The sequence below is a fragment of the Chishuiella changwenlii genome (assembly GCF_900142565.1).
GTDB lineage: Bacteria > Bacteroidota > Bacteroidia > Flavobacteriales > Weeksellaceae > Empedobacter > Empedobacter changwenlii.
This window is the reverse complement of sequence record NZ_FRBH01000001.1, coordinates 1-57,671: the sequence shown is the minus strand read 5'-3', so window position 1 is coordinate 57,671 and position 57,671 is coordinate 1. Positions and strand designations below refer to the sequence as shown.

54 protein-coding genes and 4 tRNA genes are annotated in these 57,671 nt (G+C 33.1%); 46 read left to right on the top strand and 12 right to left on the bottom strand.

Going from position 1 to position 57,671, the window contains the following annotated elements:
* Window positions 1-13 precede the first annotated feature (13 nt).
* Window positions 14-1,642 (top strand): L-glutamate gamma-semialdehyde dehydrogenase, encoded by a 1,629-nt coding sequence (gene pruA, locus BUA86_RS00290; RefSeq protein WP_072928756.1) that lies wholly within the window; start codon window positions 14-16, stop codon window positions 1,640-1,642.
* 57 nt (window positions 1,643-1,699) lie between these two features.
* Complete coding sequence (locus BUA86_RS00285) at window positions 1,700-2,623, top strand: cation diffusion facilitator family transporter (protein ID WP_083580256.1); 924 nt, start codon at window positions 1,700-1,702, stop codon at window positions 2,621-2,623.
* A 74-nt stretch (window positions 2,624-2,697) separates the two neighbouring features.
* Here BUA86_RS00285 and BUA86_RS00280 read toward each other — a convergent pair whose 3' ends face one another.
* The gene (locus BUA86_RS00280; protein ID WP_072928752.1) at window positions 2,698-3,342 is read right to left on the bottom strand and encodes an OmpW/AlkL family protein; all 645 of its coding nucleotides are present in this window, start codon (window positions 3,340-3,342) and stop codon (window positions 2,698-2,700) included.
* A 233-nt stretch (window positions 3,343-3,575) separates the two neighbouring features.
* Between BUA86_RS00280 and BUA86_RS00275 the strand changes: the two genes are divergently transcribed.
* From BUA86_RS00275 to BUA86_RS00185, 19 genes are all read left to right on the top strand, one after another.
* Window positions 3,576-4,718, top strand: coding sequence for an acyl-CoA dehydrogenase family protein (locus BUA86_RS00275; RefSeq protein WP_072928750.1), 1,143 nt, complete (start codon window positions 3,576-3,578; stop codon window positions 4,716-4,718).
* A 68-nt stretch (window positions 4,719-4,786) separates the two neighbouring features.
* Complete coding sequence (gene rpsU / locus BUA86_RS00270; RefSeq protein WP_072929241.1) at window positions 4,787-4,981, top strand: 30S ribosomal protein S21; 195 nt, start codon at window positions 4,787-4,789, stop codon at window positions 4,979-4,981.
* 80 nt (window positions 4,982-5,061) lie between these two features.
* The gene (locus BUA86_RS00265; protein ID WP_072928749.1) at window positions 5,062-5,961 is read left to right on the top strand and encodes a tyrosine-type recombinase/integrase; all 900 of its coding nucleotides are present in this window, start codon (window positions 5,062-5,064) and stop codon (window positions 5,959-5,961) included.
* Between the two features lie 2 nt (window positions 5,962-5,963).
* Window positions 5,964-6,263 (top strand): ribosome hibernation-promoting factor, HPF/YfiA family, encoded by a 300-nt coding sequence (gene hpf, locus BUA86_RS00260; RefSeq protein WP_072928747.1) that lies wholly within the window; start codon window positions 5,964-5,966, stop codon window positions 6,261-6,263.
* A 134-nt stretch (window positions 6,264-6,397) separates the two neighbouring features.
* Window positions 6,398-6,471: transfer RNA gene (locus BUA86_RS00255), tRNA-Thr, on the top strand.
* A 31-nt stretch (window positions 6,472-6,502) separates the two neighbouring features.
* Window positions 6,503-6,584: transfer RNA gene (locus tag BUA86_RS00250), tRNA-Tyr, on the top strand.
* A gap of 74 nt (window positions 6,585-6,658) precedes the next feature.
* A tRNA-Gly gene (locus tag BUA86_RS00245) sits at window positions 6,659-6,731 on the top strand.
* 183 nt (window positions 6,732-6,914) lie between these two features.
* A complete protein-coding gene (gene tuf / locus BUA86_RS00240; RefSeq protein WP_072928746.1) occupies window positions 6,915-8,102 on the top strand; it encodes an elongation factor Tu in 1,188 nt (395 codons plus the stop codon).
* Between the two features lie 65 nt (window positions 8,103-8,167).
* Window positions 8,168-8,238 (top strand) — tRNA-Trp (locus BUA86_RS00235).
* Window positions 8,239-8,254: 16 nt separating this feature from the next.
* Complete coding sequence (secE, locus tag BUA86_RS00230; RefSeq protein ID WP_072928744.1) at window positions 8,255-8,443, top strand: preprotein translocase subunit SecE; 189 nt, start codon at window positions 8,255-8,257, stop codon at window positions 8,441-8,443.
* A gap of 30 nt (window positions 8,444-8,473) precedes the next feature.
* A complete protein-coding gene (nusG, locus tag BUA86_RS00225) occupies window positions 8,474-9,022 on the top strand; it encodes a transcription termination/antitermination protein NusG (protein WP_072928742.1) in 549 nt (182 codons plus the stop codon).
* Between the two features lie 73 nt (window positions 9,023-9,095).
* Complete coding sequence (rplK, locus tag BUA86_RS00220; RefSeq protein WP_019974310.1) at window positions 9,096-9,536, top strand: 50S ribosomal protein L11; 441 nt, start codon at window positions 9,096-9,098, stop codon at window positions 9,534-9,536.
* A 17-nt stretch (window positions 9,537-9,553) separates the two neighbouring features.
* Entirely contained in the window at window positions 9,554-10,249 is a 696-nt protein-coding gene (gene rplA, locus BUA86_RS00215; protein ID WP_072928740.1) for a 50S ribosomal protein L1, read from the top strand.
* Between the two features lie 18 nt (window positions 10,250-10,267).
* Window positions 10,268-10,780 (top strand): 50S ribosomal protein L10, encoded by a 513-nt coding sequence (gene rplJ, locus BUA86_RS00210; RefSeq protein WP_072929240.1) that lies wholly within the window; start codon window positions 10,268-10,270, stop codon window positions 10,778-10,780.
* A 46-nt stretch (window positions 10,781-10,826) separates the two neighbouring features.
* Entirely contained in the window at window positions 10,827-11,195 is a 369-nt protein-coding gene (rplL, locus tag BUA86_RS00205) for a 50S ribosomal protein L7/L12 (RefSeq protein ID WP_072928738.1), read from the top strand.
* A 102-nt stretch (window positions 11,196-11,297) separates the two neighbouring features.
* Window positions 11,298-15,140 carry a DNA-directed RNA polymerase subunit beta gene (gene rpoB, locus BUA86_RS00200; protein ID WP_072928736.1) on the top strand — a complete coding sequence of 1,281 codons (3,843 nt, stop codon included), beginning with the start codon at window positions 11,298-11,300 and terminating at the stop codon, window positions 15,138-15,140.
* Between the two features lie 61 nt (window positions 15,141-15,201).
* Window positions 15,202-19,479: a DNA-directed RNA polymerase subunit beta' gene (gene rpoC, locus BUA86_RS00195; protein WP_072928734.1), complete on the top strand. Its 4,278-nt coding sequence runs from the start codon at window positions 15,202-15,204 to the stop codon at window positions 19,477-19,479.
* Window positions 19,479-19,772 carry a DUF3467 domain-containing protein gene (locus BUA86_RS00190; protein WP_072928732.1) on the top strand — a complete coding sequence of 98 codons (294 nt, stop codon included), beginning with the start codon at window positions 19,479-19,481 and terminating at the stop codon, window positions 19,770-19,772. The genes rpoC and BUA86_RS00190 overlap by 1 nt, the downstream gene beginning before the upstream one ends.
* A gap of 233 nt (window positions 19,773-20,005) precedes the next feature.
* Window positions 20,006-21,316, top strand: a complete 1,311-nt coding sequence (locus BUA86_RS00185; protein ID WP_072928730.1) for a dihydrolipoamide acetyltransferase family protein — start codon at window positions 20,006-20,008, stop codon at window positions 21,314-21,316.
* Between the two features lie 67 nt (window positions 21,317-21,383).
* Here BUA86_RS00185 and BUA86_RS00180 read toward each other — a convergent pair whose 3' ends face one another.
* Window positions 21,384-21,947 carry a DUF3575 domain-containing protein gene (locus BUA86_RS00180; protein WP_072928728.1) on the bottom strand — a complete coding sequence of 188 codons (564 nt, stop codon included), beginning with the start codon at window positions 21,945-21,947 and terminating at the stop codon, window positions 21,384-21,386.
* A 100-nt stretch (window positions 21,948-22,047) separates the two neighbouring features.
* Between BUA86_RS00180 and BUA86_RS00175 the strand changes: the two genes are divergently transcribed.
* Entirely contained in the window at window positions 22,048-22,563 is a 516-nt protein-coding gene (locus BUA86_RS00175) for a hypothetical protein (RefSeq protein WP_143147207.1), read from the top strand.
* Here BUA86_RS00175 and BUA86_RS00170 read toward each other — a convergent pair.
* The 4 genes from BUA86_RS00170 to BUA86_RS00155 form a co-directional block, all read right to left on the bottom strand.
* Entirely contained in the window at window positions 22,535-23,017 is a 483-nt protein-coding gene (locus BUA86_RS00170) for a hypothetical protein (protein WP_072928726.1), read from the bottom strand. The two genes, BUA86_RS00175 and BUA86_RS00170, sit on opposite strands and share 29 nt — an antisense overlap.
* A 544-nt stretch (window positions 23,018-23,561) precedes the next feature.
* On the bottom strand, window positions 23,562-25,121 hold the full coding sequence (locus BUA86_RS00165; RefSeq protein WP_143147206.1) for a fibrinogen-like YCDxxxxGGGW domain-containing protein: 1,560 nt from the start codon (window positions 25,119-25,121) through the stop codon (window positions 23,562-23,564).
* 109 nt (window positions 25,122-25,230) lie between these two features.
* Entirely contained in the window at window positions 25,231-26,826 is a 1,596-nt protein-coding gene (locus BUA86_RS00160; RefSeq protein ID WP_143147205.1) for a fibrinogen-like YCDxxxxGGGW domain-containing protein, read from the bottom strand.
* 297 nt (window positions 26,827-27,123) lie between these two features.
* A complete protein-coding gene (locus tag BUA86_RS00155; protein WP_072928723.1) occupies window positions 27,124-28,662 on the bottom strand; it encodes a fibrinogen-like YCDxxxxGGGW domain-containing protein in 1,539 nt (512 codons plus the stop codon).
* 664 nt (window positions 28,663-29,326) lie between these two features.
* Between BUA86_RS00155 and BUA86_RS00150 the strand changes: the two genes are divergently transcribed.
* From BUA86_RS00150 to BUA86_RS00060, 19 genes are all read left to right on the top strand, one after another.
* Window positions 29,327-30,322, top strand: a complete 996-nt coding sequence (locus BUA86_RS00150) for a tail fiber domain-containing protein (protein ID WP_072928722.1) — start codon at window positions 29,327-29,329, stop codon at window positions 30,320-30,322.
* Window positions 30,323-30,403: 81 nt separating this feature from the next.
* Window positions 30,404-31,420, top strand: a complete 1,017-nt coding sequence (locus tag BUA86_RS00145; protein ID WP_072928721.1) for a tail fiber domain-containing protein — start codon at window positions 30,404-30,406, stop codon at window positions 31,418-31,420.
* Between the two features lie 244 nt (window positions 31,421-31,664).
* A complete protein-coding gene (locus tag BUA86_RS00140) occupies window positions 31,665-33,401 on the top strand; it encodes a tail fiber domain-containing protein (RefSeq protein WP_083580255.1) in 1,737 nt (578 codons plus the stop codon).
* Between the two features lie 825 nt (window positions 33,402-34,226).
* Window positions 34,227-34,628 (top strand): 30S ribosomal protein S8, encoded by a 402-nt coding sequence (gene rpsH, locus BUA86_RS00135; protein ID WP_072928719.1) that lies wholly within the window; start codon window positions 34,227-34,229, stop codon window positions 34,626-34,628.
* A gap of 22 nt (window positions 34,629-34,650) precedes the next feature.
* Window positions 34,651-35,196, top strand: a complete 546-nt coding sequence (rplF, locus tag BUA86_RS00130) for a 50S ribosomal protein L6 (RefSeq protein ID WP_072928718.1) — start codon at window positions 34,651-34,653, stop codon at window positions 35,194-35,196.
* Window positions 35,197-35,209: 13 nt separating this feature from the next.
* Entirely contained in the window at window positions 35,210-35,563 is a 354-nt protein-coding gene (gene rplR, locus BUA86_RS00125; protein WP_072928717.1) for a 50S ribosomal protein L18, read from the top strand.
* A gap of 16 nt (window positions 35,564-35,579) precedes the next feature.
* Entirely contained in the window at window positions 35,580-36,101 is a 522-nt protein-coding gene (gene rpsE, locus BUA86_RS00120; RefSeq protein ID WP_072928715.1) for a 30S ribosomal protein S5, read from the top strand.
* An 11-nt stretch (window positions 36,102-36,112) separates the two neighbouring features.
* The gene (gene rpmD / locus BUA86_RS00115; protein ID WP_072928713.1) at window positions 36,113-36,292 is read left to right on the top strand and encodes a 50S ribosomal protein L30; all 180 of its coding nucleotides are present in this window, start codon (window positions 36,113-36,115) and stop codon (window positions 36,290-36,292) included.
* Between the two features lie 29 nt (window positions 36,293-36,321).
* Window positions 36,322-36,777, top strand: a complete 456-nt coding sequence (gene rplO / locus BUA86_RS00110) for a 50S ribosomal protein L15 (protein ID WP_019974182.1) — start codon at window positions 36,322-36,324, stop codon at window positions 36,775-36,777.
* Between the two features lie 15 nt (window positions 36,778-36,792).
* Window positions 36,793-38,163, top strand: a complete 1,371-nt coding sequence (secY, locus tag BUA86_RS00105; RefSeq protein ID WP_072928711.1) for a preprotein translocase subunit SecY — start codon at window positions 36,793-36,795, stop codon at window positions 38,161-38,163.
* Between the two features lie 23 nt (window positions 38,164-38,186).
* Window positions 38,187-38,402 (top strand): translation initiation factor IF-1, encoded by a 216-nt coding sequence (gene infA / locus BUA86_RS00100; RefSeq protein ID WP_019974180.1) that lies wholly within the window; start codon window positions 38,187-38,189, stop codon window positions 38,400-38,402.
* 75 nt (window positions 38,403-38,477) lie between these two features.
* Window positions 38,478-38,594: a type B 50S ribosomal protein L36 gene (gene ykgO, locus BUA86_RS00095; protein WP_013598490.1), complete on the top strand. Its 117-nt coding sequence runs from the start codon at window positions 38,478-38,480 to the stop codon at window positions 38,592-38,594.
* A 12-nt stretch (window positions 38,595-38,606) separates the two neighbouring features.
* On the top strand, window positions 38,607-38,984 hold the full coding sequence (gene rpsM, locus BUA86_RS00090; RefSeq protein ID WP_072928709.1) for a 30S ribosomal protein S13: 378 nt from the start codon (window positions 38,607-38,609) through the stop codon (window positions 38,982-38,984).
* Between the two features lie 10 nt (window positions 38,985-38,994).
* Window positions 38,995-39,384, top strand: a complete 390-nt coding sequence (rpsK, locus tag BUA86_RS00085) for a 30S ribosomal protein S11 (RefSeq protein WP_072928707.1) — start codon at window positions 38,995-38,997, stop codon at window positions 39,382-39,384.
* A 45-nt stretch (window positions 39,385-39,429) separates the two neighbouring features.
* Window positions 39,430-40,032, top strand: a complete 603-nt coding sequence (rpsD, locus tag BUA86_RS00080) for a 30S ribosomal protein S4 (protein WP_072928705.1) — start codon at window positions 39,430-39,432, stop codon at window positions 40,030-40,032.
* Window positions 40,033-40,054: 22 nt separating this feature from the next.
* The gene (locus tag BUA86_RS00075) at window positions 40,055-41,047 is read left to right on the top strand and encodes a DNA-directed RNA polymerase subunit alpha (RefSeq protein ID WP_072928703.1); all 993 of its coding nucleotides are present in this window, start codon (window positions 40,055-40,057) and stop codon (window positions 41,045-41,047) included.
* An 11-nt stretch (window positions 41,048-41,058) separates the two neighbouring features.
* A complete protein-coding gene (rplQ, locus tag BUA86_RS00070; protein WP_072928702.1) occupies window positions 41,059-41,547 on the top strand; it encodes a 50S ribosomal protein L17 in 489 nt (162 codons plus the stop codon).
* 216 nt (window positions 41,548-41,763) lie between these two features.
* A complete protein-coding gene (locus BUA86_RS00065) occupies window positions 41,764-44,298 on the top strand; it encodes a M1 family metallopeptidase (RefSeq protein ID WP_072928700.1) in 2,535 nt (844 codons plus the stop codon).
* A 66-nt stretch (window positions 44,299-44,364) separates the two neighbouring features.
* Entirely contained in the window at window positions 44,365-44,850 is a 486-nt protein-coding gene (locus BUA86_RS00060; protein WP_072928698.1) for a dihydrofolate reductase, read from the top strand.
* Between the two features lie 232 nt (window positions 44,851-45,082).
* Here BUA86_RS00060 and BUA86_RS00055 read toward each other — a convergent pair whose 3' ends face one another.
* The 6 genes from BUA86_RS00055 to BUA86_RS00030 all read right to left on the bottom strand — a co-directional run bounded on the left by BUA86_RS00055 (window position 45,083) and on the right by BUA86_RS00030 (window position 50,778).
* On the bottom strand, window positions 45,083-46,417 hold the full coding sequence (locus tag BUA86_RS00055) for an MFS transporter (RefSeq protein ID WP_072928696.1): 1,335 nt from the start codon (window positions 46,415-46,417) through the stop codon (window positions 45,083-45,085).
* A gap of 18 nt (window positions 46,418-46,435) precedes the next feature.
* The gene (locus tag BUA86_RS00050) at window positions 46,436-47,068 is read right to left on the bottom strand and encodes a bifunctional nuclease family protein (protein ID WP_072928695.1); all 633 of its coding nucleotides are present in this window, start codon (window positions 47,066-47,068) and stop codon (window positions 46,436-46,438) included.
* A gap of 115 nt (window positions 47,069-47,183) precedes the next feature.
* The gene (locus BUA86_RS00045; RefSeq protein WP_072928693.1) at window positions 47,184-48,134 is read right to left on the bottom strand and encodes an electron transfer flavoprotein subunit alpha/FixB family protein; all 951 of its coding nucleotides are present in this window, start codon (window positions 48,132-48,134) and stop codon (window positions 47,184-47,186) included.
* Between the two features lie 25 nt (window positions 48,135-48,159).
* Window positions 48,160-48,906 carry an electron transfer flavoprotein subunit beta/FixA family protein gene (locus BUA86_RS00040; protein ID WP_072928691.1) on the bottom strand — a complete coding sequence of 249 codons (747 nt, stop codon included), beginning with the start codon at window positions 48,904-48,906 and terminating at the stop codon, window positions 48,160-48,162.
* A gap of 71 nt (window positions 48,907-48,977) precedes the next feature.
* Complete coding sequence (gene tatC, locus BUA86_RS00035; RefSeq protein WP_072928689.1) at window positions 48,978-49,808, bottom strand: twin-arginine translocase subunit TatC; 831 nt, start codon at window positions 49,806-49,808, stop codon at window positions 48,978-48,980.
* 4 nt (window positions 49,809-49,812) lie between these two features.
* Window positions 49,813-50,778, bottom strand: coding sequence for a KpsF/GutQ family sugar-phosphate isomerase (locus tag BUA86_RS00030; protein WP_072928687.1), 966 nt, complete (start codon window positions 50,776-50,778; stop codon window positions 49,813-49,815).
* Window positions 50,779-50,953: 175 nt separating this feature from the next.
* Here BUA86_RS00030 and recQ point away from each other — a divergent pair, with 175 nt between their 5' ends.
* The 5 genes from recQ (at window position 50,954) to BUA86_RS00005 (ending at window position 56,800) form a co-directional block, all read left to right on the top strand.
* Window positions 50,954-53,155, top strand: a complete 2,202-nt coding sequence (gene recQ, locus BUA86_RS00025; RefSeq protein ID WP_072928685.1) for a DNA helicase RecQ — start codon at window positions 50,954-50,956, stop codon at window positions 53,153-53,155.
* A gap of 69 nt (window positions 53,156-53,224) precedes the next feature.
* The gene (gene gpmI, locus BUA86_RS00020; RefSeq protein ID WP_072928683.1) at window positions 53,225-54,760 is read left to right on the top strand and encodes a 2,3-bisphosphoglycerate-independent phosphoglycerate mutase; all 1,536 of its coding nucleotides are present in this window, start codon (window positions 53,225-53,227) and stop codon (window positions 54,758-54,760) included.
* Window positions 54,761-54,785: 25 nt separating this feature from the next.
* A complete protein-coding gene (locus tag BUA86_RS00015; protein ID WP_072928681.1) occupies window positions 54,786-55,205 on the top strand; it encodes a BT0820 family HAD-type phosphatase in 420 nt (139 codons plus the stop codon).
* Window positions 55,202-56,011, top strand: a complete 810-nt coding sequence (gene map / locus BUA86_RS00010; RefSeq protein ID WP_072928679.1) for a type I methionyl aminopeptidase — start codon at window positions 55,202-55,204, stop codon at window positions 56,009-56,011. Before BUA86_RS00015 ends, map begins: the two co-directional genes overlap by 4 nt.
* A gap of 36 nt (window positions 56,012-56,047) precedes the next feature.
* Window positions 56,048-56,800 carry a class I SAM-dependent methyltransferase gene (locus tag BUA86_RS00005; RefSeq protein WP_373282292.1) on the top strand — a complete coding sequence of 251 codons (753 nt, stop codon included), beginning with the start codon at window positions 56,048-56,050 and terminating at the stop codon, window positions 56,798-56,800.
* Window positions 56,801-57,671: the final 871 nt, after the last annotated feature.

Here is a 57,671-nt window from a genome sequence, read left to right as displayed (position 1 = left end):
CAAAATAATAAAAATGTCAAAATCATTTGCTCAAATTCCTCAAGCAGTTAATGAAGAGGTAAAATCATATGCTCCAGGTTCACTAGAGCGTGCGCAATTATTAGACGCATACAAAAAAATGTTTAATGAGGTAACAGAAGTTCCTCAATACATTGGTTCTGAAGAGATCTTTAGTGGGAATAAAAAAGAAATTCGTCCACCACACGATCATCAAAAAGTTGTAGGTTACTACCACGAAGGAACGCAAAATGATGTTAACAAAGCAATTGATACAGCTTTAGCTGCAAAAGATGCTTGGGTTGCAATGCCTTGGGAAGATAGAGCTGCTATTTTCTTAAAAGCTGCAGATTTAATTGCGGGACCTTACCGTGCAAAATTAAATGCTGCAACAATGATTGGTCAATCTAAAAATGCAATGCAAGCAGAAATTGATGCTGCATGTGAGTTTATAGACTTTTTACGTTTCAATGTACAATACATGACAGAAATTTATGCAGATCAACCAATTTCAGCTCCTGGAATTTGGAATCGTGTAGATTACCGCCCATTAGAAGGATTTACATTTGCAATTACACCATTTAACTTTACTGCAATTGCAGGAAATTTACCATCTTGTATGGCTTTAATGGGGAATGTTGTAGTTTGGAAACCTTCTGATAAACAACTTTTAGCTGCTCATGTTACAATGGAGATTTTCAAAAAAGCTGGTTTACCAGATGGTGTTATCAACTTAGTTTTAACTGACGGTGCTGAAACTGCAAAAACTGTTTTAGAACATAAAGATTTTGCTGGATTACATTTTACAGGTTCTACAAAAGTATTTAATGCTTTATGGAAACAAATCGGAGATAATATCGATCAATACAGAACTTACCCTAGAATTGTTGGAGAAACAGGAGGTAAAGATTTTGTAATGGTTCACAAGTCTGCATGTGCTACAGAGGTTGCTGTTGGTTTAGTTCGTGGTGCTTTTGAATACCAAGGACAAAAATGTTCTGCTGCTTCTAGAGCTTATATTCCATCAAACTTATGGAATGAAGTAGAAAAACAAATGAAAGAAATGTTAGCTACAGTTACTTTGGGTTCTCCAGAAGATTTATCTAATTTTGTTACTGCTGTAATTGATAAAAATTCTTTCGAAAAATCTAAAGCATATATTGATAGAGCGAAAGCATCAAATGAGGCTGAGGTTGTAATTGGAGGAACTTATGATGATTCTGTTGGTTACTTTGTTCATCCTACAGTTATCAAAGCTACAAATCCTAAATATGAATCTATGGTAGAGGAAATCTTTGGTCCTGTATTATCTGTTTATGTTTACGATGAAAATGAATTCGAAGCTACATTAAAATTAGTTGATGAAACATCTGCTTATGCTTTAACAGGTTCTATCTTTTCTAAAGAGCGTTCTGCTGTTGAAGTAGCATCTAAAGCTTTGAAAAATGCTTGTGGAAATTTCTATATTAACGATAAACCAACTGGTGCGGTTGTAGGTCAACAACCATTCGGAGGTGCTCGTGCTTCAGGAACGAATGACAAAGCGGGTTCTGCAATGAACTTGTTACGTTGGACATCTGTTCAGACAATAAAAGAAACATTTGTACCTGCTAAAGATTACAAATATCCATTCTTAGAAAAATAAATTTAAGAAATATCAATCAAAATTAGCCTTACATTTGTAGGGCTAATTTTTTTTATAATGGATAATTCAGAAAAAGCAATCAAAGCTTCTATATTTAGTATTATAGGAAATACTTTTATGGCTGTGATTAAATTTTTAGCAGGTTATTTTGGTAACTCTTATGCACTTATTGCAGATGCAATAGAATCTTCTGCGGATGTTTTTTCATCAATATTTGTATTTTTTGGATTACGATACTCCTCTCGTCCTGCAGACGAAAATCACCCTTATGGACATGGAAAAGCTGAGGCATTAATTACATTTTTAGTTGTAAGTTTCTTAGTAGGTTCTGCAATTATTATTGCCAAAGAAAGTATCAATAATATTATTACCCCACATCATCAACCAGCACCATTTACTTTATTGGTCTTAGGTGGAATTATTTTGTTTAAAGAATCGTCTTTTCATTATGTAATGAGAAAAAGTCGTGAAACGAATAGTTCTTCATTAAAAGCAGATGCTTGGCACCACCGTTCAGATGCAATTACATCGTTAATGGCTTTTATCGGAATATCTATTTCTTTAGTAATGGGAGATGGATGGGAAGCTGCAGATGATATTGCTGCGCTTTTTGCTTCTGGAATTATTTTGTTTAATGCTTATAAAATTCTTCGTCCAGCTCTTGGAGAAATTATGGATGAGCAATTATATGAAGCAGAAATAGAACAAATAAGAGAAATAGCAAGTCATGTTCCAGGTGTTATGGCGACAGAAAAATGTAATGTTCGTAAAAACGGAATGAATTATTATGTTGATTTACATGCAATTGTAGACGGAGATATTTCTGTTGTGGAAGGTCACAAGATAAGTCATAATCTTAAAGATGCTGTACAAGAACAAATGCCGCAGATAAAAGATGTTTTAGTGCATATAGAACCAACATTTCTTTCGGTTAGAGAGTATTTTAGGAATAATAAAATAGAAGATAATAAAGAAGAATAAAAAAAGGAGAAACAAACGTTTCTCCTTTTTTTGTCATTAAAATAATAATATATAAAAAGATTAGGTGAGTATATTTAGAATAATTTAAATCCTATACCAGTACTAATTAACCATGGATTTAAATCTACTTTTGCAGGTACGTAAACTTGTTGATCTAATGCAGCACCAACAGTAACATCAGTATTTAAGTATAATTTTTTAACATCTACATTCCAATATAGTTTATCATTTATTTTATAATCAAATCCTAATTGGAATCCAAAACCAATATTGTTATCATATTTAACATCAGTTACAGCTGCATTTCTTCCTTTACCTTGCCCTTGATCGTAGAAAATAGTGTAATTAACACCAGCACCAAGATAAGGTTTCAGATTTTTAGTCGGATAGAAATGGTATTGCACATTTACAGTTGGTGGTAATAACATTACTCGTCCCAAATCTAAATTTCCTAAAGCAGTATTTACTGCAACAACCTCATGTTTAGAAGTTCCTAAAATTAATTCCGCAGCAATGTTTTTAGTAATATAATATGTGAAATCTATTTCAGGAATAAGGTTATTTGTAACAGCTACATTACCACCTATAACATCAATCTTTGCATCTTCCATAGGTACTACTCCAGTTGCTCTTACACGCATATGTAACTCACCAGCTTCTTGCCCAAATGATAATACTGATGTAAAAAATGCCCCTAGTAATATTAATCCTTTCTTCATAATGTTTGTTTTATAATTCTTTGGCTAAATTCAGATATATAAGTCCGAATTAAAATGTTTAAAGTCATAAGAAGAAATGACTTTAAACATTTTGAAATTTTGAATTTATTTTTAACTTAAAGCCACTGATAGCCAGTAGTTTTTAATGATTAAAAATAATCGAAAAATAAAAATTTAGCGCTTAGAGTATTTTTATTACTTTTGATGATTAGTCTAAAATAAAACTCAAAAAAATGAATTTCTTAGAAAATGAAAATCTATCCTTAATTGCTCAATCAGCAAAAGATTTTGCAAAACAATACATTGAGCCTTATATAATGGAGTGGGATGAAGCGCAAACTTTTCCTGTTGAAGTCTTCAAAGAATTAGGTAAAATGGGATTTATGGGAATTGTAGTTCCTGAAGAATACGGAGGAAGTGGATTGTCTTATGACGAATATGTAACGATTGTTGACGAAATTTCTCAAGTAGATCCTTCAATTGGATTATCTGTAGCAGCGCATAATTCGCTTTGTACAAATCATATTTTAGAATTCGGAAACGAAGAACAAAAACAACGCTGGTTACCTAAGTTAGCTTCTGCTGAGTGGATTGGAGCTTGGGGATTAACAGAGCATAATACAGGATCAGATGCTGGAGGAATGTCTACAACTGCAGTTAAAGATGGTGATGAATGGGTAATTAATGGAGCAAAAAACTTTATTACACATGCAATCTCAGGAGATGTAGCGGTTGTAATGACAAGAACTGGAGAAAAAGGAGCAAAGAATAATGCAACTGCTTTCGTAATTGAAAAAGGAACATTAGGATTTTCTTCTGGTAAAAAAGAAAATAAATTAGGAATGCGTGCGTCAGAAACTGCTGAACTAATATTTGATAATGTAAGAATTCCAGATGCAAATAGATTAGGAAATGTTGGTGATGGTTTTAAACAAGCTTTAAAAGTTTTAGATGGAGGTCGTATCTCTATTGCAGCATTATCTTTAGGGATTGCAAAAGGAGCTTATAAAGCGTCATTAAAATACGCACAAGAGCGCCATCAATTTGGAACTGCAATCGCAAATTTTCAAGCAATTAATTTTAAATTGGCTGAAATGGTTACAGAAATTGAGGCATCAGAATTATTAATTCGCAAAGCATCTTATTTAAAAAATAATAAAAAGCCAATGACTACTGAGGGGGCAATGGCGAAATATTATGCATCAGAAGCATGTGTAAAAATATCAAATGAAGCAGTGCAAATATTTGGTGGTTATGGATATACAAAAGATTTTCCAGTAGAGAAATTCTACAGAGACTCTAAGCTATGTACTATTGGAGAAGGAACTACAGAGATTCAGAAACTAGTAATTGGAAGAAATATTTTGAAAGATTAATTCAAAACGATTTGTTTAATTACTAAAGAGTTGTATATTTGCATTCTCAAAAAGAAATAGATAAAATTATGTTGATTATACCAGTAAAAGACGGAGAGTCAATCGAAAGAGCTCTAAAGAAATACAAAAGAAAATTTGATAAAACAGGTGTTGTACGTCAATTAAGAGCACGTCAACAATTTACAAAGCCTTCTGTAACAAAAAGACAGCAAATTAGTAGAGCAATCTACAAACAAGCTATCGTTAGTCAAGAAGAAGCTTAGATAGCTGTTTTAAACAATATAGAGATTAATTTCTATTAACCTATTTATTAAAGTTGTAACTTTGATGAATAGGTTTTTTTATGGAATTAACTCAACAATTTTTAGATTATCTAGCGTTCGAGAAAAACTATTCTACGCTAACAATTACAAGTTATAAAAGAGATTTGGATGATTTTATAGCTTTTTATCAAGGAGAAGAAAATTCACTAGAAATACAATCTGCAACAAAAAATCATATACGTGCATTTATAATGCACTTAACAGAACTTAAAAAATCTGAAAAAACAGTTAATCGTAAACTAAGTGCCTTACGTAGTTTCTTTAAATATCTTATAAGAGAAAAATACTTAACTGTTAATCCTATAGAACAAATTCATTCTTTAAAACAAACCAAACAAGTCTTAATACCTTTTACAGAGGCTGAGTTAAATGATCTTCTGAATAATGATGATTTATTTCCTGATACCTTTGAAGGAACTCGAGATCGTTTAATGATTGATATGATGTATCAAACAGGAATACGTAGAGCAGAATTAATAGGTTTAAAAGAAAATGATATCGATGCTGAAACATTATCCATTAAAGTTTTGGGGAAAAGAAATAAGGAAAGAATAATTCCTATTTCCTCTTTCTTATTAGAAGATATTAGATGCTACAATACTAGAAAAAATAACGAAATAACAATACAATGTACGAATGTTTTTGTAACTGAAAAAGGAAAACCTTTGTACGATAATCTTGTTTATTCAAAAGTAAAATACTATCTTAGTCTTATAAGTGTAAAGCATAAGAAGAGTCCTCATATGTTGAGACATTCTTTTGCAACCCATATGTTAGATTCTGGAGCAGATCTGAATGCAGTAAAAGATATTTTGGGGCATTCAAGTTTGTCATCTACTCAAATCTATACACATGGGAGTATAGAAAACTTAAAAAAAGTGTTTAACAAGGCTCACCCACGTGAGCAAAAAAAAGAGTAATTATGACAGTTAATTTTCAAGCAGTAAACTTTAATGCTAAACCAGGTTTAGAAGAGTATTTAGGAAAAAAATTAGAAAAGTTAGAAACGTTGTCAGATAAAATTATAGCAGCGCATGTTTCATTCAAATTAGAAAATACTTCTGAGAAAAGTAACAAAACAGTAGATGTAAAATTAGAAGTTCCTGGAGAGGACATTTTAGTAAGTAAAACAGGACAGTCTTTTGAGGAATGTATTGATTTATCGGTAGATACATTGAAAAAATTAATTATCAGAAAAAAAGAAAAAATTGGGGATAAATAAATAAATTATAGAGTTAGCTAAAAAAAAATATTAAAAATTTGGTTAATTCAAAAAACAGCGTAAATTTGCAGTCCGTTAAACAAAGATATTTAACGGACTGTTCTTTTAAATAAAGATTTTTTAAATTAATAAAAGCCGATGTAGCTCAGCTGGCTAGAGCAGCTGATTTGTAATCAGCAGGTCGTGGGTTCGAGTCCCTCTATCGGCTCAATTTTTATTAAAGATCAAAATTATAGGTTGGGGAGATACTCAAGCGGCCAACGAGGACGGACTGTAAATCCGTTGGTTTCACCTTCGCAGGTTCGAATCCTGCTCTCCCCACAAAAACTTAGTTTTAAAAGTTTTGTGTTTTGCGAATTAATCAGTAAGTTTGCAAAGCAATTTTTAAAGCAAATGCGGGAATAGCTCAATTGGTAGAGCGTCAGCCTTCCAAGCTGAATGTTGCGAGTTCGAGTCTCGTTTCCCGCTCAAAATCTGGTTTATCCAGTAGTTAATCTTTTATGTAGTTGTTGAAACACATTTTAATCAAGGTTAACGCGAGTCAAAAAATAAATATCTTTATATAAAACAAAAAGTGTATTTTTGCACTTAAAAATAATTTAAAGTTATTTTTTTAATTGAAGTATAACAATAGAAATTAATAAAAGTAAAATGGCAAAGGAAACTTTCAACCGTAATAAGCCGCACTTAAATATTGGTACTATTGGTCACGTTGACCACGGTAAAACAACTTTGACTGCAGCGATTACTAAAGTATTAGCTGATGCTGGTTATTCAGAAGCAAAAGCTTTCGATCAAATCGATAATGCTCCAGAGGAGAAAGAGCGTGGTATTACAATTAATACATCTCACGTTGAGTATGAAACTGCTAACCGTCACTATGCGCACGTTGACTGTCCAGGTCACGCGGATTACGTAAAGAACATGGTTACAGGAGCTGCACAAATGGATGGTGGTATCTTAGTAGTAGCTGCTACTGATGGTCCAATGCCTCAAACTCGTGAGCACATCTTATTATGTCGCCAAGTAAACGTTCCTCGTATCGTTGTTTTCTTAAACAAAGTTGATATGGTTGACGATGCTGAGTTATTAGAGTTAGTAGAAATGGAAGTAAGAGATTTATTATCTTCTTACGAATATGACGGAGATAACACTCCTGTTATCCAAGGATCTGCTTTAGGTGCATTAAACGGTGAGCCTCAATGGGTAGAAACTGTATTAAACTTAATGAACTCTGTTGATGAGTGGATTGAGCAACCAGTTCGTGATGCTGACAAACCATTCTTAATGCCAATCGAAGATGTATTCTCTATTACAGGACGTGGTACTGTAGCTACAGGACGTATCGAAGCTGGTGTTATTAACACAGGAGATGCAGTTGATATCGTAGGTATGGGAGAAGAAAAATTAACTTCTACTGTAACAGGTGTTGAGATGTTCCGTAAAATCTTAGATAGAGGTGAAGCGGGAGATAACGTAGGTATCTTATTACGTGGTATTGATAAAGCTGATATCCGTCGTGGTATGGTTATCGCTAAAGCTGGATCTGTAACTCCACACAAAAAATTCAAAGCTGAGGTTTATATCTTAACTAAAGAAGAAGGTGGTCGTCACACTCCATTCCATAACCGTTACCGTCCACAGTTCTACGTACGTACAACTGACGTAACAGGGGAAATTTCTTTACCAGAAGGTGTAGAAATGGTTTTACCAGGAGATAACTTAACTATTACAGTTGAATTATTACAACCAATCGCATTAAACGATGGTTTACGTTTCGCTATCCGCGAAGGTGGACGTACAGTTGGTGCTGGTCAGGTAACTGAAATCTTAGACTAATTATAGTCAAAATATAAAATAAGAAGATGTGGTAATCTTCATTGATTACCACTCTTTTTTAATCTACGGGCATAGTTCAATGGTAGAATAGCGGTCTCCAAAACCGTTGATCAGGGTTCGAATCCTTGTGCCCGTGCTAAAAGAAAAACGATATGAAAGTCGTACAATATTTCAAAGATTCCTTTGTAGAGTTTAAAGATCATGTAACATGGCCATCTTTTTCAGACTTACAAAGAGATACAATCATTGTTGCTATAGCTACAGTTTTGTTAGCTATATTTTTATATTTTGTAGATACAATATTCACACACATGCTGAATACTATCTACGGCGCTTTTTAGTTTATAAACATCCCGTTTAATTATAGAATCATGAGTGAAAAGAAATGGTATGTAATCAAAACTGTGGCTGGACAAGAGCTAAAGGTTAAAGATTATATTGAAAGAGAAATTCAGTACCAAAATTTGAATGATTATGTAGGACAGATAGTTGTTCCTATGGAAAAAGTGATTCAAATACGTAACGGTAAAAAATATCAAAAGGAAAAAGTACATTTTCCTGGTTATATTATGATAGAAGCTGAACTAGTAGGGGAAATTCCTCACATGGTTAAGAACACTTCTGGAGTAATTAGCTTTTTAAGTGCAACGAAAGGAGGTGATCCTGTACCAATGAGACAATCGGAAGTTAACCGTATGTTAGGTAAAGTTGACGAATTAGCAGAAAATGTTGAAACTTCTGTAGGAGTAACTTACATTGTAGGTGAAAACGTAAAAGTTATCGACGGACCATTCAATGGATTTAACGGTACAGTTGAAAAAATCATTGAAGACAAACGTAAACTTGAAGTGATGGTTTTAATCTTCGGAAGAAAAACACCACTAGAGTTAAGTTTTAACCAAGTTGAAAAGATTGCATAATCTTATTTCAACAAATTAAAAGTAGAAAATTTAGGCTGCTTCCACATAACGCTTAATTTTAAGAATTAAAAAAATGGCAAAAAAAATTGAAAAAGTTGTAAAACTTCAAGTTAAAGGAGGACAAGCAAATCCTTCGCCACCAGTAGGACCGGCTTTAGGTGCTGCAGGTGTTAACATTATGGAGTTTTGTAAGCAATTTAATGGACGTACACAAGAGAAACAAGGTGCAGTGTTACCAGTTGTTATTACAGTGTATCAAGACAAATCATTTGATTTCGTAATTAAAACTCCACCAGCTGCTGTTCAGTTAATGGAAGCTGCGAAATTAAAAAAAGCATCAGGTGTACCTAACCGTCAAAAAGTTGGTACTGTTACTTGGGATCAAGTTAGAGCTATTGCTGAAGACAAGTTAGCGGACATGAACTGTTTCACTGTTGAATCTGCTATGAAAATGGTTGCTGGAACTGCACGTTCTATGGGTATAACTGTAAAAGGTGGGCAAGCTCCAGAATAATTAAAACATTTTAGGAAATGGCAAAGTTAACAAAAAGACAAAAAGAAGCACAAGCTAAAGTAGAAAAGAACAAACTATACTCAATCGATGAAGCATCATCATTAGTAAAGGAAGTTAACTACGCAAAGTTTGATGCGTCTGTAGATATAGCAGTTCGTTTAGGTGTAGATCCTAAGAAAGCTAACCAAATGGTACGTGGGGTAGTTTCATTACCACACGGAACAGGTAAAGATGTAAAAGTATTAGCATTAGTTACTCCAGATAAAGAAGCAGAAGCTAAAGCAGCAGGTGCTGATTATGTAGGATTAGACGAATACTTACAAAAAATTAAAGAAGGTTGGACAGATGTAGACGTTATCGTTACTATGCCAGCTGTAATGGGTAAATTAGGACCATTAGGACGTGTTTTAGGACCTCGTGGATTAATGCCTAACCCAAAATCAGGTACTGTAACTTTAGAAGTTGGTAAAGCAGTTTCTGAAGTAAAAGCAGGTAAAATCGACTTTAAAGTAGACCGTTACGGAATTATCCACGCTGCAGTTGGAAAAGTATCTTTTGATGCTGATAAACTTAAAGAAAATGCGAATGAATTAATTCAAACTTTAATTAAGTTAAAACCAACAGCTGCTAAAGGAACGTATGTAAAAAGTATTACACTTTCTACAACTCAATCTGTAGGTGTATCAGTAGACCCAAAAAGTGTAAACGCTTAAAATTAGTAGATTATGGCAATGACAAAACAAGATAAAGCAAACATGATAGATGAATTGCAAGCTGTATTAGCTGATTCAAAAATCATTTACTTAGCAGATATCGACGGATTAAACGCTGTTAATACTACTGAATTAAGAAGAGCTTGCTACAAAAGCAATGTTACTTTACGCGTAGTAAAAAACACTTTATTAAAGAAAGCTATGGAGCAAATCGAAGACAAAAACTTCGAAGAACTTTATGGATCTTTAAAAGGTAATACAGCTTTAATGACTGCTGAAGTTGGTAATGCACCAGCTAAAGTGATCGAAACTTTCAGAAAAAAATCTGAAAAACCTATTTTAAAAGGAGCTTGGATTGAAGATAATACTTGGGTTGGTGATGACAAATTACCACAATTAGTAGCATTGAAATCTCGTGAAGAATTAATCGCAGATATCATCATGTTACTTCAATCTCCAATCAAAACAGTTGTTTCTCAATTAGAAAATAAAGAGAACGCTGCTAAAGAAGAAGGAGCTTCTGAAGAATAAGACACACTCAAATTAAATAAAGTTTAAAAAACAAAAAAGCATTAAAATGGCAGATTTAAAAAAATTAGCTGAAGAGTTAGTAAACTTAACAGTATTAGAAGTTAATGAATTATCTACTATCTTAAAAGATGAGTACGGAATCGAACCAGCTGCTGCTGCAGTTGTTGTTGCTGCTGGTGGAGCTGGAGAAGCTGCAGAAGAGCAATCAGAATTCGACGTTATCTTAAAAGAAGGTGGTGCATCTAAATTAGCAGTAGTTAAATTAGTAAAAGAATTAACTGGTAAAGGATTAAAAGAAGCTAAAGATTTAGTTGATTCAGCTCCTGCAGTAGTTAAAGAAGCAGTTTCTAAAGAAGAAGCTGAAGCTCTTAAAAAACAGCTAGAAGAAGCTGGAGCAGTAGTAGAATTAAAGTAATTTTTATTACTCTAAAATATAGGTTTGGACCTAACACGGGACGTGTTAGGTCTAAACCTTTTTACGCATAAAGTCATTATATAAACCAAAATTCATTCGAAATTGGCCACTAAAGCAACATTAAGCAACTCGACTGAGAAAAACGAAAGATTGAACTTTTCTTCTGCAAAAGCAGTCGCTCAGTTCCCGGATTTCCTTGACATTCAGATCAAATCGTTTGAAGATTTTTTCCAGTTGGAAACAAGACCTGACCAACGAAAAAATGAAGGTCTTTACCGAACATTTGCTGAGAATTTTCCAATTACGGATACACGCAATCAGTTTGTTTTAGAATTCTTAGATTATTTCGTAGATCCACCACGTTACACAATTGATGAGTGTATCGAAAGAGGATTAACGTACAGTGTACCATTAAAGGCTCGCCTTAAATTGTACTGTACTGACGAAGAACACGAGGATTTTGAAACAGTTGTACAAGACGTTTATCTAGGAACAATTCCTTACATGTCTCCTTCAGGATCATTTATTATTAATGGTGCAGAGCGTGTTATTGTATCTCAATTACACCGTTCTCCTGGGGTATTCTTCGGACAATCTTTCCACGCGAATGGTACAAAATTGTACTCATCTCGTATTATTCCTTTCAAAGGATCATGGATTGAGTTCGCAACGGACATTAACAGCGTAATGTACGCTTACATCGATCGTAAGAAAAAGTTACCATTAACTACTTTATTACGTGCTATCGGTTATGAAAGAGATAAAGATATCTTAGAAATTTTCGATTTAGCTGAAGAAGTTAAAGTTAACAAAGCTAACTTAAAGAAAGTTGTAGGTCGTAAACTAGCTGCACGTGTATTAAATACATGGCACGAGGATTTCGTAGATGAAGATACTGGAGAAGTTGTATCTATTGAGCGTAATGAGATTATTTTAGACCGTGAAACTATTTTAGAGAAAGATCATATTGATCAGATCGTAGATTCTGGTGTAAAAACAATTTTATTACACAAAGAAGATATAAATTCTGCTGATTATGGAATTATCCATAATACATTACAAAAGGACCCTACTAACACTGAAAAAGAGGCAGTAGAGTACATTTATAGACAATTACGTAATGCCGAGCCACCAGATGAGGAAACAGCAAGAGGAATTATTGATAAATTATTCTTCTCTGATCAACGTTACTCTTTAGGTGAAGTAGGTCGTTATAGATTAAATAAAAAATTAGGTTTAAGCATTAGCGATGATATCCAAGTTTTAACACGTGAAGATATCATTTCAATCATCAAATACTTAATTGAGTTAATTAACTCAAAAGCAGAGGTAGATGATATTGACCACTTATCTAACCGTCGTGTTAGAACAGTAGGTGAGCAAATGGCTAGCCAATTCGGAGTAGGTTTAGCTCGTATGGCTAGAACTATCCGTGAAAGAATGAATGTTCGTGACAATGAGGTGTTTACGCCAATTGATTTGATCAATGCAAAAACATTATCATCTGTTATTAACTCATTCTTCGGAACGAACCAGTTATCTCAGTTCATGGATCAAACGAATCCATTATCAGAGATCACACACAAACGTCGTTTATCAGCATTAGGACCTGGAGGTTTATCAAGAGAAAGAGCGGGATTCGAGGTACGTGACGTACACCACACTCATTACGGACGTTTATGTCCAATTGAAACTCCTGAAGGACCAAACATTGGTTTGATTTCGTCATTATGTGTATTCGCTAAAGTTAATAACTTAGGGTTCATCGAAACACCGTACAGAAAAGTAGAAGAAGGAAAAGTGGATGTCGAATCAGCACCGATCTATTTAACTGCGGAAGAGGAGGAATCAAAAGTAATTGCTCAAGCCAATATCGACATGACTGACGAGGGGAATATTGCTACAGAACGTGTAACTGCTCGTGAAGATGGAGATTTCCCAGTTGTAACTCCATCAGAAGTAGATTTAATCGACGTTGCACCTAACCAGATTGCTTCTATCTCAGCATCATTAATTCCTTTCTTGGAGCATGATGATGCCAACCGTGCGTTGATGGGATCGAACATGATGCGTCAGGCTGTTCCATTATTAAAACCTCAAGCACCAATTGTAGGTACTGGACTAGAAAAACAAGTTGCAAAAGATTCTAGAATCTTAGTTAATGCAGAACGTGAAGGTACAGTAACTTATGTTGATGCTGACATCATAACAATTAAATATGACAGATCAGAAGACGAAGAACTTGTAAGTTTTGACGTTGCTGAGAAAACATATAATTTAACTAAATTTAGAAAAACTAACCAAGGAACTACAATTACGTTAAAACCAATTGTAAAAGTTGGAGATCGTGTAGAGAAAGGGCAAGTTTTATCTGAAGGTTACGCAACAGAAGGAGGAGAATTAGCAATTGGTCGTAACATGGTTGTTGCCTTTATGCCTTGGCAAGGGTACAACTTTGAGGATGCCATTGTAATCTCTGAAAAAGCTGTTCGTGAAGATTGGTTTACATCTATCCACATCGATGAGTATTCATTAGATGTACGTGATACTAAATTAGGTATGGAAGAATTAACTTCTGATATTCCTAACGTTTCGGAAGAGGCTACTAAAGACTTAGACGAAAACGGTATGATCCGTATTGGAGCAGAAGTAAAACCTGGTGATATCTTAATTGGTAAGATTACTCCAAAAGGAGAATCAGATCCAACACCTGAAGAGAAATTATTACGTGCAATCTTTGGTGACAAAGCTGGTGATGTAAAAGATGCTTCATTAAAAGCTTCTCCATCATTACGCGGTGTTGTTATTGATAAGAAATTATTCTCACGTAGTATTAAAGATAAACGTAAACGTTCTCAAGATAAAGCTGTTATTGACAGTGTTGAAGCAGAATACGACGTTAAATTTAACGAATTAAGAGAAATCTTATTAGATAAATTATACGTTTTATTAAACGGAAAAACTGCACAAGGTATTTACAACGACTTAAATGAAGAAGTTATCAAGAAAGGCGTTAAATACACACAGAAAATTTTATCTAACGTTGAAGATTTCTTAAACTTAACAGGAGCAGATTCTCTTTGGACAACAGACGAGGATAAGAACGAATTAGTAAAAGAGTTAATACATAATTATAAAATTAAGTATAACGATTTACAAGGAGCGCTTAACCGTGAAAGATTTACAATTTCTGTTGGAGATGAGTTACCTGCAGGTATCGTTAAGTTAGCAAAAATCTATATCGCTAAGAAACGTAAACTTAAAGTTGGTGATAAAATGGCGGGACGTCACGGTAATAAAGGTATTGTAGCACGTATTGTACGTGACGAAGATATGCCTTTCTTAGAAGACGGAACTCCAGTTAACATCGTACTTAACCCATTAGGGGTACCTTCTCGTATGAATATCGGTCAGATTTATGAAACGGTATTAGGATGGGCTGGTATGAAGTTAGGACGCAAATTTGCAACTCCTATCTTTGATGGTGCATCAGCAGAGCAAATTGATCAATTAACTGAAGAAGCAGGATTACCTCGTTTTGGTACTACGTACTTATACGACGGAAACTCTGGTGAACGTTTTGCTCAAAAAGCAACTGTAGGTGTAATTTACATGTTGAAATTAGGACACATGGTAGATGATAAAATGCACGCGCGTTCTATCGGACCATACTCTTTAATTACTCAACAGCCATTAGGAGGTAAAGCACAATTTGGTGGACAACGTTTCGGAGAGATGGAGGTTTGGGCATTAGAAGCATTCGGTGCATCTAATATCCTTCGTGAAATCTTAACAGTTAAGTCGGATGACGTAATTGGACGTGCGAAAACTTATGAAGCAATCGTAAAAGGAGAGCCAATGCCAGAACCTGGTATACCAGAATCATTTAACGTATTGTTACATGAATTACAAGGTCTTGGATTAGACATAAACTTGGAAGAATAATAGGGCAACCTATTATTCTACCTTTTCGTTATAATAATATAATTGTTAGATACATTTCTATATGTCAACAAAAAATAAAACAAGTCAATTCTCAAAAATTCGTATTGGATTAGCTTCTCCAGAATCGATTCTACAAGAATCTAAAGGTGAAGTTTTAAAGCCAGAAACGATTAACTATAGAACGCACAAACCAGAGCGTGACGGGTTATTCTGTGAGCGTATCTTTGGACCTGTAAAGGATTATGAATGTGCCTGCGGAAAATATAAAAGAATCCGTTATAAAGGTATCGTTTGTGACCGTTGTGGGGTTGAAGTTACAGAAAAGAAAGTTCGTCGTGAGCGTATTGGACACATCAATTTAGTTGTTCCAATTGCACACATTTGGTATTTCCGTTCTTTACCAAATAAAATTGGTTACATCTTAGGATTACCATCTAAGAAATTAGATATGGTAATTTACTACGAAAGATATGTAGTAATTCAACCAGGTATCGCAAAAGGACCAGAAGGAGAAGAATTAAACAGATTAGATTTCTTATCAGAAGAAGAATATTTAGATATCCTAGAAACTCTTCCAATCGAGAATCAATATCTTGAAGATACAGATCCTAATAAGTTTGTTGCGAGAATGGGTGCTGAAGCATTAGAAGACTTATTATCTCGTATTAACTTAGATGAATTATCTTACGAATTAAGACATAAAGCTCATAACGAAACATCTAAACAACGTCGTACTGAAGCGTTAAAACGTTTACAAGTTGTTGAAGCGTTACGTGAGTCTAATATGCATCATGTTAACCGCCCAGAATGGATGGTAATGCGTGTTATTCCGGTTATTCCACCAGAATTACGTCCATTAGTTCCATTAGATGGAGGTCGTTTTGCAACATCAGATTTAAATGATTTATACCGTCGTGTAATTATCCGTAACAATCGTTTAAAACGATTAATGGAAATTAAAGCGCCAGAAGTAATCTTACGTAATGAAAAACGTATGTTACAAGAAGCGGTAGATTCATTATTTGATAATACACGTAAAGCATCTGCTGTTAAAGCTGATGGTAACCGTCCGTTAAAATCATTATCTGATTCATTAAAAGGTAAACAAGGTCGTTTCCGTCAAAATTTATTAGGTAAACGTGTGGATTATTCTGCTCGTTCTGTAATTGTTGTTGGACCAACACTTAAATTACACGAATGTGGTTTACCAAAAGATATGGCTGCTGAATTATACAAACCATTTGTTGTTCGTAAATTAATCGAGCGTGGAATTGTAAAAACAGTTAAATCGGCTAAGAAAATTATAGATAGAAAAGAGCCAGTTGTTTGGGATATTTTAGAAAATGTAATTAAAGGTCACCCAGTTTTATTAAACCGTGCCCCTACATTACACCGTTTAGGTATCCAAGCATTCCAACCGAAATTAATCGAAGGTAAAGCGATTCGTTTACACCCATTAGTGTGTACTGCCTTCAATGCCGATTTCGATGGTGACCAGATGGCCGTTCACTTACCATTAGGACCAGAAGCTGTTTTAGAAGCACAATTATTAATGTTAGCTTCTCAAAACATTTTAAATCCTGCAAATGGTTCTCCAATTACTGTACCTTCTCAGGATATGGTCTTGGGTCTTTATTACATGACTAAGATCCGTAGAACTGATGAGCAATTTACTGTAAAAGGTGAAGGATTAACATTCTATTCTGATGAAGAGGTACAAATTGCTTACAACGAAGGAGCAGTTGATTTAAATGCACCAATTCGTGTAAAAACAACTATCCGTCAAGGAGAAGAGTTAATAGAAAATCAATTAGTTGAAACTTCTGTTGGACGTGTATTATTTAATCAAATCGTTCCAGCTCAAGTAGGATATGTGAATGAAGTTTTAACGAAAAAATCGTTAAGAACAATCATTAACAAAATCATCAAAATTACTGATTTCCCTACAACAGCAGCTTTCCTTGATGATATGAAGCAATTAGGTTATCGTAATGCCTTTGAGGGAGGATTATCTTTCTCATTAGGAGATATCTTAATTCCAGAACAAAAGAAAGACCTTATCTCTGGTGCAATCAACCAAGTTGAGAACATCAAGATGAACTATAACATGGGTCTTATTACAAATAACGAACGTTACAACCAAGTTATTGATGTTTGGACAACAACAAACGCAACATTAACAGAAATTGTAATGAAACGTATGACAGAAGATCAACAAGGATTTAACTCTGTATTCATGATGCTTGATTCTGGAGCGCGTGGATCTAAAGAGCAGATTCGTCAGTTATCAGGTATGCGTGGATTGATGGCTAAACCTCAAAAAGCTGGTTCTACTGGTGGGGATATCATCGAAAATCCAATTATCTCTAACTTCCGTGAAGGTCTGTCTATCTTAGAGTACTTTATTTCTTCGCACGGTGCACGTAAAGGTCTTGCCGATACTGCCTTAAAAACAGCCGATGCGGGATACTTAACTCGTCGTTTAGTTGACGTTGCACAAGACGTTATCGTAATGCACGAAGATTGTGGTACATTAAGAGGTTTAGAAGTAACAGCTCTTAAGAAAAAAGAGGATATTATCGAAAGTTTATCTTCTCGTATCTTAGGTCGTACTTCATTAAATGACATTTATAATCCAGATAATGGTGAGTTAATCATCGAATCAGGACGTATCATAACAGAAGAAGTAGGTGATGCTATTGAAGCTGCAGGTATTGAAAATGTTGAAGTTCGTTCTCCATTAACTTGTGAAGCGAAAACTGGAATTTGTGCTAAATGTTACGGACGTAACTTAGCTACAGGTAAAGGTGTTCAGAAAGGTGAATCTGTAGGTGTAGTTGCTGCACAATCTATTGGTGAACCTGGTACACAGTTAACATTACGTACTTTCCACGTTGGGGGTACAGCAGGTAACGTATCTGAGCAAAATACAGTTCAAGCGAAAGTTGATGGTACTGTAGAATTTGATGATTTACGTACAGTAGAATCTGAAGACGAATCAGGAAACAAAGTAGATATCGTTGTTTCTCGTTCTACAGAGATGAAGTTAATAGATGAATTAGGAAACGTTCGTCAACAAACTAACATCGCTTACGGTACAATCTTATCTATTAAGAATGGAACTAAAGTTCAAAAAGGACAAGAAATTGCAAGCTGGGATTCATATAATGGGGTTATTATTGCAGAAACTGCAGGTAAAATCGAATATGAACAATTAGAGCAAGGTATTACTTACCAAATTGAAATTGATGAGCAAACAGGATTCCAAGAAAAAGTTATTTCTGAATCACGTAATAAAAAATTAGTTCCAGCGTTAAGAGTAATCACTGTAGATGGTGAAGAAAAAACTTACAACTTACCAGTAGGTGCACACTTAATGGTAAATGATGGAGAGAAAATTAGCTCAGGTAAGATCTTAGTTAAGATTCCTCGTAAATCTGCAAAATCTGGAGATATTACAGGAGGTTTACCTCGTATTACAGAGTTATTAGAGGCTCGTAATCCATCAAACCCATCAGTTGTTTGTGAAATGGATGGTGTTGTAACATTTGGTAAAATTAAACGTGGTAACCGTGAAATCATCGTTGAATCTAAAAATGGTGAAGTTCGTCGTTACTTAGTTAAATTATCTGCTCAAGTATTAGTACAAGAAAATGACTTTATTCGTGCAGGTGAACCATTATCAGATGGAGCAATTACGCCAGAAGATATTTTAAAAATCTTAGGACCAACAGCGGTTCAAGAATACTTAGTAAACGAAATTCAAGATGTATATCGTTTACAAGGTGTAAAAATTGATGATAAACACTTCGAAATTATTGTACGTCAAATGTTACGTAAAGTTCGTATTGTTGATTCAGGAGATTCAAGATTTTTAGAAGATAGTTTAGAGCATAAAGACGATTTCATGAGAGAGAATGACGCTCTTTTTGGAATGAAAGTAGTTGAAGATGCTGGAGATAGTACTGATTTAAAACCAGGACAAATCATTTCAGTTCGCGAATTACGTGACGAAAACTCTAAATTAAAACGTGAAGATAAAAACTTAGTAACAGCTCGTGAAGCAATGCCTGCAACAGCAGAAGCAGTTTTACAAGGTATTACAAGAGCGTCTTTACAAACTAAATCTTTCATGTCTGCGGCATCGTTCCAGGAAACTACAAAAGTTCTTAACGAAGCAGCTGTAGCTGGTAAAGTAGATGGTTTAGTAGGATTAAAAGAAAACGTAATCGTTGGACACTTAATTCCTGCAGGAACTGGACTTAAAGAATATCAAAACATTATCGTAGGATCTAACCGTGAATACGAAGAATTAATAAACGCAAAACAAGAATTATAATGTCAGAAAATCAACAAAACGAAGGATTAAACATTGAGTTAAACGAATTAGTTGCTCAAGGTGTTTACGCAACAGGAGCAATCATCAACCACTCACCATCTGAGTTCGTTGTAGATTTCGTACAATTTTTACCAGGTGCTAGACCAAGTGTAAAATCTCGTATCATTTTATCTCCATTACAAGCGAAACAATTATCTCAATCGTTAGCTGAAAATGTAGTAAACTTCGAGAAAAGCTTTGGTGAAATCAAAGAACCTCAAGTAAACAACGGTACAGCTGCTTACGAAGCTTAAGAAAAAACTTCTTAATATTTCAAAAATCCCTCAATCATAAGATTGGGGGATTTTTTTTAGCAATAATATTAATCTGATAAATATTCAGGTGTTTATTTAACGTATTTTACTTTTTTAATAAAATAAGCTAAAATTTTTACGAATAGTTTAATAAAATTAATATCAAACATTTTTATACTATTTTTTTGCATCAAAAAAATGTTTAAATTTGTCTGAAGCAAATAAACACAAGTATGTCTGACTATAAATTAATTCTACCTTCTATGGGAGAAGGTGTGATGGAAGCTACAGTAACTAATTGGTTAAAGAATATTGGTGATAAAATCACCGAAGACGAATCTGTTGTAGAAATAGCTACAGATAAAGTTGATTCTGATGTGCCAACGCCAGTTTCTGGAGTTTTAAAGGAAATTTTAATTCCTGTTGATGGAATTGCTAAAGTCGGAGAACCAATTGCAATTGTAAGTATTGATGGAGTTGTTGAAGAGGAAGAAACGACAACTACAGAAACAGATAAAGAAGAAGTAATAGTAGCTGCACAAACAATAGAAAAAGATGTAGAAACTATAAAATCAGAAACAACTGTTGTTTCTACTGATGATAAATTTTATTCACCTTTAGTAAAATCTATTGCAAAAGAAGAAGGAATTTCTCAAAGTGAGCTAGATCAAATAGTAGGTTCTGGTAAAGAAGGTCGTGTTACAAAAGATGACATTCTAAATTTTGTAAAAAATAAAGGAACACAAACAGCTGCTTCAACTACAGCAGCAGTAAAACAACCTGTTGATGTTTCAAAAACTAGTCCAGCTCCTGCTACACCAACTATAATAAATGATGGTGATGAGATTATAGAGATGGATAGAATGCGTAAACTAATTGCGCAAAATATGCTTCAAGCAAAACAAACTGCACCACACGTAACATCTTTTGTTGAAGTGGATATGACAAATATTGTTTTGTGGAGAGATAAAAATAAGAATGAGTTTGCTAAAAAGTATGGAGAGAAAATTACTTTTATGCCAATTTTTATAGAAGCAGTTACAAAAGCAATTCAAGATTTCCCAATGATTAATGTTTCTGTTGATGGAGATAAAATCATCAAAAAGAAAAATATTAATGTGGGTATGGCAGCAGCTTTACCAAGCGGAAATTTAATTGTGCCAGTTATAAAGAATGCAAATCAATATAATTTAGCAGGTTTAGCAAAACAAGTAAATGATTTAGCAAGTCGTTCTAGAGCAAATAAATTAAAACCAGACGAAATACAAGGAGGTACTTATACAATAACAAATATTGGTACTTTTGGAAATATTTTAGGAACACCAATTATTCCACAACCACAGGTTGCAATTTTAGCTGTTGGAGCAATTGTAAAGAAACCAGCAGTTATTGAAACTCCACAAGGAGATATGATTGCAATTCGTCATAAAATGTATTTATCTCATGCATACGATCACCGTGTTGTTGATGGAGCATTAGGAGGTATGTTTGTAAAACGTGTTGCAGAATACTTAGAAGGTTTTGATATGAATACCCCAATTTAGGATAAAACACTATCTATATAAAAATAAAAAATCGAACTATTAAGTTCGATTTTTTGTTTTTATATGATTATTTATTTTTTCGTTTAAACTTATACGTAAGCATTACTCCACCACGATAAATTAACCATTCTCCACTTTTATTAAATATTTGTGCAGAATCATATCGTTCAGGTACATCTTTTCTATAACCTTTATAATTACCTTCAGAATGTCCTCCTCCTATAAAGGCATCAATTCCCCAATGTTCGTTAATTTGAAATTGATATCCTACGGTTGCACCAGCTACAAAAGCAACACCTCGTTGATATTTATTTGTATTCCAGTAATTCCATTTCTGTATGTCATAAAAACCTAAACCAATATTAGGTCCTACATAAAATTTATTCATAGCAGAACTAAAGTAATATCTACCTTCTAAAAATCCCATGTAAATCTGTAAATGATTATCTGCAAAAGATTTCCAAGGAGAGATTAAAGCATCTGCTTGTACTGTAATATTATTTGTAAATGCGTGTTCTATACCAAAATTGGCAATTCCAATAGGAGCCGTAAGTGCGTTTATTTTTACTTGTGTATCTTTTCTTTGAGCGAAGATTAATGTTGGAAGTAATATCCAAAATAATTTTTTCATTGGTTGAATTTAGTAATTTTTGGGCTAAGGTAAAAAAATGGTTTAAAAATAGAGTATAGTTCGAGGTTTTTTATAACTTTATCCTAATATAAATCACATTATGGCAACTTTATTATCAATTTTAATTATCTTATTGATTTTCGGGCTTTTCGTATCGGTATTTTTCATTATTGCCATATCAGACGCTAAGGTGAGAGAGAAAAATGGACAGCATATTATGGAAAGTTTGCCAGATAATGTTGCAATAAAATCTGTTGTTCGTTATAATATTGGTCGCCCACAAGGTAGATTTTTAAAAATGAAATCTTTCCAAGGAAGTGGTGTATTATATGTCTTAGGAGAAAAAGTATACTTTAAAGATATTTTGGGGAATGAGGATCATGTGTTCGATTTACAAACATGCAAAATGTCTTGGGTAGAAAATAAAATAAACGGAATTACTAACGCATTTAAAATTGCAGATCACGAAGCGATTATATTCTTTTATATAGATAGAGGTGGATTTGTTTTTAAAGCGATAGAAGAAAATATTTCTACATCTGATTTATATCTTCGTTTAAAAGAATTACGTAAAAAAGTAAGATCGGCTAAAAAAGCTGAGTTGGGAGGTGAATAACTAAACCAGCTCTAATACCATTCATATTTTTGAAATCTTTGTTTTCTCTAAATTCGAAAGAATATCCAGCATTAAATTCTAAAATACTCAAAATTGCAATTCCAGCTTTTGGTGTAATTGTCCATGGAGAAACTTCGCCACGAATTACATAGAATGCAGAATTAAAATGAGAGCTATATGGATCGGCAGTATTATTTCTGAAGTTGAACATATAACCTGCACCTATCTCTGGAATTACTCTAAACTTATCTTGCATATATCCTAAATTGGCATTTGCACTAAATGTCAAAATATTATTGTTTTGTTGAACTAGAAATAAATCTGTTCCAACTTTCCCATAATTACCATTCCAGGTTTCATATCCTAAATTAATTGTAAAGTATTCCGTTAACTCTTTCTGAGCTTTAACTTGAAAACTAAATAGAAGAATGAATAATGCAATAATTTTTTTCATGGTGTAAAATTAATCTATTTTAGATAAATATTAATTAAGAATTAAGAATTAAGAATTAAGAATTAAGAATTAAGAATTAAGAATTAAGAATTAAGAATTAAGAATTAAGAATTAAGAATTAAGTTGTGCCTTAAACACATTACCACATTACCACATTACCACATTACCACATTACCACATTACCACATTACCACATTACCACATTACCACATTACCACATTACCACATTAACACTTAAACACATTGCCACATTACCACATTACCACATTAACAAATTACCACATCAACACATTAACACATTAACAAATTACCACATCAACACATTAACAAATTACCACATCAACACATTAACAAATTAACAAATTACCACATCAACACATTAACAAATTAACAAATTACCACATCAACACATCAACACATTATTAGAAATATCAAAATCTAATATCTCGTATTTACAATCTCAAATCTATATTACAAAAAAAATAACCGGAAGAATGATCTTCCGATTATTTCTAAAAAACTAAAAGTTACAAAGATAAAATTTTTACCTTATCCATGTAGAAGCCCATGGATCACTTATTGAAGTTCGATTTTCCTCTATAAAGTCCATTAACCAATGCACATTATTAGTAATTCCACATGAATGATACATCTTAGGCCAACCAACAGCACTTGTTTGACAAGATACTTCCCAATTCCAAGTTCCAATTGGTCGAATAGTAGGATTATTCATAAAATCTTGAACAGCCCCAGCTCTGTGCCAAGTTGCAGAGCCTCCGTTTACATTTCCTCCACTTCTTAATGCAAGTATAGCTGCACCACCTGGTTGCGAAGTTATTTTATGAGCATAATTTGTTGGAGAATTACCCGATCTTAATTGTACTTGACTACCAGTATTTGCAATTAAAGTAACAGTTGTACGAGGTAGATATCCATTATCAGTTGGTTCAGAAATAAGATTTCTTGCAGTTTGACCTGTTCTAGAGGTAGATCCATTACGAGCTACTAAAGCCCAACCTCCACCATCAGTCGTCATATCACAATATAGTCTATTAATATAAGGAGAAGTATTCACGTTTTTATGTAAATCAAAATAATATAAACCACTTGGTGTATCAGGTATCTTTTCTAATAATTCCTTACAACTTCCAAATGGACCTAAATAAATCCAACATCCTGTGTTTGTAACAAAAGTTACAGATCCATTGTTACGACCTGTATAGGTACCAGATAATGTATAGGTAATAGTCCCGGTAGCGGAAACAGGACCACCAGTGTATGTTAATGTTAATCCATCTTTTGTAATTGTTTCTGCAGGTATATCACAATTAGATTCGGTATCGTCTGTGTAAGGAATAGTATAGGTACCTGTATATGATTGCCCAGAAATTAAACCATTTAATTTATATTCTTCTGGTATTACAGATTCATTCCAAGATCCTTGTGTACAATTGTAGATTGGACTTGGTGCTACATTTACAGGAGCTGAGTATTGTAAATCTAATTTTGTCCAAGTACCTGTTAAAATTCCACAATCAGCAGGGGCACCAGATAATCTATACGTAAGTTCTACAGTGGCACCTGCATTTAAAGTAGCCGATGTAGGAGATACAGAGGTTGCTGTAATTCCTTCTATACCAGAAAGTACTAAATCACTAGGTGAAAAGTTAACAGTTACAGGAGAATAGCCTTCGTTAGTAACAGCAATTCTAAATGTATTGGCAGCTGTCATCGTAACACCTTTTTTATAATTGCTTGTAAAAGATTTGCCTATAGGAATATAATTTAATTTAAAAGCATTTCTATCAGTTGCTTTTAAAATACAAGAAGACCATTTTTCTATACTATCATTTGCTGTGTTTGTTTGGTAATATCTTATACAATCGTCTTTACTATCATACATTATAGTTCCAAATGCGATATTTCCCCCTTGTGGATTTATCATGTTATCAGGAGAATCATTTGTTGGTAATACTAATCCGAAAATAGCAGTAGTTGGGTTATTAATGTCTAAAGCACCTCTAGGAGTTGTAGTGCCTATTCCCACTTGGCTAAATGATAAATAGCTAAGATGGAGAACTAAAAATAATAATATTTTTTTCATAGTTGGTAGTGTTAAGTTAAAATTATGTTTCTTCAGAATTTTAATTTGGTAAATGCAAAAGCTCTTGTTGGTTGAGAGAACTTTTGCATACCAAAAAAATTGTTCGTTATTATCTTACCCATACTCTATGGAGTGTACTGCGAGAAGCATTACTAGGAGCATCATCTACTTCCCATCTAGAACTAGCACTTATACTCCAAAGGTTAGTTGCTACAGGTGTCGGAGAGAAGTAGAAAGGGTGAAATGTTAATTCGAGATTAGCACTAGAATTAAAAAATGTATTTGCTGCTGCAGGTAAAATACCTGTATGCCCATCAAGTGGTGTAAATGAATTTTGTAAACCACTTGCATTTCCTACTCCAGTAGTAAATTTAGTTATACTACCAGTATGAGCAGTTTTAAAATGGATCACCCTGTTATGTCCATTTGTAATTCCGTAGAAACGATATTCTGAAGGTCGTAAAGCGGTTTGTAAAGCCCTGTTTACATGGCCCCAAAAAGTTTCATTCCCAGCTTCATTACCTCCTAATGTAGAATTTCCTATAACTGGTAAAGTAGTTCTAATAGAAACAGCAGGATTAGTACCACCCAAATGTAAGTAATTTAAGACCATAGTCCATCCCCCACCATCTGTTGTCATATCGCATTGTGCGCTTAATGTTCCGTAAGTAGTCCCTTGTTGATCAACATCTATTCTATATACCCCATCTGGTGTGCCAGGTAATTTTGTTAGTATATCTTTACAAGAACTAGATGGACCTAAATAAATTTGGCAACCACTTGCGGTAACAAATGTTGCTTGTGCTTGGCTTTCAGAACCAGTATAGGTACCCGTTAATGTATAGGTAATAGTCCCTGTAGATGAAACAGGACCACCAGGATAGCTTAATGTTAAGCCATCTCGTGTAATTGTTTCTGCAGGTAAATCACAACTAGAAGCATCGCTACCTGTGTAAGGTATCGTATAAGTACCTGTATAGGATTCACCTGGTACTAAACCATTTAATCTATATTCTGGTGATACCGTATTTCCCCAAGTTCCAGATGCACAAGTATAAGTTATGTTTGGTTTTACAGTCGTACTTGCTGTGTATTGTAAATTTAGTTTTTTCCATGTACCAATTAATGGTCCACAGTTTGTAGGTGTCCCAGTTAATGTATAGGTTAACAATTGTACTTGTCCTGGGGTTAATGTAACTGTTGTTGGTGATACAGCAGATACTTCTATCCCTTCTATCCCAGCAAGTATTAAATCTGTTCGTGCTAAGCTTATTGTTACAGTAGTAAAAGATATATTTGTAATGGCAACTCTAAACGTGTTAGCCGATGTCATAGCAACATTTTGGGTATAATTACCTGTAAAAGCAGGGGGGACAGCAATATAATCAATAGACGGAGGGTTTTCTCTGTCTGTAAGTAAACAATTTGACCATCTCGCTTCAGAAACATCATTTTGTATGTTTTTCTCATAGTATCTTATACAATTAGCAGAACTGTCGTACATCATTGTTCCAAACGCGATACTTTCTCCTTGTGGATTTTGTATGTTTGTAGGAGAAGCATTAGTAGGTAATACCAGTCCATAGATATTAGTAAGTGGGGTATTAATATCTAAATCTCCTCTAGGAGTTGTAGTACCTATACCCACCTGACTAAACGATAAATAGCTAAGATGGAGAACTAAAAAGAATAATATTTTTTTCATAGTTGGTTATGTTGGTATTAAACAATAATTTTTAATGTTAATCTTGTTTTTATTGTAATGTGTTGTATTTAGCCAATTAGAAATGTCGTTTCATGATCTCATTTAGTTAAAAATCAAAGAGAAGTTAATGATACTTCGACAGGCTCAGCATAACAATTTTTACATTTGTTGTTGATTTATCTAAATTGAATTAAGATTATGTTTCTTAAGAATATTAAATAATGTTTTTACTTAGGTAAGTGCAAAAGCTCTTTTTATTGATAAAGAGCTTTTGCATCCCAAATGAATTGATAGTTATTATCTTATCCATGTAGAAGCCCATGAATCACCAGAAGAAGTTCTATTCTCTGTTATTACATCCATATACCAATGTACACTGTTAGTATTTCCACATGCATGAAACATTCTAGGCCAACCTGCAGCAGTAGACTGACAGGATACTGCCCAACTCCAAGAACCTGTAGGGCTAATAGTAGTATTATTCATAAAATCTTGAATAACTCCACTTCTATGCCAAGTTCCAGAGCCTGCATTTGTATTGTCTGAACTTCTTAATGCAAGTATAGCTGGACCTTCTGGTTGAGAAGTTATTCTATGTGCATAATTTGTTGGAGAGCTACCCGATCTTAATTGTACTTGAGTACCAGCATTTGCTATTAAAATAAGAATTGAACGAAATATATAACCATTGTCAGTAGGTTCAGAGATAGTGTTTCTTCCTGATTGTCCAAATCTAGAACTTGAACCATTACGAGATACTAAAGTCCAACCACCACCATTTGTCGTCATATCACAATATAAGTTATGAATGTAAGAACTAGTAGATACACCTTTATATAAATTAAAAGTATATACACCGCTTGGTGTGCCAGGAAATAAATTTATTAATTCTTTACATGAACGGCATGGACCTAAGTATATTTGGCAACCACTTGCTGTAGTAAAAGTTATAGCCCCATTATTAGGACCAGTATAGGTACCCGATAATGTATAGGTAATAGTCCCTGTAGGTGAAACAGGACCACCAGTGTAGGTTAATGTTAACCCGTCTTGTGTAATGGTTTCTGCAGGTAATTGTAATTCACAATCAGATTCGCTACTACCCGTATAAGGTATGGTATAAGTACCTGTGTAAGATACGCCTGGTATTAATCCGTTTATTCTATATTCAGGAGCTACAGTGTTATTCCAAGAACCTAAGTTACATTGGTAAGTAGGATTTGCAAGAACATCTACAGTTGCAGTATGGTTTAGTTTCATTTTATTCCAAGTACCCGTAAGTGTTCCACAAGTTGTAGGCGTGCCTGTTAATCTGTATGTTGCTAGAGCAGTTTGTCCTGGCTGTATAGTGACAGTAGCAGGGGCTACAGATGCAACAGATATGCCTTCCACCCCAGAAAGTTTAAGATCGAAGGTAGATAAGGTAATAGATACAGCTGTAGGCGACTCATTTTTTATACCTACCACATAAGTATTAGCAGTTGTCATAGCAACATTACTTTTATATGTACCAGTAAATGTACTTGCTTGTTCTACCTTGCTAATGTTAAATAGACTACCGTTTTCTGTTAGTAAACAATTAGACCATGCAGATTGTCTGTAATGTCTTATACAATCGTTTGAGCTTTCATAGATAGTTGTAGCAGGAGCTATTGCTCCACCACGAGGATTAACAATATTTGTTACAGAAGAATTTGTAGGTAACACTAATCCGTATGTGTTTGTTGTAGGTCGGTTAATATCTAATGCACCTCTTGGTGTTGAATTACCGATTCCGACTTGGCTATATGAATGATAGGCAAGATAAAGGAAAAAAAAGAATAGTATTTTTTTCATAGTTAGTATTTTAGGTTTGGTTTGGTAAAAATATAACGTTTTTTGTTATAAAACAAAAAAAAACAATAACATATTAAAGGTTTTATGAATTATGGGTTATGAGTTGTAAGGAGGTAAGTGTTTAGGTGTTTAAGTGTTTAAGGGGAAGGGTAAACGCTGAATGCTTAAAGGATAAAGCTGTAAGGTTAAAAATCATAATGTAATTTCTGTCTTTTCGAGTGTTTTTTCGAAATGAAAATGGAGAAAAATTGTATCGAGAAATTAGACAAAAATACCAATCTCGAGCTCCCAATTTCAAATTTATAAAGTTATGAGTTATGAGTTGTAAGGGGAAGGGTAAAGGTAAACGCTGAACGCTTAAAGGATAAAGATGTAAGGTTAAAAATCATAATGTAATTTCTGTCTTTTCGAGTGTTTTTTCGAAATGAAAATGGAGAAAAATTGTATAGAGAAATTAGACAAAAATACCAATCTCGAGCTCCCTATTTCAAGTTTATAAAGTTATGAGTTTTGAGTGGAAAAGACAGAAAATTACAGTGTAACCTCTAACCCTTAAAAAATTAAACACTTAACCTTTATGTTTAATTCCTTAAACGAATTATTGTTTTATGTGAAAAATAGATTACATTTGTTCAATAAACCTTAACCTTAAAAACCAAATAATATGAAAAAATCTACAATTAGACTTTTTATATTGTCTAATGTCTTATTATCTAGTGTAGCTTTTTCCCAAGTCGGAATAAATACAGAGACACCTCAAGCAACGTTAGATATTAATAGTCCTGGTAATACTGCTGCAACCAAATCCATGAGGATAAATAATTCCAGTGCTACCGAAACGGTAACAGTAACCGATCAAGGTAGAGTGGGGATAGGATCTACAGTTCCAGCTGGGCAATTGCATGTTGTGACAACTGCGGCTAATGGTATTATTTCGGAGAGAGCAAATACAGGTGCTACGGCTCCTTCTTATATTTCTTTAAGAAAAAATAGATCTGTAGATCCAGCTATAAATGGAGCAGTTGCAGCGAATGATATATTAGGTGTAATTAGCTTTGCAGGAAATACAGGAAGTGGCTATGTCGGAGATGCATTAGGTTCAAATTCAAGTATACAAGTTGTTGCTGCACAAGATTTTACAGCTGCAACACAAGGAAGTAGTATGTTATTTTATACCGTTGCTAATGGATCTGCATTAAGTGCTGTTAGAATGACAATTTCTTCTGAAGGTTTGGTGGGGATAGGAAGAACGCCAACAACCAATAGATTAGAGGTAAATGGAGAGGCTTCAAAAACAACAGCAGGAGCATTTATAGCGAATTCGGATGCACGTTTAAAAAAGGATATACAACCAATTTCTGGTGAAGAAGCATTAAATAAATTAACCAAATTAAAAGGTGTAACCTATTATTGGAACGATGATAAAACAGGAATAGATAGACCAAAAGAAAAACAAATTGGTTTTATAGCGCAAAATATACAAGAAGTATTCCCAGATAAAGTAACAACAGATAAACAAGGGTATTTACAAACGGCTTATGGCGATTACGATGCGATTTTTGTAGAATCTATAAAAGAATTAAACAATAAAGTGATCAAATTAACTGGCAGATTAGAAAATTTAGAAAAAGAAAATAAAAAGCTGAAAAAAAACGAATAGATACTTTACTTGTTAAATGTGAAGATCATATTATCTTGTTTTTTTACATCTAAAATAATAAACCTAAAACCAATATGTATTATGAAAAAATCTATAATTAGACTTTTTACCTTATCCAGTATATTATTATCAGGTTTTACTTATTCTCAGGTTGGAATAAATACTGCAACACCTCAGGCTACATTAGATATTGTTGGTGCTGGTAATACTGCTGCAACTAAATCAATGAGAATAAGCAATTCCGATAATACAGAGACGGTAACCGTAACCGACCAAGGTAGAGTGGGAATAGGAAGAACAGCTCCTGCTGGTCAATTTCATGTTGCAACAACAGCTGCTAATGGTATTATTTCGGAGAGAGCAAATACAGTTGCTACGGCTCCTTCTTATATTTCTTTAAGAAATAATAGATCTACTGATCCGGCTGTGGATGGAGCAGTTGTAGCGAATGATGTATTAGGTGTAATTACCTTTGCAGGAAATACAGGAAGTGGTTATGCCGGAGATGCGTTAAGTTCAAACTCTAATATACAAGTTATTGCTGCACAAAACTTTACACCAACTGCGCAAGGAAGTAATATGTTATTTTATACCGTTGCTAATGGATCTGCATCAAATGTTGTTAGAATGAGAATATCTTCTGAAGGTTTGGTGGGGATAGGAAGAACGCCAACAACTAATAGATTAGAGGTGAATGGAGAGGCTTCTAAAACAACAGCAGGAGCATTTATAGCGAATTCGGATGCACGTTTAAAAAAGGATATACAAACAATTTCTGGTGAAGAAGCTCTAAATAAATTAACCAAATTAGAAGGTGTAACCTATTATTGGAACGATGATAAAACAGGAATAGATAGACCAAAAGAAAAACAAATTGGTTTTATAGCGCAAAATATACAACAAGTATTCCCAGACAAAGTAACAACAGATAAAGAAGGGTATTTACAAACGGCTTATGGCGACTACGATGCGATTTTTGTAGAATCTCTAAAAAAAATAAATGATAGAATTACATTGTTAACTGGTTTAATAGAAAAACTGGAAAAAGAAAATACTGAACTAAAAAATAAAGAAAAGAAAAATAAAGAAAAGAAATAGGTTATTTTTTATTGAAGATTATAAATATGTAGAAACATAAATGACTTAGGAGAAATCTTAAGTCATTTTTTATGAGTTATGAGTAGAATGTATAGATTACATCTCACACGTTTAATTGATAACCTGTAATTACCATTTAGTAAATACTTTATAAGTTGTAAAGTATTGAAAATCATTAGTTATTTATTGTTTTTTTAAATAAAAATATATACATTTACAAAATCTTAACTCTAATACTAATTTAATGAACAAATCTACATTTAGACTTTTTGTGTTGTCTAATATGATCTTATCAGGTATTGTTTTTTCCCAAGTAGGAATAAATACCGCAACACCTCAGGCAACATTAGATATCTTAAGCACAGGTAGTACTGCTGCAACAAAATCAATGAGAATAAGCAATTCCGATAATACAGAGACGGTAACAGTAACCGATCAAGGTAGAGTAGGAATAAATAGAACAGCTCCAGCTGGTCAGCTTCATGTTTCTACAACTGGACCTAATGGAATTATTTCAGAAAGAGCGAATACAAATCCTAATTCTCCACCTTATATTAACTTTAGAAGAAATAGATCTAGTGACTTAAGTACAAATGAAGCAGCTGCTGTGAATGATATATTAGGCGCTATAACTTTTTCTGGAAATACAGGGAATGGTTATCAAGGAGATCCTATACATACCAATTCAAGTATACAGTCAATAGCAGCTGAAAATTTTTCAACAACTAATCAAGGAAGTTTATTAAAATTTACTACAGTTGCAGCAGGTACTATTACTAGTAATGTTGGAATGACAATTACTGACAGAAGTAGAGTGGGAATAGGGACAGAGACTCCAAATGGTCAATTACATATTTCTACTAACTCTCCTGAAGGAATTATATCAGAGAGATGGTCGATTGATAATGCTCCACCCTATTTAATTTTAAAGAAAAATAAAGCTTCTACTGCTAGAGAGAATGGAGCAGTAGCTGCGAATGATGCTTTAGGAGCACTTGTTTTTTCTGGAAATACTGGCGATGGTTATTCAGGAGATGTAAGAAATTCTAATTCGTCAATATTAGTATCAGCTGTAGAAAATTTTAGAGAAACGGCTAAAGGAAGTCTTATGGAATTTAGGACAGTTCCTAGAGGATCTGTGATTAATGCGCTTAGAATGACAATTACAGATCAAGGTAGAATAGGAGTAGGGACAGGAACACCAGCTGGACAATTCCATATTAATACAACAGCTGCGAACGGAATTATTTCAGAAAGGTCAAATAATGGCCCAACTAACCCTCCTTATATTTCTTTAAGAAGAAATAAATCTTCAGATACAAATGTACATGGTGCAGTTACAACAAATGATATATTAGGTGCGATTACGTTTGTTGGTAATACAGGAAGTGGTTACCAAGGAGATCCAATACAATCAAATTCAAGTATACAATCAATAGCAGCAGAAACTTTTACAACAAGTGCACAAGGAAGTTCTTTACGATTTCATACTGTTCCTTTAGGAACTATAGTTACTCAAGCAAGAATGATCATTTCTTCTGAAGGTTTAATTGGGATGGGAAGAGCAGCTGAGACAAATAGATTAGAGATAAACGGAGAAGCTTCTAAAACAACAGCAGGTGCATTTCTTGCAAATTCAGATTCACGTTTAAAAAAGGATATACAACCAATTTCTGGAGAGGATGCGTTAAGTAAATTAACTAAGCTAGAAGGTGTAACGTATTATTGGAACGATGATAAAACTGGGACAGAAAGACCAAAAGAAAAACAAATAGGTTTTATAGCGCAAAATATACAACAAGTATTTCCTGAAAAAGTAACAACAGATAAACAAGGTTATTTGCAAACGGCTTACGGAGATTATGATGCTATTTTTGTAGAGTCTATAAAAGCATTAAATGAAAAAATAAAAGTGATAGAAGCAGAATTAAATGCTTTAAAAAAAGAAAATACTTATCTAAGAGATGAGAGAAAGAAATAGGTTTTTATGAAGGGGGTTGGTTATGTCTTCATGTAATAAATGGCTTGGGAGGAATCTCAAGTCATTTTTTTATTTGTAGAAATTAGAAGTTAGAAGTTTTGAGTGATGTGTTGGAAGGCTAAACGCTGAACGTTTGAAGAGATTAGAGTTGTAAGGTGTAGTTTTCTGTCTTTTCGAGTGATTTTTCGAAATGAAAATGAAGAAAAATTGTATCGAGAAATTAGACAAAAAAAACAACCTCGAGCTTCCAACTTCAAATTTAAAAGTTTTGCCGAAGTGTAGTTTCGATAAATGGGTTAAGGCTAAACGCTGAACGTTTGAAGAGATTAGAGTTGTAAGGTGTAGTTTTCTGTCTTTTCGAGTGATTTTTCGAAATGAAAATGAAGAAAAATTGTATCGAGAAATTAGACAAAAAAAACAATCTCGAACTTTCAATTTCAAATTTAAAAGTTTTGCCGAAGTGTAGTTTCGATAAATGGGTTAAGGCTGAACGCTGAACGTTTGAAAAGATTAGAGTTGTAAGGTGTAGTTTTCTGTCTTTTCGAGTGGTTTTTCGAAATGAAAATGAAGAAAAATTGTATCGAGAAATTAGACAAAAAAAACAATCTCGAATTTCCAATCTCGAACTTTCAACTTTCAACTTTCATTTTTCAATTTTAAATCATATTCAAAACCTTTCACTTCTTCAATTAAAAAAATATTTTTCTGCAGTATAGTTTGTAATTAAAAAATATCCCATATATTTGCAACCCAAATGCATAGTGCATTTTGGTAAAAGTTTAATTTTAAAAGTAGTGTTAACGCGCTATACTATAGAATTATATTATGTATACAGATCCAATTTCAGATTTTCTAACTCGTGTTAGAAATGCAATGATGGCAGGACACAAAGTTGTGGAAATCCCTGCGTCTAAATTAAAAAAGGAAATTACTAAAATCCTTTTTGAACAAGGTTACATCTTGAACTACAAATTCGAAGGACAAGACAAACCTCAAGGAACAATTAAAATCGCTTTAAAGTACGACAAAGTTACTAAAGAGCCAGCTATCCGTAAAATTAAGAGAGCTTCTACTCCAGGTTTACGTCAATATGCAGGATCTAAAGAATTACCTCGTGTATTAAACGGTTTAGGTATCGCGATCATTTCTACTTCTAGAGGAGTTATGACAGATAAGCAAGCACGTCAAGAGAATGTTGGTGGTGAAGTTTTATGTTTAGTTTATTAATCATTTAAAAAATTAAGAAATTATGTCAAGAATAGGACAATCACAAATCAATATCCCTTCAGCTGCAGCAGTTGAATTTAAAGATAACGTAATTACTGTAAAAGGTAATAACATCGAAATGACAAGAGAATTAAACGAAGGATTTGATGTAAAAATCGAAGACGGAGTTTTAACTGTAGTTCGTCCAGATGATTCTAAAACAAACAGAGCTTTACATGGTTTATACCGTGCGTTAATCAACAACATGATTGTTGGTGTGACAGAAGGTTTCAAAAAACAATTAGAATTAGTTGGTGTTGGTTACAGAGCATCTAACCAAGGACAAAAATTAGATTTGTCATTAGGTTTCTCTCACAATATCGTAATCGAATTACCTCAAGAAATTAAAGTTGAAACTTTAACAGAAAAAGGTAAAAATCCTATTATTACATTATCATCTCATGATAATCAATTATTAGGAATGATTGTAGCGAAAATTCGTTCTTACCGTAAGCCAGAGCCTTACAAAGGAAAAGGAATTAAATTCGTAGGAGAAATTATTAGAAGAAAAGCAGGTAAATCTGCATAAAAATCATTGAAAAATGGCATTATCTAAAGTAGAAAAAAGACAAAAAATAAAAAGACGCGTGCGTCGAAATATTTTTGGAACAGAAACTAAACCTCGTTTATCAGTTTACCGTTCTAATAAAGAAATTTACGCTCAAATTATTGACGATAACAGTGGAGTTACTTTAGCTTCTGCATCATCTCGTGAAAAAGGTGTTAATGTAGAAGGTACAAAAAGTGAAGTATCTGCATCTGTAGGTAAAGCTTTAGCAGCAAAAGCTGTAGCTAAAGGAATTGAAACTGTAGTTTTTGATCGTAACGGTTTCGTGTATCATGGTAGAATCAAAGCTTTAGCAGATGGTGCTAGAGAAGGTGGATTAAAATTCTAAAAAAGAGAAAGAAATTATGTTAGGATTTAAAAACGTAGAAAGAGTAAAACCAACAGGATTGGATTTAAAAGATCGTTTAGTTGGAGTACAACGTGTTACAAAAGTAACAAAAGGAGGTAGAGCATTTGGTTTTTCTGCTATCGTAGTAGTTGGAGACGGAAATGGAGTAGTAGGTTACGGATTAGGTAAATCTAAAGATGTTGCTTCAGCTATTGCTAAAGCTATCGAAGATGCTAAGAAAAACTTAGTACGTGTTCCTTTATTTAACAACACAATTCCTCACGAACAAGAAGCTCGTTTCGGTGGTGCGCAAGTATTCATCCGTCCAGCAGCAAAAGGTACAGGGGTAATTGCAGGAGGAACAGTTCGTGCAGTATTAGAGTCTGTTGGTGTACATGATGTATTATCAAAATCTAAAGGATCATCTAACCCTCACAATGCAGTAAAAGCTACATTCCGCGCTTTATTAAGCTTACGTTCTGTAGAAACAATTGCACGCCAAAGAGGTATTTCTATAACTAAAGTGTTCAACGGTTAAAAAAAAGTATCATGAGCAAAGTAAGAGTAAAACAAACACGTAGTGCTATCAACCGTGATAAATCTCAAAAAGCTACATTAGTTGCTTTAGGATTAAAGAAGTTGAATCAAGTAGTTGAGCACGAATCAACTCCTCAAATCGAAGGAATGATTCGTAAAATTCAACACTTAGTAGTAGTAGAAAGAGCTTAATCGCTTTTAACCTTTAAAAGATTATTAAAATGAATTTAAGTAATTTAAAACCAGCAGCTGGTTCAGTAAAAAATAAATTCCGTAAAGGTAGAGGTGAAGGTAGTGGAAACGGTTTAACAGCAGGTCGTGGACACAAAGGTGCTAAATCTCGTTCTGGTTATTCAAGAAAAATCGGATTCGAAGGAGGACAAATGCCTTTACAAAGACGTTTACCTAAATTTGGTTTCAAAAACATCAACCGTGTTGAGTATACAGGAATCAATTTAGACACTATTCAACAATTAGTTGATAACAATAAAATCACAGATACTTTAAATAAAGAAACATTAGTACAATTAGGTTTAGCTCACAAAAACGACTTAGTGAAAATCTTAGGACGTGGAGAGTTAAAAGCTACTGTTAATGTTACTGCAGATAAATTCACTCAATCAGCTCAAGAGGCTATTGAGAAAGCAGGAGGTAAAGTAGAATTAGTTAACGCTTAAGAATATATTTTATAGATGAAAGGGTTTATACAGACCATAAAAAATATCTGGAGCATAAAAGAATTGAAGGATAAGTTACTTGTAACTATCCTTCTATTATTGGTTTATAGATTCGGTTCTCATATTCCACTTCCAGGTGTCGATATTAACGAAGTTAATCGTTTTATAACAGACCAAGAAAATGCAAATTCAGGAATTTTAGGATTATTAAACTCTTTTACCGGAGGTTCTTTTAAAAGAGCTTCCGTATTTGCGTTAGGAATTATGCCTTATATCTCAGCTTCGATTGTTGTACAATTGATGGGAATGGCAGTGCCTTATATCCAAAAACTACAGAAAGAAGGAGAAAGCGGTCGTAACAAAGTAAATCAAATTACAAGATGGTTAACAATTGGTATATGTTTAGTGCAAGCACCAGCATATTTAACATTGGTAACTTCTCAGATTTTACCTTATGATCCAGCTTCATCGTATGCTATCTATGTAATTCCTCCAACCAACTTTTGGTTTTGGTTCCCTTCAACAGTTATTCTGATTACAGGAACTATTTTTGCCATGTGGATGGGAGAAAAAATTACTGACAAAGGTATCGGTAACGGTATATCAATCTTAATTATGGTTGGTATCTTAGCTGATTTACCAAAAGCAATTTTCAATGCATTTGAAGTAGATCCTTCAAATGGTATTTTCTTCTTGATAGAAATGCTAGGTTTAATCCTAGTTATTGCAATGTGTATTATGATTGTTGCAGCAGTGCGTAAAGTACCAGTGCAATATGTAAGAAGAGCGCAAACTTCTAGTAGTTCTTATATGAGATCGGTTACAGATTCTGTACGTTCTTATATTCCTCTAAAAGTAAATGCAGCTGGTGTAATGCCAATTATCTTCGCGCAAGCAATTATGTTTTTACCAGGAACATTAGCAAACTATTTCTTAGACGACACAAGTTCAGTAAAACAATTCTTTGCGAAAATGGCAGATCCATTTACGTGGGAATATAATTTGATCTTCGGTTTACTAATTATTATCTTCACTTATTTCTATACTGCGATTACAATCCCAGTAAATCAGATGGCTGAAGACTTAAAACGTAACGGTGGAATCATCCCTGGAATACGTCCTGGAAAAGAAACTGCAAATTTTTTAGACGAAATTTTATCAAAAATTACGTTACCTGGAGCAATTTTACTAACTTTGCTTGCTGTTTTGCCAGCTATTGTAAAATTATTAGGTGTTGAACAAAGCTTAGCTATGTTCTTTGGAGGTACTTCAATGTTAATTATGGTGGGAGTTATCTTAGATACTGTTCAGCAAATTAATACGTATTTATTAAATCATCGTTACGATGGATTAATGACTTCTGGTAGAACATCAAGAGATATCTAATAAGGTTATTATTAAAAAGATTTATGGCAAAACAAAAACATATTGAACAAGACGGTACGATTACAGAAGCATTATCTAATGCAATGTTCCGTGTCGAATTAGAAAATGGACATGTAGTAACATGTAATATATCTGGTAAAATGCGTATGCATTATATTAAGCTTTTACCAGGTGATAGAGTTAAAATAGAGATGTCTCCTTATGATTTAACAAAAGGTAGAATATCTTATAGATACTAAAAAAATATTTAACGACAGGTGGTAGAGTTAATGTTTCGGCGTTAACTCTATCGGATTATAAATAAATTTACAAAGATGAAAATTAGAGCATCCATTAAAAAGAGAAGTGCTGACTGTAAGATTGTACGTCGTAAAGGACGTTTGTATGTGATCAACAAAAAGAATCCTAAGTTTAAACAAAGACAAGGTTAATTATTTAGAGTTATGGCAAGAATTTCAGGTGTAGATTTACCTAAAAATAAAAGAGGGGTAATCGGACTTACATACATTTACGGGGTAGGTAGAAGTAGTGCTTCTAAAATCTTAGCTGAGAATAACATCTCAGAAGATAAGAAAGTTAGCGAATGGAGTGATGAAGAAATCAATGCAATCCGTGCATCGATTAATGAATCTTTCAAAGTAGAAGGAGAATTAAGATCAGAAATCCAATTAAACATCAAACGTTTAATGGATATCGGATGTCAAAGAGGTATTCGTCACAGATTAGGTTTACCATTACGTGGTCAAAGAACAAAGAATAACTCACGTACAAGAAAAGGTAAAAAGAAAACAGTTGCTAACAAGAAAAAAGCCACTAAATAATAAGTAGATCATGGCAAAAAATCAGAAAGTAGTAAAGAAAAGAAAAGTAGTTGTAGAAGCTACTGGACAAGCTCATATTCAAGCATCGTTTAATAACGTAATCGTTACATTAACGAACAAAAACGGTGAAGTTATCTCTTGGTCTTCAGCAGGTAAAATGGGATTCCGTGGATCTAAAAAGAACACGCCTTACGCTGCTCAAGTAGCCGCTCAAGATGCAGCAACTGTTGCATACGAAGCTGGATTAAGAAGAGTTAAAGTATTTGTTAAAGGACCAGGTCAAGGTCGTGAGTCTGCTATTAGAACAATTCATAATGGTGGTATCGAAGTTTCAGAAATCGTTGATGTTACTCCACTTCCACACAATGGATGTCGTCCACCTAAAAAGAGAAGAGTATAATCATTTTTCTCAATTTAATTATTTAATATTTAATAGTAATAAATCATGGCAAGATATACAGGACCAAAAACTAAAATTGCAAGAAAATTTGGACAACCAATTTTCGGTGACGATAAATCTTTCGAAAAAAAGAAATATCCTCCAGGGCAACACGGACCTAACAAAAGAAGAGCTAAAAAATCAGAATACGCAATTCAGTTATCTGAAAAACAAAAAGCAAAATATACTTACGGTATCTTAGAGCGTCAATTTGCTAACTTATACAAGAAAGCAAATGCATCTAAAGGAATTACAGGTGAAGTATTATTACAATTATGTGAATCTCGTTTAGATAATGTAGTTTACCGTTTAGGTATCTCAAATTCTCGTAGCGGGGCTCGTCAATTAGTATCTCACAAACACGTAACTGTGAATGGAGAGGTTGTAAATATCCCATCTTACCAATTAAAAGCTGGAGATGTTATCGCTGTTAGAGAAAAATCTAAATCTTTAGCTGCAATTACTAACTCTTTACATGCACGTCGCGAGTACGATTGGTTAGTTTGGAATGACGAACAAAAAGCTGGTACTTTTACTAAAGCTCCAGAAAGAGTTCAAATCCCAGAAGATATCAAAGAGCAATTAATCGTCGAGTTATATTCTAAATAAACCATAAAATCAGACTAATAAAATGACTATTTTAAATTTCATCAAACCTGACAAAGTAATCTTAGTTGAATCTGATTCTAGATTCGGACAATTCGAATTTCGTCCATTAGAGCCAGGATACGGGATTACAGTTGGAAATGCTCTACGTAGAGTTTTACTTTCTTCATTAGAAGGATATGCTATCACGTCGATTAAGATTGAAGGTGTTGAGCACGAATTTTCAACTATTCCAGGAGTAGTGGAAGATGTTACAGAGATCATTTTAAATCTGAAAAAGGTTCGTTTTAAGAAACAAATTGATGAATCAGATGCTGAAACTGTAACTGCTACTATCTCAGGGCAAAATCAATTAACAGCGGGTGATTTAGGTAAGTTTATCTCTGGATTTCAAGTTTTAAACCCTGAATTAGTTATCGCTAACTTAGATTCTAAAGTAAATGTTACTTTAACGTTTACAATAGAAAAAGGTAGAGGATACGTACCAGCTGAAGAGAATAAAAAGGCTTCTGCGCCAATAGGTACTATAGCTATCGATTCTATTTACACTCCTATTAAGAATGTAAAATACGCAATTGAGAACTATCGTGTAGAACAAAAAACGGATTACGAAAAATTAGTTTTCGAAATTACGACTGACGGTTCTATTACACCACAAGATGCTTTAACTGAAGCCGCAAAAATCTTAATTCACCACTTTATGTTATTCTCAGATGAGAGAATTACATTAGAAGCTGAAGAAGTTGCATCTGGTGAAACTTACGATGAAGAAGCGTTACATATGCGCCAATTACTTAAGACGAAATTGGTTGACATGGATTTATCAGTAAGAGCATTAAACTGTTTAAAAGCAGCTGAAGTTGAAACATTAGGCGAATTAGTTTCTTTCGCTAAGTCTGACTTAATGAAATTCAGAAACTTTGGTAAGAAATCTCTTACAGAGTTAGAAGAATTGGTGGACAGCAAAGGTCTTAACTTTGGAATGGACATCGCAAAATATAAGTTAGACGTAGAATAATTTTATTAAAAATGAGACACGGAAAAAAATTTAACCATTTAGGTAGAACTGCTTCTCACAGAAGAGCTTTATTATCTAATTTAGCTATATCGTTGATTACTCACAAACGTATCAACACTACAGTAGCAAAGGCTAAAGCATTACAAAAATATGCTGAGCCTTTATTGACAAAGTCTAAAACAGACGATACTCACAATCGTCGTGTTGTATTTTCTTATTTGCAAAACAAGGAAGCAGTTACTGAATTATTCAGAACTGTTGCTCCTAAAATTGCTAACCGTCCAGGTGGATACACTCGTATCATCAAAACTGGTTTCCGTTTAGGAGATGGTGCTGAGATGGCAATGATTGAGTTAGTTGATTTCAACGAAATCTACTCTAACGCAAAAGTTGAGAAGAAAGCAACTACACGTCGTAGTAGAAAAAGTACTAAAACAGAAGAAGCTGCTCCAGCTGCAGAAGCTCCAGCAACTGAAACTGAAGGTACAGAAGAAGCTTAATCCATTAGTTGATTACATAATAAAAGCCGTTTCGATTTCGAAACGGCTTTTTTGTTTTTTATATCGTACTAAAAGCTGATATAAAGTTTAGTAAATTATAGAATTTCATGTTTCTAAAATCTCTAATTGTTTTTAAAGTGTTTTCTATTCTTTGTTTCTCTACTTTTTTGTAACTTTTCAGAAATTAATACAACCAATAGTAAAAAATAACTTACGATGAAAAAAAGAATTCTTTGGCTTTCATCAGCCTTTATTATATCAAGTATTGCAACGGCGCAAGTAATGACTTCTCCACCAAGTTATTCAGAGAATCAAACAAATGCGTTAGATATTTACCGTTCAGAAGCAGAACGAGTTAATAATCTTGTTCATACAAAACTAGATTTAAAGTTTGATTATCAAAAAGAACAGGTTTTAGGAGAAGAGTGGGTAACATTAAAACCACACTTTTATTCAACTTCTAAAGTTACGTTAGATGCAAAAGCAATGCTAATTCACGAAGTTGCTTTGGTTTCTGGAAATTCTAAGAAGAAATTAAATTATAAATATGATGATTTACAATTGGTAATTGACTTAGATAAAGAATATAAAAAAGACCAAGAATATACATTATACATTAAATATACTGCTCGTCCAAATGAAGTAAAGCAAAAAGGAAGCGAAGCAATTAATGATGCTAAAGGTGTATACTTTATTAACGCAAAAGGAGAAAGAGCAAATTATCCAACTCAAGTTTGGACGCAAGGAGAAACAGAATCTTCTTCTTGTTGGTTCCCAACAATCGATAAAACAAATCAAAAAACATCACAAGAGATTACATTAACTTATCCAGATAAGTATGTTTCGTTGTCTAACGGATTATTAAAATCTACTAAGAAAAATACTGACGGAACAAAAACAGATTACTGGAAGTTTGATAAAAAGCATGCGCCATACTTATTCTTTTTCGGAATTGGAGATTATGCAATTATTAAAGACAAATGGAAGAACATAGATGTTGATTATTATGTAGAACCAGCTTATAAGGATGTTGCAAAACAAATTTTTGGAAACACACCAGAAATGATTCAGTTTTTCTCCGATAAATTAGGTTATGCATATCCTTGGGAAAAGTATTCGCAAATGACAGCACGTGAATATGTTTCTGGAGCAATGGAAAACACAACGGCATCTTTATTTCATGATGGTGTACAACAAAAAGCTGGACAGTTAATTGATGAAAATACAGCAGAATATGTAATTGCGCACGAGTTATTTCACCATTGGTTTGGTGATTTAGTAACAGCAGAAAGTTGGGGTAATTTAACGGTAAATGAATCTTTTGCGAATTATTCAGAGTATTTATGGTTTGAGCATAAATATGGTAAAGAGAAAGCAGATGAACACCGTTATAACGAAGCTTTTGGTTATAAACATGGAGATGGACCTTCTAAGAATTTAGTGCGTATACATTACAATTCTAGAGAGGATATGTTTGATGGTGTTTCATATAACAAAGGAGGATTAATTTTACATATGCTAAGAAACTTTTTAGGAGATGATGCATTTTTTAAAGGGTTAAGCAAATATTTAAAAGATAATGAATTCGGAAAAGCAGAAGCTGTTCAATTACGTTTAGCATTAGAAGAAGTTTCTGGACGTGATTTAAACTGGTTTTTCAACCAATGGTATTACGACAATGGACATCCTAAGTTAACGGTTGTTTCAGATTATAATGCGACCACTAAAAAGGTTAAAGTTGTAGTAAGACAAGATGCCTCTAAATTATTCGAATTCCCATTTGCAATAGATATTGTAGAAAACGGAAAAGCAGTTCGTAAACAAGTTTGGGTTGCTAAACAAGCAGAAAACTCATTTGAGTTTGATGCAACTAAAAAACCAGATGTAGTAATTCCGAATGCAGATCAAGTTTTATTAGCTGATATAGACGATAAAAAATCAGTTGAAGAATTTATTGCTCAATACAAGGCAGGAAAAGGAGAATACGCTACACGTCTATTAGCAATAGATGCTATGGTAGATGCACAAGCAACAAATCCGAAAGCAACAGAAGCTTTATTAGAAGCTTTAAACGATCCTTTTGATGGATTAAGAATCTATACTATAAATAAATTAGATCCGGCTTCTAAACCATTAATGGATAAAGCATCGATTAAATTAAAACAATTAGCTTCTAATGATCCTAAAACATTGGTACAAGCAGCTGCATTAAGCTTATTAAATGAAGCAAATATTTTTGATGCTGCTATTTATGAAAAAGCTGTAAAAAGCCCATCGTATAGTGTACAAGGAGCTGCATTAACAGGAATTGTAAAAAATAATCCAGCAAAAATAAATGAATTAATAAAGAATGTTGATGATGAAGTAATTAAAAGTTCTTCGGATTTAGCAATGATTTTATTACCAACTTGGATTAAAAATAATCAGTTAGATAAAACACCATTGGTTGCAGAATCTGCTGCAGTTTATGAATTTATTAAATTCCAAGATCAAGAAAAAGGAAAATTAGCTGAAGAAGCTTTTAATTGGATTATGAAAAATGATACACCAGATGCAACTGCACAAGTAGCAAAAACATTTTCTGGTTATTATACGTATCTTAAAGAGCAAAATCCACAAGCTGGAATGGCTATAAAACAAATGGCAGAAAAAGCATTACAAATAAAAACAGATGCTGCTAAAACAATAAAATCAGTAACAATTGCAAAACAAATTAAGGATTTGCAAGACGCTGTTAATAAAATGAAATAATCAAAAAAATGATTATATTTGTTAAGCTATCCTTTTAAAGGGATAGCTTTTTTTACCTTTATACTTATGATAAATATAGTTGTCGCAAAAGCGAGTAATAATGTAATTGGAGCTAAGAATGATTTAATTTGGCATTTACCAAACGATTTAAAACACTTTAAAAATCTTACATCTGGACATCCAATTATCATGGGGCGAAAAACCTTCGAATCACTAGGACGCCCTTTACCTAATCGTACAAATATTGTTATTACAAGAGACAAAAATTGGAATGCAGAAGGAATAGAAGTTTTTAATTCTTTAGAGAAAGCTATAGAGTTTGCAAAAACGATAGATGAAACAATTTCGATTATTGGAGGAGGAAATATCTACAAACAAGCAATAGAATTTACTGATATTTTATATATAACAGAAGTGCATCATGAATTTGATGGTGATACTTATTTTCCAGAAATTGATGCAGATGATTGGGAAGAAATCGAAAGAGAAGATTTTAAGAAAGATGAAAAGCATCAATATGCTTATTCATTTGTAACGTATAAAAGAGCGTAATACTCGAGATTAAGCTGAGAATTGGAAATTAGAAACTAGAAGTTAGAGTTTAGTATTTAAAAATCAGTATGTCAAATTTTGTCGTGCTGAGCCTGTCGAAGCGTTTTCATCGTTTAAAGCATAGTAAATTTCTGAATAAAGTTTAAGGCTACGAAATAGCAATGTATATATCAAAAAAAATAGTCGTAAAAGTTACTTTTACGACTATTTTTTTATTATTTAAAAACGAGAATTAATGTTTAATTTCATCAATTTCGTTTGGATTATGTTTGTATTTAAATATAATTGCAAATAGTATAGTAACCACTAAAGCATATCCTGCAAATATAAACCAAGAATGTCTCCATCCGTCTAATTGTGCTGATAAATAAGTCTGACTAAATACATAATGATTAACAATATATTGTGCTATCAACATTCCTATTGTAGCTCCAAAACCGTTTGTCATCATCATAAAAACTCCTTGTGCAGAAGAACGAATTTCTTTGTTTGTTTCTTTGTCAACATATAATGATCCAGAAACATTAAAGAAGTCGAATGCGATACCATATGCAATCATTGATATGATGAACATCCAAACACCAGAACCAGGATTTCCTAATCCAAATAAACCAAAGCGTAAAACCCATCCAATCATTGCCATTAACATTACGATTTTAATACCGAAACGTTTTAAGAAAAATGGAATAAGTAAAATACATAAAGTTTCAGAAACTTGAGAAAGAGAGATTAATGCATTTGCATTACTTGCTCCCCAAGAGTTCGAATATTCAGGAGCATCTTTAAACGTTGTAATAAACGGATTAGCATATCCATTTGTAATTTGCAAAGAAACACCTAATAACATAGAGAAGATGAAGAAAACAGCCATTTTCTTATCTTTAAATAAAGAAAAAGCTTTTAATCCGAAAGCATCAGAAATAGATTGTTTCTCAGAACGATCATTTACTGGACAATTAGGTAATGTTAGGCAATATAAAAATAAAAGTATACCTAAGATTCCCGATACAAAAAATTGATAATAATTAGATTGGAAACTTATAAAATCACTGCTTCCAGTAAAATTAAAAGTAAAAACATCGTTCGTAAATCCTGAAAAATTTACAAATAACATCGCAAATATAAACCCTACAGTACCAAATGTTCTAATAGGTGGAAATGCTTTAATCGTATCAAGATTATTTTGCTTTAAAATTGTATAAGCCGTAGAATTTGATAATGCAATTGTAGGCATAAAGAAAGCAACGCTAAACGAATACAATGTAAATATTGTAGTAAAATCTACATTACTTCCAGCTGTATACCCATAATATCCTGTGGCAAACATAAAAATAGCCGCAAATAAGTGATTTAATCCTAACAAACGTTGTACAGGAATCCATCTATCTGCAACAATACCCATTATAGCGGGCATAAAAATGGATACAATTCCTTGCATCGCATAGAAAAGACCGATTTTTGGACCTAAGCCAACCGATCCTAGATAATTTCCCATAGAAGTTAGGTATGCTCCCCATACCGCAAATTCTAGGAAACTCATAATTGTAAGTCTAAACTTTACAGACATATTATAATGAAATAGTTATTAGTTTTCCATGTTATCTATTTGATCACGTAAGCGTGCAGCTAATTCGTAATCTTCATTTTGTACAGCTTTGTTCATTTCTGTTTCTAGTTCATCTTTCGACCAACCTTCGTATTCGTTTATTTCAGAAGGATCCGAATCAAGACCTGCAAGGATATCTAAATCATCCTCAAAATTATTTGCAGCTTGACGAATATTTTCTTCTTCTTCAATAACATCTAAATGAATTCCAGCTTTTTCTACAACATGATCGTAGGCGTAGATTGGAGCATTGAAACGGACAGCTAATGCAATAGCATCAGACGTTCTCGAATCTATTTCTGCACGAAGTCCTTCATCATTTATAAAAACAATGTTAGAATAAAAAACGCCATCTTCTAATTTATAGATATATATAGAATCAACATTTAAACTAAACTCTTTTCCTAAAGCGATAAATAAATCGTGCGTAAGTGGACGTGGTGGATTAATATCTTTTTCTAAAGCTAATGCGATAGATTGAGCTTCGAAGCTTCCAATGATAATAGGTAATTTTCTACCTCCGATATTTTCTTCTAATATCAATGCATACGCTCCAGTTTGAGTTTGACTGTACGAAATGCCTTTGATATTTAATTTTATTAAATTGTCCATTTGGGTGTAAATCTATGAAAAACTGATGAATATTTAATCTTTTTTTAATCAATAAAAAAAACCCGAACTATCTAAATAATTCGGATTCAATTTATTTTCGCTTAAAGCTATACTTTTAGCCTTTATATTTTTTTAACTCTTCAGTTAATTTTGGTACAATTTCGAAAGCATCTCCTACGATTCCGTAATCAGCTGCTTTAAAGAAAGGAGCTTCAGCGTCATTGTTTATTACAACAATCGTCTTAGATCCGTTAACACCAGCTAAATGCTGAATAGCACCAGAAATACCAACTGCAATGTATAAGTTTGGAGCAATCGCTTTACCTGTTTGTCCAACGTGTTCTGCATGTGGTCTCCAACCAATATCAGCAACTGGTTTAGAAGATGCTGTAGCAGCGCCTAAAACTTTTGCTAAATCTTCTATCATTCCCCAGTTTTCTGGACCTTTCATTCCACGTCCTGCAGAAACAACTATATCAGCTTCTTTTAAATCTATTTTATCAGTAGAAGCTAATTCTGTCGAAATAACTTTCACTTTTACATCAGCATCTGATACAGATACAGAAGAAGTTTCTTCTGATCCTGAAACTGCGTTTTCTTTTGTTCCAAAAGCATTCTGTAAAACAGTAACAACTACTTTTCCAGAAGCTGCAACAGTTTCAATTCCTTTTCCAGAAAAAGCTTTACGTGCTACTGTAAAAGGAGCAACTGCTGTAGGTGCTTTTTCTACATTAGTAATTAAAGATGCTCCTGTTTTATAAGCTAAAACTGGTGCAATAGAACTTCCTTCGTTTGTAGAAGGTAATACTACGATATCACCTTGTACTAATTCTGTTAAAGCTTTTGCGTAAGCGTTAGCATCAAATTTTGCTAAAGCTGCATTTTCTACTTTAATAACTTTAGATGCTCCATATTGATATAATTCATCAGCTGGAGTGTTTCCAAAAACAATTGCAGTAACTGTATCTCCAGCAACATCTGCTGTAGATTTTGCATAAGAAACAGCTTCTAATCCTGCTTTTTTATATTTTCCGTCGTGAGACTCTGCGTATACAAAAATTGCCATTTTTTAATTCTTTAAGGTTAATAAATTAGATTACTTTAGCTTCTTCGTGTAATAATCTTACTAATTCAGCCACATTGTCTTTATCAATCAATGTTACGTTTCCTCTAGAAGCAGGTTTTTCATATCCTACAACTTCAACTTTACTTTCTGTTGATTCTGGAGTAACTACATTAATTTGTTTAGAACGAGCTTGCATAATTCCTCTCATGTTAGGGATTCTTAATGCAGATTCTTCTACTAAACCTTTTTGTCCTGCAATTACAGCTGGTAAAGTAACTTCTACAGTTTCTTTTCCTCCATCAATTTCGCGAACAGCTTTTGCAGTAGAACCGTCTACTTCTAAACCAATACATCCATTAATAAATCCGTAATCTAAAATAGCTGATACTAATCCTGGAACAGATGCTCCATTATAATCGATAGATTCTCTTCCTGTTAAAACAAGATCAAATCCACCATCTTTAGCAGCTTTTGCAATTTGTGTAGCCACAAAGAAATCATCGCGTGCATCTGCATCAACTCTAATTCCATCATTTGCTCCAATTGCTAAAGCTTTTCTCATTACAGGATCTACACTTGCATCTCCTACAGTTAATATTGTAATCGTAGCACCCAATTTCTCTTGTAATTCTACGGCTTTATTTAAGCTAAACTCATCGTGAGGGTTAATAACGAATTGTACACCATTTTTATCAAATGATTTTCCGTCTGCTGTGAAGTTGATTTTTGCTGTAGTATCTGGAACACTACTAATACAAACTAATATCTTCATAATTTTGTGTTGTTTACGTTTTTATATATGTAAAAATAAATAAATTATTTTATTATGCAAGCATAATATTGTTAATTATTTGTCAACTCGCTACTTTTTCTTTTTAGTTGTTTCTTGTAAACAGAAGTAGACACGACAACGCTTAATTCGTACAAGAACCATAATGGAATTGTGACTAAAATCATACTATAAACATCATTCGGAGTAATTGCGGCTGCAATAACAAGAACAACAATAAAAGCATGCTTTCTGTAATCCTTAAGGAACTTAGGAGTAAGAATTCCAATTACAGTCAAGAAATATACAAAAATTGGCATTAAGAACATAACTCCCATCGATAAAAGAAGTTGAACAAATAAATCGATATAACTAGGTAAAGTCCATGTATTACCAACTCCAAACGGATCATAAGTAAATAAGAACTGTGTACACAATGGTAATAACATAAAATAGCTAAACAGTACACCCATTACAAAGAAGAATATGATAGAGAGAATTGTAAAACCAGCATATTTTCTTTCTGTTTCCTTTAATGCAGGCTGAACAAATCGCCATAATTCATATATAATATAAGGAATTGCTAGAATAATTCCACATACAATAATTGAGAAGAATTGAGAAGTAATCTGTCCAGATGGATTAAGATTGGTTAACTCTTTAGAGATATCAAAAGATTCTGTATAAATTTTTCCAAAACCTGTAAATTCTCCAAATCGGTTAAATACACCAAATGTTGGGAAATTAGATTTTAAAGGAGCCATAATAACATCCTGTACCAATTCGTCCCAAAAATATGTCACAATAAGTGATGTTACTATAATCGCCAAAATAGAGCGAGTTAAATGTCCTCTAAGCTCTCCTATATGAGATAAGAAAGACATATTTGTTTTATTTTTTGCCATAAAATTATTCTATTCCCTCATTTAATATTGAATGGATATCTAAAATTCCATAATAATTATTGTCTTCATCTACAACCACAAGTTGTCCTATACTGTTATGTCTCAAAATAGCTAAAGCCTCTCTTGCTTTTTCCGATTTCTGAATTGTCTTAGGATTCATAGATGCAATGTCTTTTGCTTTTAAATGATGAAAAGTTTCATTGTTTAACAACATTCTACGTAAATCACCGTCAGTAATAACACCAAGAATTTTATTATCTTCTAAGACAACTGTTATTCCATGTCGACCAGATGTTAAAGAGTTAATAACTTCTGATATAGAAGAATTAGGATGAACAAATGGTTTTCTATCTGGATTTACAATATTCTCAACTGTCCATAATAATTTTTTACCTAATGCTCCTCCTGGATGAAATTTTGCAAAGTCGTTTTGAGAAAAAGCTCTCATCTTCATTAATGTAATTGCAATTGCATCTCCCATTACTAACTGAGAGGTTGTAGAAGTTGTTGGAGCTAAATTAACAGGACATGCTTCTTTGTCAATTGTAATTTCTAATACAATGTCTGAACTTTTAGCTAATTCAGATTTCGGATTAGAAGTTAAACCTATCAATACAGAAGCATATTGTTTTAGTATTGGAGCCAGATAAGTAATTTCTGGTGTATTTCCACTTTTAGAAATACATAATACAACATCTTCTGGTTGTACCATTCCTAAATCTCCATGTATAGCTTCTGTTGCATGTAAAAATTGACTAGGAGTTCCTGTTGAATTTAATGTTGCAACAATTTTATTTGCTATATGAGCACTTTTGCCAACACCAACAATAACTAGTTTTCCTTTTGTATTGTATATCGAATTCACCGCATCAACAAAAGATTCGTTAATACGAGATGATATAGCTTCAAGCGCCTGAATTTCTTCTCGAAAAACGTTTTGGGCTATTTGTATTAATTCTGAATTTTCCACAATAAAATTTCTATTGTCTATTTTTAAAAATATTCGTACTTTTACTCCCCTTTTTTATTATCAATCAATTATATATATAATATTGTTGTAATATATAAAAATAATATGTATATTTAAGAGGTATCAAATATAGGAACTATTTAACTTATAATATTAATTTTAGTCTTTTGTATAGATGGAAGCCATATCGAAAAACCTAACATCTTCCCTAAAAAAATATTTTGGTTTCGACCAATTTAAAGGTCAGCAGCATGAAATAATTACAAGCTTATTAAACAAAGAAGACGTATTTGTTTTAATGCCTACTGGTGGGGGAAAGTCATTATGTTATCAATTACCGGCATTAATGTCTGATGGAGTAGCAATTATTGTATCGCCTTTAATTGCCTTAATGAAGAATCAAGTAGACGCAATACGCGGTATTTCCGAAAATAACGGAATTGCCCATGTATTAAATTCATCTTTAAATAAGTCAGAAACCAAAACGGTAATGACTGATATTAAAGATGGTATAACTAAAATGTTATATGTTGCACCAGAATCTTTAACTAAGGAAGAATATGTCGAATTTTTTAAATCGGTTAAAATTTCTTTTTTTGGAATTGATGAAGCGCATTGTATTTCTGAATGGGGACATGATTTTCGTCCAGAGTACCGTAATTTAAAATCAATTATAAATAAAATCGGTGATGCACCAATTATTGCTTTAACAGCAACAGCAACACCGAAAGTACAAGAAGATATTCAGAAAACTTTAGGCATGCAAAGTGCAAAAGTTTTTAAAGACTCTTTTAATCGTGATAATTTATTTTACGAAGTACGTCCAAAAGTAGATCAAGATAAACAGATTATTAAGTTTATTAAACAAAACGAAGGTAAATCTGGAGTTATCTACTGTTTAAGCCGTAAAAAAGTAGAAGAAATTTCACAACTTTTACAAGTAAATGGAGTTAATGCAATTCCTTACCATGCAGGATTAGATGCAAAAACAAGAAGTAAACATCAGGATATGTTTCTTATGGAAGATGCAAGTGTTGTAGTTGCAACAATTGCTTTCGGAATGGGAATAGATAAACCAGATGTTCGCTTTGTAATGCATTACGATATGCCAAAATCATTAGAAAGTTATTACCAAGAAACTGGTCGTGCAGGTCGCGATGGAGGAGAAGGTGTTTGTATTGCTTTTTATGATTATAAGGATATTGAAAAGTTAGAAAAATTCTTAGCAAGTAAACCAGTTGCAGAACGCGAAGTGGGAATGCAATTATTATCAGAAGTTGTTGCTTATGCAGAAACATCTATGTCTCGTCGTAAATTCTTATTACACTATTTTGGAGAAGAGTTTGACGAGAAAAATGGTTTAGGAGCAAACATGGACGACAATATGCGCAATCCTAAAAAAATGGTTGAAGCAAAAGATGACGCTGTAACTGCTTTAAAACTTGTGCAAAAAACAAATCAGAAATTAAAATTAAATGATGTTGTAAATGTTTTAGTTGGTAAAGAAACATCTATTACAAAATCGTACAATTTAAAATCTGACGATTTATTTGGTACAGGAAAAGATAAAGAAGACTATTACTGGAAATCAATTTTACGTCAATTAATTGTTCGTAACTTTTTAGAGAAAGAAATAGAATCTTACGGAATTTTAAAAATTACAAAAGAAGGAATTGATTTTATTAGTCAACCAACTTCTTTTGAAATAGCTGAAGATATCGATTTTAAAAAATTATTATCTGAAGGTAGTTTTGATAAAGAAGAAGTAACGACTACGCCAATTGCTTTTGATGATGCTTTATTAAAACAATTAAAAGATTTACGTAAAAGAATAGCAAAAGCACATCAAATTCCACCATTTGCAGTTTTTCAAGATTCTAGTTTAGATGATATGACAATGCAATATCCTACAACTGTAAAGGAATTAGCAAATGTTTTTGGAGTAGGAGAAGGTAAAGCTAAAAAATTTGGTAAAGACTTTGTAGAGTTAATTGCGCAGTATGTTAAAGATAACGATATCATTCGTCCAGAGGATATGGTTATTAAACAAGTTGCAGATAAATCAAGCTATAAAGTTTATATTATTCAGTCAACAGACAGAAAATTAAATCTAGAAGAAGTTGCTGAAAGAAAAAGTATGTCGATGAGCGATTTACTTTCAGAAATGGAGAGTATCGTTTATCAAGGAACAAAATTAAATATTACATATTATATAGATGAGGTTTTAGATGAAGATCAACAAGAAGAGATATATGATTTCTTAATGGAATCAGACTCGGATTCGATGTCTTCATTATTAAAAGAATTTGGTGATGATTACGATGAAGAAGAATTACGATTAATGCGTATTAAGTTCATTAGCGAAGTAGCCAATTAAAATCTTATTAAAAAACAAAAATAGCCCAAGGATTATGTATCTTTGGGCTTAATTATTACAAGACTAAAAATGAATAATAAAGCAATATTAATGATATTGGATGGTTGGGGAATAGGAAATAACCCAGCTGTTTCCGCTATAGCACAAGCAAAAACTCCTTTTATTGATAGCTGTTTAGTAAACTATCCAAACGCTACTTTAGATACTTTTGGTTTAGCAGTAGGTTTACCAGAAGGACAAATGGGGAATTCGGAAGTAGGACACATGAACTTAGGTGCAGGACGTGTAGTATTTCAAAATCTTGTTCGTATTAATATGGCAGTTGAAAATGGAACTTTACAAAATGAAACAATTTTAAAAGATGCTTTTCAATATGCAACAACAAATAATAAAAAAGTTCACTTCATAGGATTAGTTTCAGATGGTGGTGTGCATTCTCATATCAATCATTTAAAAGGATTATTAGACGCAGCTAACAAATGTGGATTACATGACAATGTTTTTGTACATGCATTCACAGATGGTCGTGATACTGATCCAAAATCTGGAGAAGGATTCATTACAGAATTGCTTCAACACATGGCAAAGTCGACAGGAGAATTAGCTTCTTTAACTGGTCGTTACTATGCAATGGATCGTGATAAACGTTGGGAAAGAGTAAAATTAGCTTATGATGCAATGGTTAACGGAGTAGGAACTCCAACAAGTGATCCATTAGGAGCTATTCTTCATTCTTATAATGAAGATGTAACAGATGAGTTTATCAAACCAATTATTGTTACAAACGAAGATGGTTCTCCGAAAGCTAAAATAGAAAATGGAGATGTTGTAATCTGTTTCAATTTCCGTACAGACAGAGGTCGAGAAATATCTGAAGTTTTAACACAGCAAGATTTTCCAGATTTCGATATGAAGAAATTAGATCTTAAATACATCACTTTAACAGAATATGACGCTACCTATAAAAATGTAGAAGTAATATTCGACGATAAAAATATAACAAAAACATTAGGAGAAATAGTTTCAGCAGCGGGTCGTAAACAAATTCGTATTGCAGAAACAGAAAAATATCCACATGTTACATTTTTCTTTAATGGAGGTCAAGAAGAACCTTTCGGAGGAGAAAGTAGAATTATGTGTGCATCACCAAGAGATGTTGCAACTTATGATTTAAAACCAGAAATGGCTGCATACGATATTACAAATGCAATTGTTCCAGAAATAGAAAAAGAATCTGCAGATTTTATTTGTTTAAATTTTGCAAATACAGACATGGTTGGACATACAGGAGTAATGAGTGCAGCAATTAAAGCAGCAGAAGTTGTAGATAGTTGTGCAGAAAAAATTGTTACAGCAGCTTTAGATCATGGTTATAATGTTGTTATATTAGCCGATCACGGAAATTCAGATTTTATGATGAATGAGGACGGATCACCAAATACACAACACACAACAAATCCAGTTCCATTTATCTTAGCTCAGAAAGATAATGTTTGGAATGTTAAAAATGGAAAATTAGGTGACATTGCACCTACAATTTTAACATTAATGGGAATTGAAATTCCAGACGAAATGACTGGTGATATCATCATTGAAAAAAAATAATCAAAAAACCTGATATTAAACTTATATGATTAATAAAATTATTGCAATCGATTTTGACGGAACTATCGTAGATGACAAATATCCAGAAATAGGAAAAGCAAAAATTTTTGCTTTCGAAACAATGCGTCAATTACAAAATGATGGATATCGCCTTACTTTATGGACATACAGAAGTGGTAAAACACTAAATGAAGCTGTAGAGTTTTGTAGAAAAAATGGTATCGAATTCTACGCAATAAACAATAGTTTCGAAGGAGAAGATTATGACAAAACAACACACAGTAGAAAAATCAACGCAGATATTTTTGTAGATGATAGAAATCTTGGAGGTTTTCCAGGATGGAGTGATGTTTATCAAATTATTACCAAAAAAATAGAATTAAGTGTTTCTACAAATGGAACGCAAGCTCCAAAGAAAAAGAAAAAAGGATTTTTCGGATTATGATACATTTAAAAAGTAATGAAGAATTAGAGTTAATGTACCTAAGTGCCCAATTGGTTTCAAAAACCTTAGGTATGTTAGCTAAAGAAATAAAACCAGGAGTTACCACTAATCATATAGATCAATTAGGAGGAGAATTTATTAGAGATCATGGCGGATATCCTGCATTCTTAGGAATGTACGATTTTCCTAAAAATCTTTGTATTTCTCCAAATACAGAAGTTGTTCATGGAATTCCGAACGATAAACCTTTGCAAGAAGGAGATATCGTTTCTGTAGATTGTGGGGTATATATGAATGATTTTTACGGAGATCATGCCTATACATTTGCAGTAGGACAAATAGACGAAGAAACAGAGAAGCTATTACGTATTACCAAAGAATCATTGTTCAAAGGAATAGAGCAAATGAAAAAAGGAAATCGTATTGGTGACATAAGTTTTGCTATTCAGCAACATTGCGAGAAAGAAGGTTACGGAGTTGTTCGTGAACTAGTAGGGCATGGGCTTGGAAGAAAAATGCACGAAGATCCTCAAGTTCCAAATTACGGACGTCGTGGTTCTGGTAAAAAAATAGAAAACGGATTAGTTTTAGCAATAGAACCTATGGTTAATATGGGAACTGAAAAAATTAATTTTCATTCAGACGGTTGGACAGTAACAACACAAGATGATAAATATTCTGCGCATTTCGAACACGATGTTTGTGTTGTAAACGGAGAACCAAAATTATTATCTACATACCAATACATTTACGATGCATTGGGAATTGAGTCCGACGAAGAAAAGCCATATTTATTTAAACCATAACAAGAAACTTTTGTGAAAAAGCTCTTAAAAAAAATAATGAATATACTACCACGTCCATTGTTGATAAAAGGTAGTTATTTAGTTCGACCAGTTTTAGTTTGGTTCATGAAAGGAGATCGTTTTGTAGATCCTATAGACGGGCAGGGGTATTACAGTTTACTACCTTACGGATATGGAAAACAACGCGAAAACGTACTTTCTCCAGGAACATTCTCATTAGAACGTCACCGCTTAATGTGGTTGTATTTAAAAAACGAAACAACGTTTTTTAATCAAAAAGCAAAAGTTTTACACATTGCACCAGAACAATCTTTTATAAAAAGATTCAAAGCAATGTCAAATCTAGAATATATAACGAGTGATATAGAATCACCTTTGGCAGATGTAAAAGCAGATATTTGCGATTTACCGTTTGGAGATGATACATTCGATATTATTTTTTGTAACCACGTTTTAGAACATATTCCAGACGATCATAAAGCAATGACAGAATTGTTTAGAGTAATGAAACCTGGTGGTTGGGGAATTTTACAAGTACCAATTTCTTATCAACGAGAAACAACTTACGAAGATCCAACAGTAACATCTAAAGAAGAACGTAAAGAAAAATTTGGTCAATACGATCATGTTCGTGTTTACGGGTTAGATTATTACAAAAGATTAGAACAAGCAGGTTTCATCGTAGAAAAAGTAGATTATACGAAGAAGATTTCTATAGAGGACGTAAAAAAGTATTGTTTAGAAAACGGAGAAATTTTACCAATCGTAAGAAAACCTCAAGATATTTAATTTATCTAAAAGCATAAAATTATAAAGACCTTATCTATTATATAGATGAGGTTTTTTTTTATTTTTGAAAATACGCAACACTATGTGTTGCTTTCTTCCCGAATCGTTAACCTCAAAGTATTTTGCGAAGCCAACTTTTTTGGGAAGTTGGTTTCACAAAATAATCATGTCCTTTTATCTCGAGCTTAGAAGTTGGAAACTTGAAGCTAGTTATAAGATGTAAGATTATAAGGAATAAGGTTTGTTTTGAATAGTACACTTATGTTCTCTGCGTAATCTTTATGCTCTTTGCGGTTGAACTAATATAGAAGTTAGATTTTAGTTTTAAGATGTAAGACTATAAGATATAAGGCTTGTTTTGCCATAATTGTCGAAGCATCATTACCTATTATACATGTCAAATTCCTCCATTCTTCCTCTATTTCCCATCTTAAATCTCATCTCTCGTATCTATTTTCAAAAAAGTTTAAAAAATATTCTACGGTTATTCAGTTAGTTAGGCGAAAAATGTAAATTAATTGTAAAGTTGATTTGGAAAAGAGGAATATTGAGTTGTATATTTGCACTCCCAATACGAAAGAAGAGTAGTATTGTAGGAATTGAAATAGTGAAGCAGTAATGTTAGTTTTAACGGGCTTTTTTTGATGGTTGAGGTTGTAATGACTGAGATTGATAAAAGAAAAAAAGTTTTAAAATATTTCAAAAAATATTTTGTGGTTTAAAAATATTAATTACCTTTGCAACCGCTTACAGAAACATAGAAACGAAGTAAGTATTGAAACGAGAAGTTCATTTGAAATTTAAAATATAGACAGAAGAAATAAAGCCGATACGAAATTAGTCAATCCTTGAATAATGGAGCTATAGGAAA

Coding starts and splice junctions, on each gene's coding strand:
- pruA (WP_072928756.1), top strand. CDS start 14: ATGTCAAAATCATTTGCTCAAATTCCTCAAGCAGTTAATGAAGAGGTA.
- BUA86_RS00285 (WP_083580256.1), top strand. CDS start 1,700: ATGGATAATTCAGAAAAAGCAATCAAAGCTTCTATATTTAGTATTATA.
- BUA86_RS00280 (WP_072928752.1), bottom strand. CDS start 3,342: ATGAAGAAAGGATTAATATTACTAGGGGCATTTTTTACATCAGTATTA.
- BUA86_RS00275 (WP_072928750.1), top strand. CDS start 3,576: ATGAATTTCTTAGAAAATGAAAATCTATCCTTAATTGCTCAATCAGCA.
- rpsU (WP_072929241.1), top strand. CDS start 4,787: ATGTTGATTATACCAGTAAAAGACGGAGAGTCAATCGAAAGAGCTCTA.
- BUA86_RS00265 (WP_072928749.1), top strand. CDS start 5,062: ATGGAATTAACTCAACAATTTTTAGATTATCTAGCGTTCGAGAAAAAC.
- hpf (WP_072928747.1), top strand. CDS start 5,964: ATGACAGTTAATTTTCAAGCAGTAAACTTTAATGCTAAACCAGGTTTA.
- tuf (WP_072928746.1), top strand. CDS start 6,915: ATGGCAAAGGAAACTTTCAACCGTAATAAGCCGCACTTAAATATTGGT.
- secE (WP_072928744.1), top strand. CDS start 8,255: ATGAAAGTCGTACAATATTTCAAAGATTCCTTTGTAGAGTTTAAAGAT.
- nusG (WP_072928742.1), top strand. CDS start 8,474: ATGAGTGAAAAGAAATGGTATGTAATCAAAACTGTGGCTGGACAAGAG.
- rplK (WP_019974310.1), top strand. CDS start 9,096: ATGGCAAAAAAAATTGAAAAAGTTGTAAAACTTCAAGTTAAAGGAGGA.
- rplA (WP_072928740.1), top strand. CDS start 9,554: ATGGCAAAGTTAACAAAAAGACAAAAAGAAGCACAAGCTAAAGTAGAA.
- rplJ (WP_072929240.1), top strand. CDS start 10,268: ATGACAAAACAAGATAAAGCAAACATGATAGATGAATTGCAAGCTGTA.
- rplL (WP_072928738.1), top strand. CDS start 10,827: ATGGCAGATTTAAAAAAATTAGCTGAAGAGTTAGTAAACTTAACAGTA.
- rpoC (WP_072928734.1), top strand. CDS start 15,202: ATGTCAACAAAAAATAAAACAAGTCAATTCTCAAAAATTCGTATTGGA.
- BUA86_RS00190 (WP_072928732.1), top strand. CDS start 19,479: ATGTCAGAAAATCAACAAAACGAAGGATTAAACATTGAGTTAAACGAA.
- BUA86_RS00185 (WP_072928730.1), top strand. CDS start 20,006: ATGTCTGACTATAAATTAATTCTACCTTCTATGGGAGAAGGTGTGATG.
- BUA86_RS00180 (WP_072928728.1), bottom strand. CDS start 21,947: ATGAAAAAATTATTTTGGATATTACTTCCAACATTAATCTTCGCTCAA.
- BUA86_RS00175 (WP_143147207.1), top strand. CDS start 22,048: ATGGCAACTTTATTATCAATTTTAATTATCTTATTGATTTTCGGGCTT.
- BUA86_RS00170 (WP_072928726.1), bottom strand. CDS start 23,017: ATGAAAAAAATTATTGCATTATTCATTCTTCTATTTAGTTTTCAAGTT.
- BUA86_RS00165 (WP_143147206.1), bottom strand. CDS start 25,121: ATGAAAAAAATATTATTATTTTTAGTTCTCCATCTTAGCTATTTATCA.
- BUA86_RS00160 (WP_143147205.1), bottom strand. CDS start 26,826: ATGAAAAAAATATTATTCTTTTTAGTTCTCCATCTTAGCTATTTATCG.
- BUA86_RS00155 (WP_072928723.1), bottom strand. CDS start 28,662: ATGAAAAAAATACTATTCTTTTTTTTCCTTTATCTTGCCTATCATTCA.
- BUA86_RS00150 (WP_072928722.1), top strand. CDS start 29,327: ATGAAAAAATCTACAATTAGACTTTTTATATTGTCTAATGTCTTATTA.
- BUA86_RS00145 (WP_072928721.1), top strand. CDS start 30,404: ATGAAAAAATCTATAATTAGACTTTTTACCTTATCCAGTATATTATTA.
- BUA86_RS00140 (WP_083580255.1), top strand. CDS start 31,665: ATGAACAAATCTACATTTAGACTTTTTGTGTTGTCTAATATGATCTTA.
- rpsH (WP_072928719.1), top strand. CDS start 34,227: ATGTATACAGATCCAATTTCAGATTTTCTAACTCGTGTTAGAAATGCA.
- rplF (WP_072928718.1), top strand. CDS start 34,651: ATGTCAAGAATAGGACAATCACAAATCAATATCCCTTCAGCTGCAGCA.
- rplR (WP_072928717.1), top strand. CDS start 35,210: ATGGCATTATCTAAAGTAGAAAAAAGACAAAAAATAAAAAGACGCGTG.
- rpsE (WP_072928715.1), top strand. CDS start 35,580: ATGTTAGGATTTAAAAACGTAGAAAGAGTAAAACCAACAGGATTGGAT.
- rpmD (WP_072928713.1), top strand. CDS start 36,113: ATGAGCAAAGTAAGAGTAAAACAAACACGTAGTGCTATCAACCGTGAT.
- rplO (WP_019974182.1), top strand. CDS start 36,322: ATGAATTTAAGTAATTTAAAACCAGCAGCTGGTTCAGTAAAAAATAAA.
- secY (WP_072928711.1), top strand. CDS start 36,793: ATGAAAGGGTTTATACAGACCATAAAAAATATCTGGAGCATAAAAGAA.
- infA (WP_019974180.1), top strand. CDS start 38,187: ATGGCAAAACAAAAACATATTGAACAAGACGGTACGATTACAGAAGCA.
- ykgO (WP_013598490.1), top strand. CDS start 38,478: ATGAAAATTAGAGCATCCATTAAAAAGAGAAGTGCTGACTGTAAGATT.
- rpsM (WP_072928709.1), top strand. CDS start 38,607: ATGGCAAGAATTTCAGGTGTAGATTTACCTAAAAATAAAAGAGGGGTA.
- rpsK (WP_072928707.1), top strand. CDS start 38,995: ATGGCAAAAAATCAGAAAGTAGTAAAGAAAAGAAAAGTAGTTGTAGAA.
- rpsD (WP_072928705.1), top strand. CDS start 39,430: ATGGCAAGATATACAGGACCAAAAACTAAAATTGCAAGAAAATTTGGA.
- BUA86_RS00075 (WP_072928703.1), top strand. CDS start 40,055: ATGACTATTTTAAATTTCATCAAACCTGACAAAGTAATCTTAGTTGAA.
- rplQ (WP_072928702.1), top strand. CDS start 41,059: ATGAGACACGGAAAAAAATTTAACCATTTAGGTAGAACTGCTTCTCAC.
- BUA86_RS00065 (WP_072928700.1), top strand. CDS start 41,764: ATGAAAAAAAGAATTCTTTGGCTTTCATCAGCCTTTATTATATCAAGT.
- BUA86_RS00060 (WP_072928698.1), top strand. CDS start 44,365: ATGATAAATATAGTTGTCGCAAAAGCGAGTAATAATGTAATTGGAGCT.
- BUA86_RS00055 (WP_072928696.1), bottom strand. CDS start 46,417: ATGTCTGTAAAGTTTAGACTTACAATTATGAGTTTCCTAGAATTTGCG.
- BUA86_RS00050 (WP_072928695.1), bottom strand. CDS start 47,068: ATGGACAATTTAATAAAATTAAATATCAAAGGCATTTCGTACAGTCAA.
- BUA86_RS00045 (WP_072928693.1), bottom strand. CDS start 48,134: ATGGCAATTTTTGTATACGCAGAGTCTCACGACGGAAAATATAAAAAA.
- BUA86_RS00040 (WP_072928691.1), bottom strand. CDS start 48,906: ATGAAGATATTAGTTTGTATTAGTAGTGTTCCAGATACTACAGCAAAA.
- tatC (WP_072928689.1), bottom strand. CDS start 49,808: ATGGCAAAAAATAAAACAAATATGTCTTTCTTATCTCATATAGGAGAG.
- recQ (WP_072928685.1), top strand. CDS start 50,954: ATGGAAGCCATATCGAAAAACCTAACATCTTCCCTAAAAAAATATTTT.
- gpmI (WP_072928683.1), top strand. CDS start 53,225: ATGAATAATAAAGCAATATTAATGATATTGGATGGTTGGGGAATAGGA.
- BUA86_RS00015 (WP_072928681.1), top strand. CDS start 54,786: ATGATTAATAAAATTATTGCAATCGATTTTGACGGAACTATCGTAGAT.
- map (WP_072928679.1), top strand. CDS start 55,202: ATGATACATTTAAAAAGTAATGAAGAATTAGAGTTAATGTACCTAAGT.
- BUA86_RS00005 (WP_373282292.1), top strand. CDS start 56,048: ATGAATATACTACCACGTCCATTGTTGATAAAAGGTAGTTATTTAGTT.